36 protein-coding genes, 1 tRNA gene and 2 pseudogenes (2 of these 39 only partly in view) are annotated in these 57671 nt (G+C 43.1%); 25 read left to right on the forward strand and 14 right to left on the reverse strand.

Features of this window, described 5'->3' with window-relative positions; all coding sequences use genetic code 11:
• Positions 1–547 carry the 3' portion of an SDR family oxidoreductase gene (locus IPP74_09485; protein MBL0319500.1) on the forward strand. The gene continues 341 nt to the left of window position 1, outside the view, so 547 of the gene's 888 nt are visible here — the last part of the coding sequence; its start codon lies off the left edge, out of view; it ends in the stop codon at positions 545–547.
• Here the strand turns inward: IPP74_09485 and IPP74_09490 are convergent.
• Together IPP74_09490 and rsmI are read right to left on the reverse strand one after the other, a co-directional pair.
• Complete coding sequence (locus IPP74_09490) at positions 531–890, reverse strand: YraN family protein (protein MBL0319501.1); 360 nt, start codon at positions 888–890, stop codon at positions 531–533. The two genes, IPP74_09485 and IPP74_09490, sit on opposite strands and share 17 nt — an antisense overlap.
• Before the next feature lie 430 nt (positions 891–1320).
• Positions 1321–2181, reverse strand: a complete 861-nt coding sequence (gene rsmI, locus IPP74_09495; GenBank protein MBL0319502.1) for a 16S rRNA (cytidine(1402)-2'-O)-methyltransferase — start codon at positions 2179–2181, stop codon at positions 1321–1323.
• Positions 2182–2222: 41 nt separating this feature from the next.
• On the opposite strand from rsmI, the gene IPP74_09500 reads away from it, so the two are divergent.
• From IPP74_09500 to IPP74_09515, 4 genes are read left to right on the forward strand one after another with little or no spacing between them, the layout of a single operon-like run.
• Positions 2223–3470 (forward strand): penicillin-binding protein activator, encoded by a 1248-nt coding sequence (locus IPP74_09500; GenBank protein MBL0319503.1) that lies wholly within the window; start codon positions 2223–2225, stop codon positions 3468–3470.
• An 8-nt stretch (positions 3471–3478) separates the two neighbouring features.
• Positions 3479–4840 (forward strand): MBL fold metallo-hydrolase, encoded by a 1362-nt coding sequence (locus tag IPP74_09505; GenBank protein ID MBL0319504.1) that lies wholly within the window; start codon positions 3479–3481, stop codon positions 4838–4840.
• A gap of 9 nt (positions 4841–4849) precedes the next feature.
• The gene (locus IPP74_09510; protein MBL0319505.1) at positions 4850–6340 is read left to right on the forward strand and encodes a thymidine phosphorylase family protein; all 1491 of its coding nucleotides are present in this window, start codon (positions 4850–4852) and stop codon (positions 6338–6340) included.
• Between the two features lie 36 nt (positions 6341–6376).
• Entirely contained in the window at positions 6377–7258 is an 882-nt protein-coding gene (locus IPP74_09515; GenBank protein ID MBL0319506.1) for a ribose-phosphate pyrophosphokinase, read from the forward strand.
• Positions 7259–7444: 186 nt separating this feature from the next.
• On the opposite strand, the gene IPP74_09520 is transcribed toward IPP74_09515, so the two are convergent.
• Positions 7445–8971 (reverse strand): hypothetical protein, encoded by a 1527-nt coding sequence (locus tag IPP74_09520; protein ID MBL0319507.1) that lies wholly within the window; start codon positions 8969–8971, stop codon positions 7445–7447.
• Between the two features lie 246 nt (positions 8972–9217).
• On the opposite strand from IPP74_09520, the gene IPP74_09525 reads away from it, so the two are divergent.
• The 4 genes from IPP74_09525 (at position 9218) to IPP74_09540 (ending at position 13155) form a co-directional block, all read left to right on the forward strand.
• Positions 9218–10387, forward strand: a complete 1170-nt coding sequence (locus IPP74_09525; protein MBL0319508.1) for a coproporphyrinogen III oxidase — start codon at positions 9218–9220, stop codon at positions 10385–10387.
• A gap of 363 nt (positions 10388–10750) precedes the next feature.
• A complete protein-coding gene (locus IPP74_09530; protein MBL0319509.1) occupies positions 10751–11551 on the forward strand; it encodes a hypothetical protein in 801 nt (266 codons plus the stop codon).
• A gap of 6 nt (positions 11552–11557) precedes the next feature.
• Complete coding sequence (gene mazG / locus IPP74_09535) at positions 11558–12373, forward strand: nucleoside triphosphate pyrophosphohydrolase (protein ID MBL0319510.1); 816 nt, start codon at positions 11558–11560, stop codon at positions 12371–12373.
• Positions 12352–13155 carry a class I SAM-dependent methyltransferase gene (locus tag IPP74_09540; GenBank protein ID MBL0319511.1) on the forward strand — a complete coding sequence of 268 codons (804 nt, stop codon included), beginning with the start codon at positions 12352–12354 and terminating at the stop codon, positions 13153–13155. The genes mazG and IPP74_09540 overlap by 22 nt, the downstream gene beginning before the upstream one ends.
• 187 nt (positions 13156–13342) lie before the next feature.
• Here the strand turns inward: IPP74_09540 and grpE are convergent, their stop codons facing one another.
• Entirely contained in the window at positions 13343–13978 is a 636-nt protein-coding gene (gene grpE, locus IPP74_09545; GenBank protein MBL0319512.1) for a nucleotide exchange factor GrpE, read from the reverse strand.
• 108 nt (positions 13979–14086) lie between these two features.
• Between grpE and rph the strand changes: the two genes are divergently transcribed.
• The 4 genes and pseudogenes from rph to IPP74_09565 all read left to right on the forward strand — a co-directional run bounded on the left by rph (position 14087) and on the right by IPP74_09565 (position 19252).
• A complete protein-coding gene (gene rph / locus IPP74_09550; protein MBL0319513.1) occupies positions 14087–14812 on the forward strand; it encodes a ribonuclease PH in 726 nt (241 codons plus the stop codon).
• An 8-nt stretch (positions 14813–14820) separates the two neighbouring features.
• On the forward strand, positions 14821–15429 hold the full coding sequence (gene rdgB, locus IPP74_09555; protein ID MBL0319514.1) for an RdgB/HAM1 family non-canonical purine NTP pyrophosphatase: 609 nt from the start codon (positions 14821–14823) through the stop codon (positions 15427–15429).
• Positions 15430–15508: 79 nt separating this feature from the next.
• Positions 15509–15585, forward strand: a tRNA-Met gene (locus IPP74_09560).
• A 245-nt stretch (positions 15586–15830) separates the two neighbouring features.
• A pseudogene (locus IPP74_09565) lies at positions 15831–19252 on the forward strand (acyl-[ACP]--phospholipid O-acyltransferase).
• Between the two features lie 230 nt (positions 19253–19482).
• Here IPP74_09565 and IPP74_09570 read toward each other — a convergent pair.
• Entirely contained in the window at positions 19483–19923 is a 441-nt protein-coding gene (locus IPP74_09570; protein MBL0319515.1) for a hypothetical protein, read from the reverse strand.
• Positions 19924–20237: 314 nt separating this feature from the next.
• On the opposite strand from IPP74_09570, the gene IPP74_09575 reads away from it, so the two are divergent.
• Complete coding sequence (locus IPP74_09575; protein MBL0319516.1) at positions 20238–26438, forward strand: hypothetical protein; 6201 nt, start codon at positions 20238–20240, stop codon at positions 26436–26438.
• A gap of 32 nt (positions 26439–26470) precedes the next feature.
• Here IPP74_09575 and IPP74_09580 read toward each other — a convergent pair whose 3' ends face one another.
• Both IPP74_09580 and IPP74_09585 read right to left on the reverse strand, forming a co-directional pair.
• Positions 26471–27214: an RNA methyltransferase gene (locus IPP74_09580; protein ID MBL0319517.1), complete on the reverse strand. Its 744-nt coding sequence runs from the start codon at positions 27212–27214 to the stop codon at positions 26471–26473.
• Positions 27214–28818: a citramalate synthase gene (locus IPP74_09585; GenBank protein MBL0319518.1), complete on the reverse strand. Its 1605-nt coding sequence runs from the start codon at positions 28816–28818 to the stop codon at positions 27214–27216. The genes IPP74_09580 and IPP74_09585 overlap by 1 nt, the downstream gene beginning before the upstream one ends.
• Positions 28819–29012: 194 nt before the next feature.
• Between IPP74_09585 and IPP74_09590 the strand changes: the two genes are divergently transcribed.
• From IPP74_09590 to IPP74_09605, 4 genes are read left to right on the forward strand one after another with little or no spacing between them, the layout of a single operon-like run.
• The gene (locus IPP74_09590; protein MBL0319519.1) at positions 29013–29522 is read left to right on the forward strand and encodes a hypothetical protein; all 510 of its coding nucleotides are present in this window, start codon (positions 29013–29015) and stop codon (positions 29520–29522) included.
• 8 nt (positions 29523–29530) lie between these two features.
• Complete coding sequence (locus tag IPP74_09595) at positions 29531–30049, forward strand: hypothetical protein (GenBank protein MBL0319520.1); 519 nt, start codon at positions 29531–29533, stop codon at positions 30047–30049.
• A gap of 51 nt (positions 30050–30100) precedes the next feature.
• A complete protein-coding gene (locus IPP74_09600; GenBank protein MBL0319521.1) occupies positions 30101–31111 on the forward strand; it encodes a hypothetical protein in 1011 nt (336 codons plus the stop codon).
• A 24-nt stretch (positions 31112–31135) separates the two neighbouring features.
• Positions 31136–31723 carry a DUF2460 domain-containing protein gene (locus IPP74_09605; protein MBL0319522.1) on the forward strand — a complete coding sequence of 196 codons (588 nt, stop codon included), beginning with the start codon at positions 31136–31138 and terminating at the stop codon, positions 31721–31723.
• Between the two features lie 9 nt (positions 31724–31732).
• Here the strand turns inward: IPP74_09605 and IPP74_09610 are convergent, their stop codons facing one another.
• From IPP74_09610 to IPP74_09635, 6 genes are all read right to left on the reverse strand, one after another.
• Positions 31733–33325, reverse strand: coding sequence for a hypothetical protein (locus tag IPP74_09610; protein MBL0319523.1), 1593 nt, complete (start codon positions 33323–33325; stop codon positions 31733–31735).
• An 899-nt stretch (positions 33326–34224) separates the two neighbouring features.
• The gene (locus IPP74_09615; GenBank protein ID MBL0319524.1) at positions 34225–35238 is read right to left on the reverse strand and encodes an ATP-binding domain-containing protein; all 1014 of its coding nucleotides are present in this window, start codon (positions 35236–35238) and stop codon (positions 34225–34227) included.
• A gap of 4 nt (positions 35239–35242) precedes the next feature.
• A complete protein-coding gene (locus IPP74_09620; GenBank protein MBL0319525.1) occupies positions 35243–36544 on the reverse strand; it encodes a UvrD-helicase domain-containing protein in 1302 nt (433 codons plus the stop codon).
• Positions 36545–37061: 517 nt separating this feature from the next.
• Complete coding sequence (locus IPP74_09625; protein MBL0319526.1) at positions 37062–38354, reverse strand: adenylosuccinate synthase; 1293 nt, start codon at positions 38352–38354, stop codon at positions 37062–37064.
• A gap of 97 nt (positions 38355–38451) precedes the next feature.
• Positions 38452–39453, reverse strand: coding sequence for an NAD(P)-dependent oxidoreductase (locus IPP74_09630; protein ID MBL0319527.1), 1002 nt, complete (start codon positions 39451–39453; stop codon positions 38452–38454).
• 98 nt (positions 39454–39551) lie between these two features.
• Positions 39552–43811: an ankyrin repeat domain-containing protein gene (locus tag IPP74_09635; GenBank protein MBL0319528.1), complete on the reverse strand. Its 4260-nt coding sequence runs from the start codon at positions 43809–43811 to the stop codon at positions 39552–39554.
• A gap of 456 nt (positions 43812–44267) precedes the next feature.
• On the opposite strand from IPP74_09635, the gene IPP74_09640 reads away from it, so the two are divergent.
• From IPP74_09640 to IPP74_09670, 7 genes and pseudogenes are all read left to right on the forward strand, one after another.
• Positions 44268–46394, forward strand: a complete 2127-nt coding sequence (locus tag IPP74_09640; protein MBL0319529.1) for a hypothetical protein — start codon at positions 44268–44270, stop codon at positions 46392–46394.
• 126 nt (positions 46395–46520) lie between these two features.
• Positions 46521–47270, forward strand: coding sequence for an IS5 family transposase (locus tag IPP74_09645; GenBank protein ID MBL0319530.1), 750 nt, complete (start codon positions 46521–46523; stop codon positions 47268–47270).
• 194 nt (positions 47271–47464) lie between these two features.
• Positions 47465–48955, forward strand: coding sequence for a replicative DNA helicase (locus IPP74_09650; GenBank protein MBL0319531.1), 1491 nt, complete (start codon positions 47465–47467; stop codon positions 48953–48955).
• A gap of 216 nt (positions 48956–49171) precedes the next feature.
• A complete protein-coding gene (gene cecR / locus IPP74_09655) occupies positions 49172–49882 on the forward strand; it encodes a transcriptional regulator CecR (GenBank protein ID MBL0319532.1) in 711 nt (236 codons plus the stop codon).
• A gap of 49 nt (positions 49883–49931) precedes the next feature.
• Positions 49932–51407: an efflux transporter outer membrane subunit gene (locus IPP74_09660; protein ID MBL0319533.1), complete on the forward strand. Its 1476-nt coding sequence runs from the start codon at positions 49932–49934 to the stop codon at positions 51405–51407.
• A 31-nt stretch (positions 51408–51438) separates the two neighbouring features.
• A complete protein-coding gene (locus IPP74_09665) occupies positions 51439–52512 on the forward strand; it encodes an efflux RND transporter periplasmic adaptor subunit (GenBank protein ID MBL0319534.1) in 1074 nt (357 codons plus the stop codon).
• 1 nt (position 52513) lies between these two features.
• Positions 52514–55584: pseudogene (locus IPP74_09670) on the forward strand (efflux RND transporter permease subunit).
• Positions 55585–56097: 513 nt separating this feature from the next.
• On the opposite strand, the gene IPP74_09675 reads toward IPP74_09670, so the two are convergent.
• Positions 56098–57671 carry the 3' portion of a hypothetical protein gene (locus IPP74_09675; GenBank protein ID MBL0319535.1) on the reverse strand. The gene runs 1762 nt beyond the window's last position, so 1574 of the gene's 3336 nt are visible here — the last part of the coding sequence; its start codon lies off the right edge, out of view — the gene reads right to left on this strand; the stop codon is at positions 56098–56100.

Below are 57671 nucleotides of genomic sequence, written 5' to 3' on the forward strand. Positions count from 1 at the left end.
TTATGGCGATCATCTGGGGGAGTGGGTGACAGAAGAAACACCGGTTAATCCGCCCAATACGAGAACGCAAGCGCGTGTGCAGGCAGAACAATCATGGCTGAATTCGGGTTTGCCAACGCAGGTATTTAGACTCTCTGGTATATATGGGCCTGGTAGCAGTGCCTTTGACGCATTACTGGATGGAACGGCCAGGCGTATTGATAAACCAGGGCAGGTTTTTTCACGCATTCATGTCGAGGATATCGCCCAGACCCTATGGGCTTCCATGCAAAAACCTAACCCAGGCCGTATCTATAATCTGGCTGACGACGAACCATGCCCACAGCATGAGGTCGTTGCTTATGCAGCTTCGTTATTAGGAATGGCACCGCCGCCATTGGTTGCTTTTGACGAGGCTGATTTATCGGAAATGGCGAGAAGTTTTTATCAGAGTAACCGCCGTGTAGCAAATAAACGAATGAAGGAAGAACTAGGCGTGGACTTGGCTTATCCCAGTTATAAGGACGGACTTTTGGCAATCTATAAGCAATCTACCACGCCTCTTTAATCCAACTCGATTTGCCATGGCGTGAAATGAGAATGGCATCGATCCTGTAGCTAAAATGATGAAAGCGAGGATGGGTGGCTATAAAAAACTGGGCGGCGCGTTTAATGCGTCGCCGTTGTTTATAGCCAATCGTTTTTTCAACCGTTTCGTGACTGTTTCTGCGTGCCTTTACTTCGATAAAAATCAATAATGTGCCACGCTTAAACACTAAATCAATTTCGCCATAAGAACACCGATAGCGCCAGCAGACGAGGCGATAGCCTTGTATAAAATAAAAAACCATCACCAGCCATTCCGCGGTGATTCCAAAACGATAGGCTCGATGTTTGTGGGAAAATGGCATAGAGTAGGAGTGGTTGATTTTTTTAGTAAATTAAGTTACGATACAAACAGGAGAGGATGCCTGGGTAAACCAGACACCCTCTGTGGTCCTATAGAGATCTTAGTGTTTCAATAAACGCTAAGACCAGTCTTAGTAACCGCAAGGCTAGTTTCAGTAGCCTTGCGGTTCTTTTTAGGATTCTATCTACTCTCATTGGATTTCTCCTCATAAGTATGGATCACAATCCTGCCAGGAAGCAGCAAAGCTATGGGTAGCCATAGCCTGTTTATCCTGCCATCGGCAGGATACCCCGGAACCACTCCAGGGCAACATGCTTATATCTTATTTTGCAAATTAATGGAATGGATAAATTGTATAAATTATCAAAATATAAAGCTTACCAGTGTTGTTTGGAGGGTATTTCAAGCAATAAATTCATAACATGAAATCCCTAGTCCCCTTTGAGCGTCAGCGCTAATTGATACACATCATTTTTACCTAGGCCCGTTAACTGCACGGTCATCGCCACGGCATCTTTTAAACTCTGCGTTTTAAGCAGCAACGTGAGCATGGCGGTTACGTCAACCTGGACTAATCCAGTGACTTCATGTGTTTTGGGAAGGGGAGGGCCAACGATGATAACAACTTCGCCTTTAGGGTTGCCCTTCTTTTCATAAAAATCATACAGTTCAGGCAGGGGGCTGCGTTGAATTTCTTCATAGGTTTTGGTGAGTTCGCGCAGTAACGCGGCATCACGTCCACCGAGTATGTCAGCCATGTCTTTTAACGATTCGCCAACACGATTAGGAGATTCGTAAAAAATAAGTGTTCCTTCATAATGTTTGATGGCTTCCAAATGATCACGCCTGGCCTTTTCTTTACTCGGTAAGAAACCTTCAAACAAAAAACGGTTGGAAGGCAATCCCGAAAGCGTTAATGCCATAATTAACGCGCATGGTCCCGGCAGTGATACAACCGGAATATGTTGTTCATAGGCATCCACAACTAATTTATAACCAGGGTCAGAAATAAGCGGCGTTCCAGCATCGGAAACCAGCGCCACGGCTTTGCCATCATTGATCAAATGCAAGAGATGGTTGCGGTCGCGGTCGGTGGAATGGTCGTTATAACAGGTCATACTGGCCTGGATAGCGTGATGCTTGAGAAGCCTGTCCGTGGTACGGGTATCTTCGCAGGCGATGATATCAACCCGTTTAAGGGTATCGAGTGCGCGCAGGGTAATATCGTTGGCGTTACCAATAGGTAGAGCTACGAGATAAAGTCCAGGGGAGAGTTTACTTTGATCAATCATTCGTTTAACATATTTTCAGGTTTACCAAAAGGCAGCATATAATGAATAAACGACTCAAAGCAATAGCGATTCTTGGTGTATCACTTCTATTACTGGCTGTGGCTAAGCCTGTTTATGCAACCGAACAGGCAACAGAAGGGCAGGTAAGTCCAGTGACAACCCCACTAACAACCCTTACCCCTATTTATAATCCTGCACCTGCACACAAGGTGACTGGACCATTTTCAATCGTGCCCCTGCAATACGAAGCATCACTGGTGGTGCCGAATCCTCTGTTTGATCGCAGGGTTAAAATTGCTATGTTGCTGCCACTTTCTGGCCCTAAAGCTCCGATTGGTCAGGCGTTGCTGGATGCCGCCACTCTGGCTCTATTCGACATGAACCGTCAGGATATCAGTATTTTTCCCTATGATACCAAAGACAGCGATGAAGAAGCCAAATCCGCTTTAGAAAAAGCAAAAAACGATGGAGTCCACATGATCATCGGCCCGGTATTCAGTTCGGCCACCAAAGCAATTACGCCTGCGGCAAGAACGCTGGATATTCCGGTCTTATCATTCACCAATGATGTTGCTGCTGCCCAGGCTGGTATTTATGCCTTAGGGGCCGACCCCCGCCAGCAGATTGAACGGATTACCGATTATGCGATTGATCAGGGCTATACTAATTTTTATGTATTGGCGCCAGGTGATGCGTATGGTAATGCGGTTGCCAATGAAGTTCAGAAAGTAACTAGCTTGCGTAATGCAAAAGTGGCCCATACCGAATTATTTTCCGGCAAGCCTGAGTTACTGGATGCTGCATTAAAACGTTTTGTTACGCTTCTAGATAAAACGCAAAAATCAGCCATAGTGATACCCGTAGGTGGAGATAGCCTTACTAAAATTGCAGCATATTTAGATGCCAATCTTAAGGATCGCCAGAATATTAAAATACTAGGCAGTTCCCAATGGGAATCGAGTAAAATTCAATCGCAATCGTTGCTCCAAGGCGCATGGTACCCAGCATCAGATCCCGACCAGATTAAACGTTTTTATGGACGGTTTAAGGAGGTGTTTAATAGCGAACCACCGAGGTTGGCATCGATGGCTTATGATGCGCTTCCTCTGGCGTTCACGGCAGCTAAACGCGCAGATGGAAAAGTGGTGCTTACGAATTCACAAGGATTTATCGGAATTGATGGTATCATACGATTAGGGATGGATGGAACCACACAACGTGGTTTCGCGATTGTTGAAGTCACTGAATCGGGTGGAAGGGTTATAGATCGCTCACCTGTCAATTTTTAAAGGATGATATGGTTAGCATTACGTTTTTAGGCGCAACGGAGACGGTTACAGGTTCAAAATATTTAGTAGAATGTTCTGGAAAAAAAATATTGGTTGATTGCGGGTTGTTTCAGGGGCTGAAAGAACTTCGCTTACGAAACTGGGACCGGTTACCTATTGATCCTCGCCATATTGATGCTGTCATATTAACCCATGCTCACCTTGATCATAGTGGTTATTTACCTCTTTTGGTTAAGCAAGGATTTCGGGGAAAGGTTTTTGCAACGCCGGCAACACGTGATTTATGCAAGATATTATTACCCGACAGCGGTTACATACAAGAAAGTGATGCGGAACGCGCAAATCGCTACCATTATACAAAGCATCATCCTGCTAAACCACTTTATACGAAAGAAGACGCAGAGGATTGTTTACAGAATATTGAAGCCGTTGACTATGGTCATGAGATATTATTGGGTGAGCAGCTTTCCTTTCATTATACGCATGTAGGGCATATTTTAGGTGCGGCATTTATAACCTTAAAAACACCTAAAGGAACAATGGTGTTTTCAGGGGATATAGGTCGAGCCAACGACCCATTGTTACTAGACCCAGAATATTATCCTGGAAGCGATTATCTCGTTATGGAATCAACGTATGGAAACCGGCTTCATGACCCACTTCCAGCTAAAGATCAACTGGCGGACGTGATTAATCAAACCACGGCGCGCGGTGGAAGTATTATTATTCCGTCATTTGCTGTAGGTCGTGCACAATTATTATTATTGTTATGTGACCAACTTAAACAAGAGGGCAGAATTCATAAAGACCTTCCTGTTTTTCTGGATAGTCCAATGGCGGTTGATGTGACTAACCTCATGCAGACCCACAGGAGTGGGCATAAGCTTACGAATCAGGAATGTGCCCACATGTGTAAAACGGCTACCTATATCAACACCAAGGAAGAATCAATATCGCTGGATCAATTGACAATGCCTGCGGTGATTATATCGGCCAGTGGTATGGCAACCGGTGGGAGGGTGCTCCACCATTTGGTTCATTTTGCACCCGATCCCAAGAACACGATATTACTGGCTGGGTTCCAGGCAACAGGAACCAGGGGAGAGCGATTGCAACGAGGAGAAAAGGAAATCAGGATATACGGACAAATGATTCCGGTGCGAGCTAAGGTTGAAGTGCTAGACAATGTTTCGGCACATGCCGATTACGAAGAACTGCTTGCCTGGTTGTCTCACGCTAAGAAGGCTCCCAAACAAGTCTTTATCACCCACGGCGAAAAATCGGCAGCGGAAAGTTTTAAAGCCAAAGTTGAAGCGCGTTTTGGCTGGCATGTTGACATTCCTATTTATCAAGAAACCTTTACTTTATGAGGATTAGCCATGCTGAAACTGAAGCGGTTGGGCATCGATACGTATAAGGAGCATGTTGTCTACCTGCGCCGTGATTCGCATGTATGCCTTGCTGAAGGATTCGAGGTTCATACCAGGGTACTGATTACCTATAAGGGGAAAGAAATTTCGGCAACCTTGCAATTGGTGGATTCAGATATTTTAAGCACGGATCAGGTGAGTGTTTGTGAGTATAGTTGGCGATATTTAGACGCTGAGGAAGGCCAAACCATTCAAATCAGCCATGCTCACCCGGCAGCCTCGCTTGGTTATGTACGCTCAAAAATGTATGGTAACAATTTGTCCTATGGACAATTAAAGGCAATTATCGATGATATAACGCTTGGTCATTATACCGATATTATGATTTCGGCCTTTTTAACATCCTGTGTCGGTGGCCGTTTAAATAGCAAGGAAGTGATTGATTTAACGCAGGCAATGATCAATACAGGCGATCATCTGCATTGGAGTCAAGCGATGATTGTTGATAAACATTGCGTTGGTGGAATCCCCGGGAATAGGACGACTCCGATCGTGGTGCCGATTGTGACGTCACTTGGTTTCATCATGCCTAAAACATCATCGCGCTCGATTACATCGCCTGCAGGTACTGCCGATACTATGGAGGTGTTTACCAATGTCGATCTTTCGCTAGAGGATATGCGTCGTGTGGTCAATCAGGAGGGGGGGTGTATTATTTGGGGAGGATCCGCATCGCTGAGTCCCGCTGATGATATCTTAATCAGGGTGGAACGGGTTTTAGATATTGATAGTGAAGGCCAGTTAATTGCTTCGGTGCTTTCTAAAAAAATTGCGGCAGGTTCAACCCATGTGGTGATTGATATACCGATTGGGGCAACAGCGAAAGTGCGCGGACAACACATGGCAGACAATTTAAAATCGTTATTTGCCACGGTTGGACAAGCATTGGGAATTGGAGTCAAGATTATGATTTCGGACGGTAGCCAGCCGGTGGGTAGGGGAATGGGCCCGGCACTGGAAGCGCGGGATGTCTTGGCGGTCCTTGAAAATAATGTCAATGCCCCACAGGATCTGCGTGATCGTGCATTAATGATAGCTGGCCATATTATTGAATTTTCTTCCCAATATGCGCCTGGGCAAGGGTATAAAGTAGCTGAGCAGGTGTTAACCTCTGGCCAGGCCTTGAGAAAATTTAAAGCAATTTGCCTTGCACAGGGGGGAATGCGTGACATTCCAGTTGCTCCTTTCTCATATCCGATAACGTCTAGGACGCATGGAAAAGTGTCCATCATTGATAATCGCCGTATTGCCATGGTTGCTAAACTGGCTGGCGCACCGAATGATAAAGCCGCAGGTGTTGATTTGCATGTCAGGCTTCACCAGCCGGTACTCAAAGGGGATGTGTTGTTTACTATCCATTCCCAGACACACGGGCAACTGCAGTATGTCCTTGATTTTATGAGTAAAAATGAGACGATTGTGCAGGTGGCACAGGTTTAGTCTGGCAAGACACAATGTCATTCATCATGGGAGGTAATGATGCCGATAATATTAGCATGGCCTGATTCTAAAGGGATGGCACAAAGCCTGTCGTTACAGCTAGGTATTCCGTGTGGAGATTATGCATTCCATCACTTTCCTGATGGTGAATCGCTGCCAACCATCCAAACACCAGTCAAAGGTGACGAGGTGATCGTGGTAGCAAATCTTTATCAGCCCGATTCAAAATTATGGTACCTCATATTATTGGCTGAAACTCTGCGCCAATTAGGCGCTACACGGGTTGGATTGGTTGCTCCTTATTTAGGTTATATGCGTCAGGATACGCAATTTCATCCTGGTGAGGGCGTTACCTCGCGGATTGCTGCGACCTATCTTTCGAAAGCCTTTGATTGGTTAGTAACGGTTGATCCGCATTTGCATCGTATCCATGACTTAAGTGAGATATACACGATTCCAACTCACAATGTGCATGCGGCATCGGCGATTGTTACGTGGATTCAATCCAACGTAAGCCATGCGTTGCTTATTGGGCCTGACGAGGAGAGCAGGCAGTGGGTTGCCGAGTTAGCACAGCTGGGGCAGCTTCCTTTCCAGGTGCTCACAAAAGAACGTTTTGGAGATCACGAGGTAAACGTTTCCCTGCCGCGTGTTAGTGAATACAAGAACCATACACCAGTCTTGGTTGATGATATCATTTCTACCGCCCATACGATGATAGAAACAGTGAAACATCTTCAGCTGCTTGAGCTAAAACCTGCGATTTGTATCGGTACGCATCCTGTCTTTGCTGAAGATGCCTATCAACGGTTGTTGGCCACCGGTGTTAAAAGCATTATTACTTGCAATACCATCGAGCACTCAAGTAACCAGATTGATCTGTCCCCACTTATAGCGCGTGTCATCGGTAAGCAGTAAGCATCTGATGAACCGGGGAGGAGCTCGCTTCCTTTGACCCTCCTCTTCGGAGGAGGGGCAGATTCATGCCGTCTTTGGCATGAATCTGGGGTGGTGTGAGGGGAGTCCGGACAGGTAGGAGTGCTTGGCTTTCACACCTCCCCGGCCTTCGGCCCCCCCTCCTCCGAGAGGGGGGGATTACCCCCCTTATTTTAAAACATTTAGATTGTCACTTTCTTTTGTTAAGTCAATATACTTTTTCCAGTCTTGAGCTGGTTCTCTAACGTCAGTAGGGTCTGGTTTAGAGTCACTCTTTTCGGAGAAGGTGCCCGTATCGTTTGGTTCATCTTTTGGCTGAAAACTATTCTGCATGACAACAAAGAGATTATTGCTTGAACCAGCGTGCAAATAATCCTCGGGGGTTTTCTTACTTAATTTGGTCAACATAGGTTGCCCATCGCTGGCATCGCGAGCTGGAGAATCTTGAGACGGATCATCAAGCATTTTTCGTTTGTGTAAGTTTGACGTTTTTATCCCATCAACATTGAATTTTCTATAAGGACCAACGTGTCCTTTCATTTGTTCCTTTATGAATGTAAGTTGGATAACAGCATCCTTGAGTTTTGTTGAGCATTCTTCAAAGGTTGAAGGAGATAATTGGATGATACTTAAAAAATTATCTGCCACTTTCTGATGTGCTTGAGAATGTACCAAAGAAAAATTATGAGAATCGCCATTGGCATAAGCAAGAACGTCTTTAATAATCTGAGTTCTATTGGCAATGATCGATTTATATGCCGTTGTCTTAAGTGCGGCTTTCATACAACAGGCAAATGTTGAATTTTTATTCTGATCCTTCATCGTTACGTCTTTAAAACATTCAGATAGCATACGTTGTATTGTCGGGCCACTTGGTGAAGAATCCTTATCTTCAATTCTTCTGAATATTTCTTCTAAACCGCCCATCGCATCGCCAATGAATTGTTTGCCATTTGGCGAAGAATTTTTGCTAAGTGCTCTGAGATGTATTTGAAGTCCGCGAAAATGGCCATTCCCTACATAATAGTCAACGGCTTTAATGGCTCTTTCTGTTGAAGAAAGAGGTTTTTGGGGGTCTACAAAACACGGATGTTCGGGAGGGAGAGTATAGGGCGTATAATTCTTGGTAACAAAATTAAGAATTGTTTCAGGAGTAGGAGCTGCATAAATTGTTATTTCATAAGGGTCTATATTTTGGATGGAGTTATAGCTTTGGCAAAAAATGACAGGAGTGTTGATAGGCATTTTGCGAAGAGACCATTCTGCACCGGCATAGGATCCAACATTGCTGTGAGCATTTTGGCGGTTAAAGGTGCCAACTGGTGTAATGTCTAAGGGCTTGGGTAGATCTTCTTGGATAAATCTAAAGATAGAACCAGCAGCCACATGCCCATAATGGGTGCCCGGAGTAAATCGGTTAGCAGCTTGATCGCGTTCTTTCTCAAGCCGTGATTCATGCTTCGGGCGCTTATGTTTGCCTCCTGTTGTATGGGTTAGCAAACAATGGGTGTGAATAATCGTGTCGTGCTTTGATTGGATCAAGAGCTTATTATCCCAAATTGTTATGTAAAAATTCGGAGCTGTGGTCGAGGTTCTAAGACATAGATCGGTAAATTGTTTCAACTGTACTTCAACGTGAGAAACTAATTCAGCGTTTTTAATAAAATTTAAGGCTTCTTTTAAGGCATTTTCCATTCTTTTAATTCCTACTTATTGGTGCATTTTCGGTGGGGATTTTACACCACAACAAATAAAATGCAAGTAAAATTAAAGTATATATAAGATTGAAATAGGTATATAGTTAAGCAATTTTAAGTAGTTTTATTTAAGGTTATTATGTATAAATAGTTTATCAACTAAAAGTTGTGAGCTGGATAATTAGGTTTAAACGTGCTATAACCGATAAATCAATGACTTAATCGTGACTTAATAGAAAATAACATGTCGTCTAGCACTCCCTTTGCTTTGTATATTCATTACCCATTTTGCCTAGCCAAATGTCCGTATTGCGATTTTAACTCTCATGTGAGAGATAAAGTGGATCATGATCGCTGGTATGAGGCTTATATTGAGGAGTTGCGCTATGGAGCAGGCTTGATACCTCAAGGTGAGGTCGTTAGTATTTTTTTTGGGGGGGGGACTCCTTCGCTTATGCCTCCAGCCCTTACGGCTGCTATCATTGAAGAGGCTCATAAGCTGTGGAACGTGAAGGAAAACGTAGAAATCACCCTGGAAGCCAATCCGACTTCAAGTGAAAAAAGTAAATTCAAAGCATTTAAGGATGCGGGTATTAATAGATTGTCACTCGGCATTCAATCGCTTAACCCTCAGGATTTGGCTTTTTTAGGGCGTAAGCATTCAGCAGATGAAGCACGGGGCGCTATTGCAATGGCTGCAGAAATATTTGATAATTATTCATTTGATTTAATTTATGCACGGCCCAAACAGCAGTTGCGAGAATGGGAAGCAGAACTGAGTGAAGCATTGACCTTGGCAGCAAAACATCTCTCCCTCTATCAATTGACCATCGAAAAGGGGACGCCTTTTTATCAGGCCTATGCCAAACACGATTTTGAGATGCCAGGTGAAGAGCTGGCTCATGATTTTTACCAATTGACCCACGCCATTATGGAGGCTCACGGACTGCCTGCCTATGAAATATCCAATCATGCCCAGCCTGGATATGAGTGCCAGCATAATCTAGCCTATTGGCGAAGTCTTGATTATTTAGGAATAGGTCCAGGAGCTCATGGCCGTATCCGATCGGGGCCTGTGCGTGAATCGTTTATGACGATTCACCACCCAGAAAATTGGTTGGAAAAAGTTCAAGCACATGGCCATGGTTTACAGCAGCGGGACGTTTTATCACAGGAAGAGCGCCTGGATGAATTATTATTAATGGGACTTCGTTTAAAAGAGGGACTACCACTTGAGCGTATTGAAGAACATTTAGGGGTGAGTGCAGACATATTGTTTCCACAGGCACGAAGGCAGTTGTTAAGGGATGAAGGTTTATTAGAATCGCAGCCAGATATCCTTTGTTTAACCCGCAAAGGAGCGCTGGTCTTAAATCAGGTGGTTACCTTTTTAAGCACTAACGCTTCACCATAAATTCATGTGACTGACGATCCCATCGTACTCAATAACACTCCAGGTTTCGGCATCGTATTGACTTTTTGGGGCGTCTTGATTAAGGATATATTGCAGGAAGATAGGACGATCGTTGTTCGTTGGAAAAACAGTTTGGGTGTTTTTAGCGGTTGGGATTGAAATAAGTAATTTCTATTTCAATCCATAGATCATTGTTACTCATCGATACGTAAAAAAAGCAGAAAGCCAACCACATTTTTCGTCCATAAAATTGATTATTTGTCAGAGCAATAAGGCTTAAGTAATGATTGGAATTAACCTTGCATTAAGTTAAATCCACCTCTAAACTAATCCTTAAATCCTTAAAAACTGGGAGGTTTACTTATGCGCGCAATTGCTCTGCGTTACCCCTTCTTAACCTGTATATGTGTAGCGGCTATCCTTCATGGTATCATATTGGTGAGAATACCAGTGTTATTGGCTATCCAACATCCCCCTAAAATTCCTAGTATTATCAGTTTTAATCTCAATGCGAATGGTAACCAAATATGGCATCGCATGCAGGATCAAGATGATGATTATATCGATCCCGCAGGAGTTGGTGAATTAAACACGATGCCAGTGGCAATGCAGAAAAAAAATGGTGAGGTGGTTAAAAAATGGGTTCGCAAAATTCCCCCAAGCCCTGCCGTTCCATTCAGAGCCGACATACCTAGTAACACCCTAGAGGTGGTGCCCATGGCTCGTAAAGCGTATGTATCATCCGCACCTACAGAACATGTATTAGGCGATAAGCCGGTATTTCAATCAGGGGCTTCTAGCAAGAGTAACGGCAATACAGATGGTGATCGCGAGCTTGCCAATTTAAAGGGACGATATACGGCACAGCTTTCTATTTTATATAATCAGAACCAGGTGTTGCCCAAAGGATTTGGTACTCAACATACCGGGGTTCCTCAGGACCCTTCAAAAATGGTATCCGTCAATGTCATTGTCCATGTGGATAAGAATGGCAATATCCTGCGTTATTTTTTCCCATATCCTGTACGCGATTCAGCCATTCGGGATGCTGCTCTGGCAACGCTTGAACAGGTGAAGCAAGCTGCGCCACCGCCGCAGGAACTCTTTACCGCCAACCCCAACCAGACATTCATTGCATTTACGTTTAACTTGATTTACTGGTAAGCCGCTATGATGCAATCCGATAATGCCATGCAACGACTTCTGGATATTATGGCGAAGCTTCGCAATCCCCAAGGCGGATGCCCGTGGGATCTTGAACAGAATTTTGCTTCGATCGTGCCTCATACGATTGAAGAAGCCTATGAGGTGGCCGATGCTATCGAGCGTGAAGATATGACTGGGCTTAAAGAAGAATTAGGTGACTTGCTTTTACAGGTTGTGTTCCATTCGCAAATGGCGAACGAGCAAAATCTATTTGATTTTGAACAGGTAGCCGAAACTATCTGCCAAAAACTCATCCATCGCCACCCACACGTATTTGCTGATGCTGATATTAAAAATGCTGCCCAACAAGAAGATTCCTGGGAAAGGCTCAAGCAGAAAGAAAAAGAAGATAAACGATTAGCACAAAGCGATAAGCAATCTCAACCAGCTAGTATTCTTGATGATGTGACCGTAGGCCTGCCAGCTTTAATGCGGGCTATTAAACTTCAAAAGAAAGCGGCTAAAGTAGGGTTTGACTGGCCAACGCTGAAGCCGGTATTTGATAAAGTGCATGAAGAACTAGACGAACTCTATGCAGAACTTGATAAACGTGAACATAATCATGACCGGTTAGAAGATGAACTCGGAGACGTATTATTTGCTGTGTGCAATATTGCCAGGCATTTAAAACTGGATCCAGAAACGGCCCTTCGCCGCACTAACCGTAAATTTATCCATCGCTTTAATTATATCGAGCAAGCTATTGCTGTAAAAGGAAAGTCTCTGCAGAATTCAACACTTGAAGAGATGGATCAATTATGGGAGGAGGCAAAGAAATAGTACGTAATATGTCCCAACTCCCATTTCTTGGTATTGTTTCTACCGCCCATATAAACCAGCCCTTTCTTCAGCATTTAGCGCAGACCTGTCACTTTGATTTTGTGAGTGCCCTATCAGATCAAGACGGGATTTTCTTAGTGGTTTCAGATCTGCAGATATCAATCCACACTCACCATCAACACCAAAAGCTTGAGTATTGTTCCGGTTTTACCGAGGCATCCCTGGCTTATCGTAGCCATAAGACCAGCATCCACCAGGAGCCGCTAGCAGAAGCGATTGGCCTCAAACATGGAACGCCTTTAACGGTAGTTGATACGACTGCAGGATGGGGAAGGGATGCTTTTATATTGGCCTCCTTAGGCGCGAAGATGATCGTGTTGGAGCAATCACCGGTGCTGTGGTTTATGCTAATGTATAATATTCATATTTATAAACAACAATCTGATTTAGATGATATTTTAATGGAATGTTTTTGGAATAAGAGTCAAGACTGGCTATCTTCATTATCCCATGATGACAAGCCGGAAGTGGTTTACCTTGACCCCATGTTTCCCGAAAAGAAAAAAACATCTCTCGCCAAAAAGGAAATGCAAATCCTGCAGTTACTGTTAGGAAAGGGTGATGAAGATGAATCTGCACAATTGCTGCAAGCGTCATTAAAGGTTGCAGCAAAGCGCGTCGTTGTTAAACGCCCCTCACGTGCATCGTTTTTGGGTGATGTAACACCAAGTTTTTCCAAGGCGGGCAAAAGTGCTCGGTTTGATGTGTATGTGATGGTATAAGCATTCTGGTGTTCAATTATTTCGGAACGTTTTGCAACTAAAAAGAAAAAGTGAGATATAGAAATAGCATGAAGAATAATGGGCTTATATAGCACAAACCCTCGTCCTCCCCAGCCCACTTGGGCTGGGGAGGACGAGGGTAAGGACTTTTGGCCGGTTACTCGTTGTTTCAGTCGAGGTTAGTTTTCTAAGCTGTAGGAGTCCCTGAGGCCTTTGCCACACACACCAATGCAGGGCGGAGCAAGCGGTCTTTAATGACGTATCCTGCTTGCAATACCTGTGTGATGGTTCCCGGTGCCACCGCATCATCTTCGACCTGCATCATTGCCTGATGAAAATCATGATGGAATGCTTCGCCCAGTGGGACGATCCGTTTAATGCCATAGCGTTCAAACACACTGACTAATTCGCGCTGGGTCATAATGACGCCGTCGAAGAGATGTTTCATTTCGCCACTTAATTGGTCAGCAGGGGTGGTGACGCTTTCGATAGCCCGATAAAAATTATCCAGGATAGAGGTTAAATCACGGGCAAAATTGGTGATAGCATAATCGCGAGTGGTGGCTTTTTCCTGTTCGGCGCGGCGCTGGAGATTAATACGATCGGCTTCTGCACGCTTCCACCGTTCTTCCATTTCGTTGATTTGCTGGCGCAGCTGTTCGATTTCAACTTGTGCTGCTGGTGCTTCTGTGGCCGCAGACATATCCGCTGCACTCTGCCTATTTTTCAGGATGCTTTGGATCGTTGCATTTTGTTTAGGATCAAAGCTGCTCTCAGGAGATTCCGGTGAGGTGTTTTGGTCGGTAGATGAGGCATCGTGCATGGCGGCTCCTTGGAAATTGAATAACAACTAGTATTTTGAATGATAGTTAGGTATATAGTGTTTGGAAATGATTTTTCAACCCCTAATCAAAAATATTAAAGGAAAATTATGCGCCCTTCGGCAAGACAACCCCAGGATTTACGACCTATTAAATTTCAAACGGGCGTAAGCCGTTATGCAGAAGGTTCGTGTTTAATCAATTATGGCCATACGCAGGTGTTATGTACTGCTTCGGTGGAAGAGTCGGTTCCTTCGTTTATGCGCAATAAGGGATCTGGCTGGGTGACTGCTGAATATGCTATGCTACCGCGCGCGACGCATACCCGCTCCAAGCGTGAGTCTGCCAGTAATAAGCCCTCGGGTCGCAGCCAGGAAATTCAGCGTTTGATTGGGCGGTCGCTGCGTGCAGTGGTTGATCTGCCGCTACTGGGAGAGCGTTCGATCACCATTGATTGCGATGTGCTCCAGGCAGATGGTGGTACTCGAACTGCCGCAATTACGGGTGGTTATGTTGCTTTGTGCCATGCCGTAAATTATCTCTTAAAGGAAGGAAAAATTTACCGTAATCCTATCATTGAACAGGTGGCTGCGATTTCGTGCGGCATCTATAAAGGCCAGGTGGTCGCCGATTTGGATTATGATGAAGACAGCAACGCCGAGGCGGATGCTAATTTTGTGATGAATGGCAGTGGCAACATTATCGAGATTCAAGGAACGGCTGAAAAAATTTCCTTCACGCCCGTACAGTTTCAGGAATTATTAGGCCTTGCCGGAACGTCCATTGAAACCATTATTCAGTTACAAAAACAAGCGCTTCCTGAGTGGAAGCAATAGGATTAACTATGCCAGCATTTCAAGGAAAGCAATTGCTGATTGCCTCGGCCAATCAGGGAAAAATTAAAGAAATCAAAGCGTTATTGCATCCTTTTCCACTGGAAGTGGTTGGGTTGGATCACGATGGTGTCGTATCGCCAGACGAAACAGGTAAGACATTTATTGATAATGCTATCCTTAAAGCCAAATATTATGGTCAACATGCTGGAATGCCTGCACTGGCAGACGATTCAGGATTGATGGTGGAAGCCTTAGGTGGTGCTCCTGGAGTTCAATCCTCCCGCTGGGCTGAAGAAAATGGTGGGTATGAATCTGCTATGGAACAGCTTAAACATGATATTTCTGAAAGCCGTACTGGTAATTATAACGCAGCTTTCATCTGTGCTTTGGCGTTATGGTGGCCTGATGGCAGCGAAGAGGGCAGGGTAGAAACCTTTGAAGGCCGAGTGGATGGTTCTCTGAGTTTCCCCCCCAGAGGTAGCCATGGCTTTGGTTATGACCCTATCTTTGTTGCTGATGGTCAGCGTGTCACCTTTGCTGAGATGACACCTGAAGAAAAACACGCCATCAGCCACCGCGCCCGCGCCTTTGAAAAATTTATCCAGGGTTGTTTTTAAAAACACGGTTGGCAGTTTGAAGAGAAGATGTTATATTCAGTATTCATGTTTACGTTTTTTCGTAAATGGTCTACCTTTCGGGGGATTAGCTCAGTTGGTTAGAGCGGGGCGCTCATAACGCCTGTGTCGTGGGTTCAAGTCCCTCATCCCCCACCACCACCCTACGCCGCCTTACGAGCTTCTACCTATGCCTCTTAGAAGCTTCGGCGGACACGTTGTCGGGTGGAGCGTATTCCTGCGTAGCTCCAAAGGAGCGAAGCGGGAAGCCATCCAGGAGATTGTTAGAGCATAGGGAGATTCTTTCGGAGACTCTTCACTTTATTTTTTATGAGTTTTTTTCCTACGCTAGCTCAGCGTTCTATCGGGGCGATGTTTATATAATTCAATCATTTTGAGGGTGTATGTCTTTACCTACCTTACTTTACACCAGACGCTTCCTGCCGTTGTTTCTTACGCAGTTCATGGGGGCGTTTAATGATAATTTGCTGAAAAATGCCCTTGTCATGCTTGTGACCTACCGTATAGCCACAGCCTATGGCGAAAATCCGCAAATGCTGGTGACGGTGGCTGCAGGCTTATTTATTCTGCCCTTCTTTCTTTTTTCAGCAACGGCTGGGCAATTAGCTGATAAATATGACCGTGCCAAAATTACGCGTGTGATTAAAGTGGTCGAAATCGTTATTATGGTCTGCGCGTCGGTAGGATTCTACCTTGAGAATGTATGGCTTCTTTTAGTATCACTTTTTTGCATGGGGGTGCATTCAACCTTTTTTGGGCCGATCAAGTATGCGCTACTGCCGCAGCATCTGCATGATCAAGAGCTGCTTTCGGGCAATGCGTATATTGAATCTGGAACATTTCTGGCCATTTTGCTGGGCACGATTGCGGGCGGCTTACTCATTTTACAAAATCACGGCATTACGATTTTATCGGCCGTTTTAATCCTAACAGCTATCCTTGGCTATGTATCAAGCCGTTTTATTCCTGCCGCTACGGCACCTGAACCCGCACTTCGTATCAATTATAACCTCTTCCAGGAAACGTGGAGGATGATTGGTTTTGGGCGCAAGAATGGCAGGGTATTTCGCTGTATCATCGGGATCTCCTGGTTTTGGCTGGTGGGGGCAACTTTTCTGGCACAGTTTCCAACCTATGCTAAAGATGTATTACATGCGGATGAAACCGTGGTTACCTTATTTCTTACCGTCTTTTCGGTAGGGATTGGTATTGGCTCCATGCTGTGTAATAAATTATTGCGTGGGCAAATTCAAAGCACCTATGTTCCATTGGCCGCACTCGGTATTGCGGTGTTTACCTTTGATTTATACTCTGCCAGTCATTATGTGCCACAAGTCGTAGGATTACTGAATGCCTGGGAATTCCTGGCAAATGCCAAGGGGTTACATATTCTTGCTGATTTACTGTTGGTGGCTATATGTGCGGGTGTTTATATTGTGCCCTTATATGCAATCATGCAGCATGATAGCGAAGCTATCCACCGTGCCCGTATTATTGCTGCCAATAATGTCATGAATGCCCTGTTCATGGTGTTATCTGCTGTGGGTACGTTAATCATGCTCTCTTTGTCGTTTACGATTCCGCAAATATTCCTCACCATTGCCATGGGTAGCGCTATAGCCGCTATTTATATCTGCATGTTGTTGCCAGATGCCTTGCTGCGTTCCCTTGCGCGCATTGTGCTGAAATGCTGTTACCGTGTTGAGGTTAAAGGGATGGAACATTATAAGGCAGCGGGTGAACGGGTGCTGATTATTGCCAACCATACTTCGTTTTTAGATGCGGCGGTCATAGCGGCGTTTTTGCCAGATAAAATTACCTTTGCCATTAATACCACGATTGCTCGTAACTGGTGGATGAAGCCGTTATTGTTATGGGTGGATGCGTTTCCGCTTGATCCAACCAATCCCCGGCAACTAAATCATTGATCGATACTCTTAAGAAAAATCGTAAATGTATGATTTTTCCAGAAGGGAGGATTACGGTTACAGGTGCATTGATGAAAATCTATGAAGGTCCAGGGATGATAGCCGATAAATCCGGCGCAACTATATTGCCTGTGCGGATTGACGGGGCACAATATACCCCATTTTCCAAATTAAAAGGCAAAGTGCATATTCGCTGGTTCCCTAAAGTAACCCTGACGATTTTGCCTGCGTGTGAATTTCATATACCCGAAGAAGTAAAAGGGCGCAAACGTCGGCAAATGGCTGGACTACAACTCTATGATACTATGTCGCAGATGATGTTCGACAGCAGTGACTACCAGCAAACGTTATTTGCTTCATTACTTTCAGCCAAAGCGGTCCATGGGGGCAGCCATCTCATTGCCGAAGATATTGAACGCAAACCGCTTTCATACCGTCAGTTTATTGCGCGCAGTTTTGTCCTTGGCAGGCTTATCACCACTCACTTTCCAAATGAAAACACGATTGGGTTGATGTTGCCGACATCCATCACCATGGCCCTAACATTTTTTGGCCTGCACGCTTTTGGTCGGATACCGGGGATGATAAATTTTTCTGCCGGAAGCTCCCAGATCATCACGGCATGCAAGACCGCGCATATTGCAACAATCCTCACGTCACAGCGTTTTGTTACCGCAGGTAAAATGGATGCGGTCGTTGCGGCATTGCTGGAAGCTGGCATAAACGTGGTTTATCTAGAAACTTTACGTAAGGATGTCTCGCTGTTTGATAAATTATATGGGCTGATAGCTTCTGTTATACCGGAGGTGTTGTATAAAATAACAGGGCGTGGGGTGAATGCAGATTCACCCGCTTTTATCCTGTTTACGTCTGGTTCAGAAGGAACGCCTAAGGGGGTAGTCCTTTCGCATACCAATATCCAGGCTAATCGCTGCCAGTTGGCCAGCCGTATTGATTTTGGTCCTATGGATAAAGTCTTTAATTGCCTACCGATGTTTCATGCGTTTGGTTTAACGGGGGGCACATTGCTGCCTATTCTCTCAGGAATTAAAACCTTTTATTACCCATCCCCGCTGCATTATCGGATTGTGCCAGAACTGGTCTATGATATCAATGCCACCATTATTTTTGGTACAGATACATTCCTTTCGGGTTATGCCCGTTTTGCACATCCTTATGATTTGCACAGTGTTCGCTATGTGTTCGCTGGGGCTGAAAAATTAAAAGAAGAAACACGTAAAGCCTATAGCCAAAAATTTGGTGTACGCATTTTTGAAGGCTATGGCGCAACAGAAACAGCACCTGTGATCAGCACCAACACTCCTATGCAAAGCCGAATTGGCACCGTTGGTAGATTTATGCCCGGCATTGAATGGAAACTTGTTACCTTGCCAGGTATTGAAGAAGGTGGGCAGCTTTGGGTCAAGGGGCCTAATATCATGTTGGGTTATTTTAAAGCAGAAAACCCGGGCGAGTTACAGCCACCGCACGAAGGGTGGTATGATACCGGTGATATTGTGGTGATCGATAAAGACGGCTATATCACCATAAAAGGACGTACCAAACGTTTTGCAAAAATTGGTGGAGAAATGGTGTCGCTTACGGCGGTAGAAGCGGCTCTTGATCTTTTATCGCCAGGCTTAATGCATGCTGCTGTGACGGTTCCTGATCCCCAAAAAGGGGAACAGATCTTGATTTTAACCAATGATAAATCGGTAAACCGTGAGGATATTATACAGCATTTCAGAGCGCATAAAATGCCTGAAATTTCGATTCCAAAGAAAATTCACCGTGTGGATGCCATTCCGCTGCTTGGCACAGGAAAAGTGGATTATCAGGAAGTGAAGCGGGTGATACTCCAGCTAGAAGGAATCTGACCATCCGTCTAAAGCAGTACTCGCCTACGGCTCATACTACTTTAGACGGTTGACGATGACGTGCCGTTCCGACACGCTCCGTCATCTTCAGAATGACTACAGGCCTCTGTATCTGGTTCATACGTAGCAAATAAGGGAATTATGCTGGTTGCGTTGCTTACGTTGCCATTGCCACTACGCTTCGCTTCAACCCACGTATAGTAGTCAGCTACCAATCTCGTTATCTTATCCTAAGCTGCACGCGCTGCACTGTTTCGCAGGGCGGATGGTACTGCGGGAGTAGCATCAGGTTTAATCTGTTGTGTTACTTGTTGCGCTGAAGTAGGCGTTGTCGTAGTAGCGCTTTTGTTAGCGCTATCCGTGCTCTTTTTATCATCAGACAAAAATCGTGATAGTTTGAGTACCGCATTTACCAGGGTTACCCCCAAATGGATCGGAGCAAACATGAAAAACTTTTGTATACTCATTTTGTCGGGAGTTATATCCGTGCTGACAGGGCGAGGTTCCTTCGTTTCGGGATCGGTGATGGTCTTTTTGTCCTGGCCGTTGATGACTAACTTGTCAAAATCACCTAGATTTAATTTCCCAGATTTGGCACCGAAAATATGATTGGTTGCGCCTTGAAGTCGTGTACCAAAATTAGCTTTCTGTGAATCAGTAGAGTTAGACATGATACGCTCCATATTTTTAATCTATTTTAATATAATTTTAGTAAATTATCAATTTATATTATAGCAATATTTGTGTCACAATCGTTAATGCCTGTTTATTTTTTGAGAGGTTAACGAAGAATCGTGTTGGTCAAACAGCGCAATTCATAATGCTTCGTGCCAATAATATGACATATTTATAGTGTTTCTATTAATAAGTTTTTTGGGATTAATTGTTCATTATTAAATTTTATGTTTATATTTGTGTGTTATAATTTAGACTAGGGTTATTTGTTTTTAGGGTTTATTTCTAATATTGTCTGATGATGTAATGTATGTTAGATGGCATTTTTGAATGCATACGTAATTTTAAGTTACCAGATGATTTGGTAACAGATTTTGATTGTAACCCAGGAGTTAAGGAAGATCAGCTTGCCAAAGCATTCAAGCATACTTTGATGTCCATGAAAAATAATGCCAATAACATTAAGAACAATATAAAAAAAGGTATGTATGAATCCGATGCAGAAAAATTGGAAATTATAAAGCAATTGTACGGTAATTACATTTTTAATATTGAAGATAGGATGAGTCGTTATTTTGAAAGTAAGAATGTTAATTATACAGTGGAGAAAGTGCGCATAATAAGGGAAAAATTGTATCCGCAATGGCTGGTTGACCTATATAACTTGATTGAAACAGAAAGTGATGAAAAAGCAAGATCATACGAAGAGAAGATTGGGAAGCTTATAGAATTATTTAGTATTAAAGCATGTAAGAATAGCAATATAGAATTAAAATTACTTGAGCAAACGCAAAAAGAATTAGAATCGGCAAAAGCGAAAATTGAAGAATATAAGTCCTCGCGTGAGGTAAAAACGAGTGTTGAAATTGCTAATTCAATCAGAACTACGATCATGGAAAAAAGTTTGTTTACTAATCCATGTAGAATCGTACATAAAAAGATAAATTCAGGAAAAAATTTTAATAAAGATTCTTTTATAAAAATGTCTCTGGATGACTTTAATCAATTGATAGATGAAACAAAAAAAATCCTAAACAATGAAGCGAGAGAGAATCAAAAGAAGCGTGATATTTTAACGTCCCTATTACAGATCAAGACTGACGAGAATCGAAGTGGGAATGAACATAATTCGTCAAATGACACGTCGAGTAATAGTGAACAAGAAGAATTCCCAAGGGCATTAGAAGAAAGTAAAATAGAAAATAAAGGTGATGTTTGGGCAACTGACCACGGTATCAATACTCAGCTTGTATCGTTGTTGGGTAGCAGTACCCATGTGATTGATCCAGCATCGTTTTCGATTCGTACACCACTCTCTACAGAGGATAAAGAGGCTAGGGATGGTTTAGTGATTCTGCAAGGTGCTTTAGTAAATTGTATAATGCTGGATAATGAACGTAAATCGATACAAAATATAGAAGATGGTGACCGCCTTAAAAAACCTATTGTTATGGTTATTAACACTGCTTCTGCCAAAGCCAAGTCGAAACTAGATGCAACTGCAAAAGGTGGGGCGCATTGGGTAACCTGTGTGATATTACCACGAGACTATCATCCAACGAATGGAGAGCCTTTAAATAATGACATGGAGCAGGTTTTTTTTATTGATTCGCTGAATGATTGTACCATCACGAAAGGCATGATGGGTGTGTTCGATAACTTATATGTTGATGGCAGAGATAGTTCTTTAATCAATCCAGAATATCAAAAAAATCCCAATATTAAACAACAGGAAGGCGGTTCTGATTGTGGTTGGTGGGCAACGTATAATGCCATTTCTGTCGTTTCAACAGGAAGCAGTCGTTATATGGAGCGTTTTTCACAACCGAGCCGCGAGCCAGCAAAAAAAATGCGGGAACTGATGCCTGATTTATCTATCGAAGCACCGCTGAGCAAAGAGCCGCCAAGGAAGAGGGAGCCGTCTAAGGCTCGTACAAAAGAAGGAAAGAAAGAAGGAAAGAAAGAAAAAAAGAATCTGGGAAAAAAGGAAATCAATAACCGGGTAACGAAGCACACAGCGAAAGAGCCATTACACGCAACAGATAGAATAATCCTACCGCAGAGAATGCATCACCAAGTGAAGGCCTATATTGAATCGTTTAGCAATAAAAATCTGACTTCTGAGGGCTATCATGCAAAGGTCGAATCTTATATTCAACTGCAGAGTGTGTCTAGAGCTGCTACATTATCGGATATAAAGGAGATAAAGGATCCTGATTTAGAATCATTGTTTGGTGAACTTCAAAGTCATAATAATAGTGGGCCTGTCGTTAGCGAATTATTGACACCTGAACAAAAAGATTACATTAAAGCGGCAATCACGGATCACTATGTTCTTGCGATGGAATCCGTATCTAAGGGGATATTAGAGATTATTGAAAGTAATCCTCATTTATTTGTGGATAAGCGATTTATTGATTGGTTATCTCGTTGTAAAGCAGAAAAAGTTTTTGACTTAAAAGACCCAGCGGTGCCTTGGAAAGATTTAGTTTCTTCCGCTGATCAAAAAAAAATAAGAGAACTTCGAAGTGAGTCTATTTATAAGAAATTAAAAACATATCATAGAAAGAGAGTCCTTGATACGTCTCTACTTAAGGCTATGGTATTGGGGCCCGAGAGTCGATTTCAAAAATTAGCAACGACTGAGACATTATGTGCGGCAGGAATAGGAAATAATGGAAATGTAATTAACGGGTTAAATGGTTTTATTGATGAGTGCAATAAGGTTAGTCTCAACGATAAGCAGCTTCTTTCTGTAAGTATATTTATTAAAAAACTAAACAAATTTAAGACGCTATTAAAAGTTAACGAACCGCTTCAAAGTGCGTTCACTAACTATAGTGACGGTGAAGTCAAAGAATCCATTTTTAAGCAGACAATACAGACTATTTTCACACATCAGGAAACGTTGCGCCTACCAATAGAGCATATAGAGAATAAATGGAGAAAACTCAAAGTTATTTATAGGGCATTGGAACCAGATTTACAGAACTATGCTACTAGCAACGCAAAGGATCTTTTCCGCACCCGCGAGATATCATTACAGGGGAAATGGGATTCCATTCATATAGGAAAGAGTGAGCTGTTACTGACAGAATTTAAGAAAACTGTCAGTGATTTTCAAGCATTATTGAAAGAAGCCCCTAATTTGAATGTGATGTTTTATGCGTTGTCGAAAGATCCCGTGCAGTTTTCTGCATTTATGGATAAATTAGAAAAAAAATCTGTTCTTAATAATGTAAATGAATTGTGTAATAAAGAATTTCATACACAAGATAAAAATAGCATTATTGATGAAATTGAACATATTGATCATAATAATATGATATTGTGTTTAATGAAAATGAAGAAAAGTTATAACAAATTATATGAAGAATCAAAGAAAAAAATTCAACAGCATTTTAGAAATGGGTTTGTTATATTATGTGAACCGCTCTCTCATTGCCTAAATGGATCTGAGAAAAAGGCATTTCAATACATATATGGAGGGGTGGCGACTGAGTTAGCAAAGAGTTTTTTAAACAGCTATTTTAATAAAAATAAATCCTACTACCAGAAAAAAGCAAAAGACAGTATTAAGGATGATGAGGTTAACGATTTTTTTAAAAATCAAAAAAATTGTGAAGAATATAAACCTGAATTATCATATATGGAAAAGAGGAAAGCAAAGAAAAAAGAATTGAAAAGCACATCTGATAAAGAGAAAATAAATGAAAAAATAGAGGTCCTCCATAGAAGTGAATGTGAATCTGGGATAGGTCTTCGGCTTTTAGAAGCGTTAGCTCAATTAGCTACCGCCAAGACTAAGGACGAGAGGAAGAGGGCCCTTAAATCGGTGGTTCCCTCAAAATTAAGGCGCGACGAGCGAATCAAAAATTTTTTTTTAGAGAATGTAAAAGATGATGAATTAGATAGAATGGGTCAAATTAAAGCCTTGTGTAACAAGGCGTGGGCCAATAGCGATAGGAATATTTCAGTTTATTCAGATGATATTCGTCGTGAATTTATTCATGGTGTATATAAAATTTATGACGAAGAGTGGTTAGATAGAACAAAAATAGGAAATATATTATTGGATGCAACGGGAGCAGGAATAAATGAACTGTATATTAAAGAATACGCAGGTCAATGGTTTAAGAAAATTGATGTCCAGGATGTCCCGGATAAAAACGGTAAAAAGCCCTATGTCATGAGTGGCAAGGAATATTACGAAGGTATTAAATTATGGGTCAATAACTTGCATAAATTATCTGAATTTTATAGTTATAGAGTTATTGTTATTTTTCTTGATGAAGCCAAATTACTGTTATCTGATAAAGATAAGATTGATATTAATGATAAAAATAAGAGATTTAATGTTTTATTTAGTACGTTTAGTGAGGATATCGATAAATTTGTAAGTGAAGACAAACGGAACGAAAGTGAATTTTCACAGAAATTAAAACTTGAACCCTTTATGAATAAGAGAGTGCATGAACCTAAGAAGAGTGCCCTCGATGAATTAATAACTAAACTACCAAAGGTTCAATTAGCCGTTTCTAATGGCGCGATAATGCGAGAGATTGTTAAGGGTAATTGGCTAGAAAATAATGAGATAAACGAGATACGACGATTTTTAAAGTATGAAGTTGATGAATTGGTTAAAGACCTGGTGAGTAAGGTTGCGAGCTTGGAAAAACCTGATCATTTGAAGCATGATCAGGATTTTTTTGAAGTTAAAAAGAAATTTTGGGAGAGCTTGGTTGATAAGAATGAGTGCGATGACGAAACATGCCTGGTGCTTGCCAATATTCTTAGGAAGAATAACGATGATACAGGTGCAAGGGATCAATTATCACCCAGCATAATACAATTGTTTTCAAATGAGCATGAAACGGGCATCAATGCGGCCATTCATGCGGCTTATCCTGAGGCTGCTCACCAGGTTTTGAGCCAATTACTAAGAAATGAGGTACAGACAAACATTAACCGTCTCATTCAAGATCAAATCCAAGGTATTGTCGAAAACGCCCATCAAGCACAACAGCCAAGGCTGCAAACAATAGATGACTGTAAACGCTATATACTTAATCCATCAGCCGAAAACTCCGTATTGTTAATGACAATGCACCAAAACCACCTGGAAGAGATAAGAAGCGCGTTTGATCAACTTGATGCTGGTCTTAATAATAATCCATTTATGATTGGTCCTAACCAGCTACAAGAATTACAGCAACTAGCGGATCACATAATACAGAATAATTTAGACGTCAATGAGATAGAAAATGCTCTTGGTAATTACCATAAAACTATCGGTCAATTGATCCAAAGCCATGGGCAACAAAAGGTGGTTGATGCTAATGGCGTTGTTGCCAATAACTTAGGGATATATAACACACCTAAAATCATTCAAGCAGCACGGATACAACAGTACCAAATTGATAAGACTAGAAGAGAAGAAATTAAGGAGAAAATACTTCACCCAACACCAGAGAATGTTGAGGTAATTCGTCAGGCACTAACTTCTGATCAGGGTAAGAAGTCAACGAGAGTAGCCTTTGCAGAGATAGTTAGCGATTTAGAGACAAAATTTAATGTTAATAGTGATGAATTAGGAATAATCGCGAACCGCGGGCGAGCGATTACTGAAGACGCAGTAGTAGTCAACTTGATGCAAGCGCTGACGCAGTATAGCAATGCTGTTGGTAACGCAATTCAAGCCTCTAGTTCGACCCATAACGTGATACAAAGTGACGCTGATGCGCGGGAGCATGTGGACAGGGAGTATCGTTCAAATACCGTTAGAGACGGGGCAAATGCCTATGTATTACATGGGCTGGAACGCAACAATGGTTATTTAGAAGAACCCCAGATCATCGAAAATAACATACACGGTGCTGAGGGGCATGTAGCAAATCCAGTGGCTCCACAACCCGTGATCATGAATCCAATAATTCCCCAACATCCACTTAATCAGAATGCGCCGCAGCCTCATGCCAATCAAATTAAGCCCAAACCAGGACGTCACAAAAAAATCCAAGAGGGGCATAATAAAACCGAGGTTGCGAAATCTTCAAACCACGCTCAATCCAAAGCTCAACCTCAAGCTTCAGCCACGGCTGCGAGCACCACCCCCATGAGCGAACCCAAACCTGCTTCATGGTCGCTGGCGGCTAAAGTAGTTGCGTTTTCAGAATGGGGATTCGCCGCGGGGGCGTTATTGATTGGAAGTTTCTTTGTGGCTCCAGTAATACCTGTGATGGCCGCAGCCGTAGGCCTGATGCTGCCTGCGGTTACGCCTATTCTTATAGGCGTCTTAGGTGCCGCACTGGCAGCTGGAATTTTTGGAGTGAAGTGTCATTCCAATCATAGCGAACAAACGAAATCCAATAAAGCTGCGTTTGAAGCCCAGTCGCAGGCCAACATGGAGAAAAACTCAATGAAGGCATCCCCTGAAATGGCTAAAAAGTTAAAAGATAATCTTGCTAAGAATGTAAACGTTTCATCCAAAAATAATGCTCGTTTCCTTTAATATGGAAGGCAATAAGCACGTGCCACAATTCGTTATTCCCTACCCACCAATGCCCGAATCATTCCTCTGAGTGTCCGCACCTCTTGCGAACTAAAATCGGCTCGTGTCAGCATCGTTCGAATGTTGCGCACCATCGACGGTTTGAGAGCTGTTGTGGGAAAGAAGCCTTTGGTATCCAGGCTGGTTTCGAGATGTTCGAATAAGCCCTCAATCTCATGCTTGCTGGCAAGCTCCTGTTTATGGATGCTCACAGGGATAGTGCCATGGGCGGCAACAAACCATTCATAGGCACAAATCACGACTGCCTGGGCTAGGTTCATTGAGGCATAAGTGGCATCTACCGGGATAACCACTAATGCATTGGCAAAGGTGAGAGGATCGTTTTCCAAGCCGGTACGTTCGGCGCCAAACATGATGGCGCTTTGCAGCCCTTGCAGATGATACTGAACAATTTCGGCAGCAGCTTGGCGCGGGGTTAAAACGGGTATCGCGGCATTGCGGCTACGTGAGGTTGTCGCATAAACACGATGGCAATCGGCGATAGCCTCTTGAAAACGATGATGAACCGTGGCGTTTTCGATAATATCCCCCGCATGGCTGGCCATGATTTTAGCTTTTTCGTTAGGCCAACCATCACGTGGTGAAATCAGGCGCAATTGTTTCATGCCAAAATTGCCCATTGCTCGAGCTGTTGCACCAATGTTTTCACCCATCTGCGGTTGATCAAGAATGATGATAGGTGAAGTGGATGTAGGGGCGGTAAGGGGCGTATCCATTAGATTGTCACACCTGATTCTAACAAATGATAGGTGATGCTATCATGCAGGGCATGATATGACGCATCAATGATATTGGTTGAGACACCAACCGTTGACCAGCGATTGCCTATGGTATCTGCCGATTCGATCAAGACGCGAGTGATCGCCTCTGTCCCTTGTTCGGATGAAACAATCCTTACTTTATAATCGACTAGCTTGAATTCTTTGAGCGCTGGATAGATGTGTGCCAGTACCTTTCGAAGTGCGAGGTCAAGCGCGTTGACAGGGCCGTTGCCTTCAGCAACGCTCATGAGTTGTTGGTCGCCGATATGGAGTTTAACGGTAGCTTCCGATACGGTTACCAGCTCCTCGCGCGCATTCCATCGCCGTTCATCAATCACACGGAAACTATCCAGTCGAAAATACAGAGGCACAACACTCAACCAACGCATGGCCAATAGTGCAAATGAAGCATCGGCGCTGTCATAAGCATAGCCTTTGCTTTCGCGGTCTTTGACGTCGCTTACTAAGCGCATAATGGAATCTTCGTCTTTAGGAATGGCAATGCCGATTTCCTGCAGGCGAGCTAGAATATTGGATTTGCCAGATTGATCCGAAACCAAAATATGCCGTTGATTGCCCACCAAGGTCGGATCAATATGTTCATAGCTTTTAGGGTTTTTTATCACGGCCGATACATGAAGCCCACCTTTATGTGCAAATGCGGCTGAACCCACATAGGCCTTGAATGGATCAGGGTTGCGATTTAACCGCTCATCCAAAAAACGTGATAAGCGGGTGAGGTGCTTTAAACCTTCGTTGCTTATACCTACATCATATCCCATTTTTAACATCAGGTTTGGAATGATACTTACTAAATTGGCGTTGCCACAACGCTCACCCAATCCATTGATGGTGCCCTGGACCTGGCGTGCACCTGCGCGGACAGCGGCCAGTGAATTAGCCACTGCGTTTTCGGTATCATTATGACAATGAATACCAAGATGGCTTCCAGGAATCACGCAGGTAATAGCCGAAACAATAGTAAAAATCTCATCTGGCAAAGTACCGCCATTGGTATCGCACAGCACAATCCAGCGTGCGCCGGATTCATAAGCGGCTTTAATACAGGCTAGGGCAACGTCTGGATTTGATTTATAGCCGTCGAAAAAATGTTCTGCATCAAACAGTGATTCGCATTTTGCGGCAACCACATGGGCAATGCTCTCACGGATCATGGCTAGATTGACATCAAGTGTGGTATTGAGTGCAGAGGCGATATGAAAATCCCAGCATTTGCCAACCAGTGTAATGGTGGTAGCGCCACTGTTAATCAAGGCATTGAGGCCTGGGTCGTTGGCGGTGCTGGTGGAAGGTCTGCGTGTCATGCCAAAAGCAGCAATTTTGGCGTGTTTGCAACGGGGGGGCTTGGCAAAGAAAGCGTCATCGGTAGGGTTAGCACCTGGCCAACCGCCTTCAATGTAATCAATGCCTAATTTATCCAATTGGCTGGCAATGTCTTCTTTGTCGGTACTGGTAAAATCAACCCCATGGGTTTGTGCGCCATCGCGCAGAGTGCTGTCATAGATATAAACCCGTTCTGTAGTAGGTTGATGTGCCATACTGACTACCTAAATTACCAAAAACATGACCTTTATTTTTTTTCGTTACCCAATGTTAAGCTCGCATTTTATTGAGTAACATTCTGATTTTAAACGAATAAAATCGATAAATCCAGACGCAAAATAAATTTGCATTGTCGCAATCTTATCACGTATCCTTTATGAAGGCTACAAAGGAATATAGGGGAGGATACATGGTTTTAACATATGATGATAAACCAATAGAGCTCTTATCATTGCATGATATTGAGGAAGAGCGCGAACGGATTCAAGGTCTTTACCGGGCTGTTGTATTACAGGCGATTATTGATGCCACTTACCGCAGGGCACTTGAGAAGCATTGTCCATTGCCTAAAAAACGCAGGCATCAGGAATTAAAAGAGGCCAAGATAGAAGCCATTCACTGGCTTAATCCGCACAATGAGGATTTTCAAGCGGTATGCCATATGGCTGATTTATCACCGAAGCATGTTTATTTTTTTGCCACGCAAATGATCCGCGAAGCAAATAGCCGTAAGAAGCTGGAAAAAGAGCAGAAGCTTACCAAATGGTTACTCGACCGTACGTTAGACCATGTGGATAGGAAATTATTCCAGGAAGTAGAAAAGCAGCATGAATTAGTGTCCATCGTGCGAGAGAATCGGCGCAAATCCAAGGACGTGCGTGAAGCTACTATTCTGCCGTTTAAACGCAAGATTGGGTGATGTTCTTTATGGATAAACGTAAGAAGAAAGCGGTGTTAAAATCCGCAAAGAGACGCGTTCGCCTTCGTGTACGGGTGGTACCAAAAGACACAGGCACGAGGGAGTTAATGGAAAAAAATAAGGCGGGGCTCACTTTGGATCCGTTGGATAGGCTTTATCGCAACGATATGATTCCTTACGCCTCCTTTTTAGCGGGGGTAAAACTGCGGAAGCTGTATTACCGTGTTAACGGTGCTCCCCATGCCAGGGGGTATGACATGAGTTACATCAGGGGCTACAACCCTGGGACACTTTCTGAGGAAGAGCAAATCCATTGCCGCAGGCTATATCAACAGGCATTTCAATGGCTGGAATATAGTAAAACGCGCAAGGAGGTGATGGATATTTGTGTGTTTGGCGTTAATCCTCCCCATGATAAAGAAACCGGGGATATCAAACCCTCAGCGATGGTTGACCGGCTCAAGGATGGGCTCGATTTTTTATCCTCAAAATGGAAGTTAAAAAATACCAAATTAGAAAATTGTTAATGGTTTTCATTTAGTCTTATTAAGACAATAGGTTAGATAAGAGGGGTTATTATGCCAGAAGGTGCAGGTCCTACCGGACCCTCAGGCGGTGAGGGGAGAGGGTTTATTCCAGGGGGTTATCGCACGGGAGAAGAACGATCCGACTCTAAGGCCAAAGCACCTCATAAACCCAGTCAAGATTGGGTACATAAAAAATTTGCAGGTGCAGAGAATGGCTATAATAAAAGTAAAAATGAGGCAGAGAAATCGGCAGCAAAGCATTTTTCCAATGCGGTATTGGCCGAAGAACGTCGTAATCCGGCACTTGCTCAACAGTTCAGGAGCCGTGGCGAAGAAGAACTTAAATTAGCTGAAAAAGCCAAGGAAAATGCCAGGATCTTTAAAGAATTAAAGGAATTCAGACAGTTAACCAAAAAAATTGGTGATTTGGGTATTACGGCTTATCAGTTTTTGGATGCCGATCTTAATTCAGCTGTGGATATGCTTGTCAAGGGTATTATTGAGACTGCACCTCAGGTATCAAAAGCCTTAATTGGAAAAATAAAGAATATTTTTCAAACCAATATGAAAGCCGCAGACCAAGGTCGTGTTGCTAGTGATAATAAGCAGCAAGAAAAAGACCAATCTCAGGTTAGCACAGCTAAAGCCTTCCAACGGGAATATTTACAGGCTTCGCCAGAGGATAAAATAAAATGGGGTAAGAGAATTGATGAGGTGGCGCATGATACCAAAGCAACTGTGCAGGTGATGCAGGAATTTCTGGACCAACAACCTAAACAATCTGTTGAAAAAGAGTTTAACCAAAAAATCTTAAGTCGTTTAAGTCCAGAAAAACAAGAAGATATTAAAGCGCAACTGGATCGCCTTGGACCAGCCGAACAACGCATTCAAATGCGGACAGCTATTGATAATTTCAATCGTTCCCTAGAAGGAAAGTTGGCGTCGCACGGACGCGGTGAATCGACTCAGCCACCTGGGGAAACGTTAGGCTTACGTGAGCGTGGCAAGTATCAACGCCAAGAAGATGAAAGACGATCACGCCCAGGTTCGCATTCAAAATAACACTAATCTTTCCAAGGATCATTTATGTTTGCTGAAGTCCGCTTTCCGGAGGATATATCCTATGGGGCCGTGGGTGGCCCGCAATTTTCGACCGATACGATTAGGATGCAAAGCGGCAAGGAACAGCGAAACCGCAATTGGAAACAGGCACGTTTGCGCTATCAGGTAAGCTTTAGTCTACGCACACAAAAGCAAATGGAAACATTGTTGAGTTTCTTTTATGCCAGAGGTGGTAGGGCTGAGGGATTTCGCTTTAAGGATTGGTCAGATTATTGCGTGTGTGGGCAGGTGCTAGGTACTGGGGATGGTAGCCATCGTCAATTTCAATTGGTAAAAGGCTACGGCACTTATCAGCGTAACGTATGTAAACCGGTTGAAGGAACGGTAAAGGTCTATGTGAATCATCAGAAACTCGTAGCAGGATATTCCATGGATGCGACAAAGGGAATCCTTTTATTGGATGCACCACTTCCCCCAGCAAGTCAGCTAAGTGCCGATTTTGAATTTGATGTGCCCGTGAGGTTTAATGCCGATTATTTACCGATTTCCATGGATGGAAAAGGGATATTTTCGGTGAAAGACATTGAGTTAGTAGAAGTGAATGTTGAGTAGAAACATTCACTAATGCTGAAGGTTCTGTTGTTTGGAAACCTGGTTACCTTGCACGAGTGACTGGGCTTCGGAATGGTTGAGCTTAAAGGTACGGGAAGTACTGCCAAGGCCAAACGCCTTATTCAACGTTTCAGCCGCAGCATAGGTGGTGCAGTTAATGATGTAGTGATCTTCCTTTAATGCGAGGGTAAAATCACATGTACGTGTCTGTAGAGCACTCTTGAGCCTATCTTCTAAACTGATGTTTACTGCTGAAATAGGTTTCGTGTCTGGATAGAAAAAATTTGTAAGCAGATGAGTTTGCTCAGCTGACAGCAGTAACGGGGGTTCCGTAGACGTTGGAACACGCACTACCGAAGCTGAGGAACCCTTTCCTTCCTGGTTATACAAACGAGTTGATTGATCCTGAGGGGGGATCACGGGGTGGGTTATCGGAACGTGTAAAGGAGCAGGGGGGCTTGGCTTGGTATAATCCTTTGTTTCCACGCTCAGATTTTTGCATGGAATGGCGCGTAATGCTCTGTCTAATGTTCTAAAAAAACTTCCTTTGTTCTGCGTTGAAAAAACGGTATACCTGCCATTATCTTTGGATTCTTTGGTAAAAAATGAGGATAATTCACTGAATTTAATTGCATTTATGGCATCTTGGTTGCTTAATTGTAAATGTAAAGACGGTGCATACAAAGAAGTAGCCTCTTCCACTTTGTCAATCTGTACCTTCATATTTAATACTAAAGTCAGGGCATCGGCAAGGGTAAGACGGTGGTAGCGCAAAAATTGGTTGATGCTTCCTAGTTGGATATGCCCAGGTAATTTCGTATCGGCATCAACGGCATAGGATCTGCCATAGATCTGATTATAATAGGTCTCTAGTTGCGATGTTTGCATTAATCCTGATGAATCTTCGATATACGTTTTTTCTAATATCGCTTCCTTTAAAACCGAAAGTGGTATTCGAATTCCCTGGCGCTCCAATTGTCGTAAGATAAGGGCTTGCATCACAAAACCGGTACGTGAAATACCACCATTGCAATTGATAGGCAAGACTTCGTCTGCGAGCACATATCTCTCAATCGTATCAAGTAGTGCATTTAGTTTCTGCATGGCTTTGTCACTGTTGTCATCAATCGTGCCATGATCACTCCAGGTTTTGTATTGAAGATGCCTGATTGTCCGAGAAGTAGTTTCATTGTCATTCAAATACATTAATTCCGATTTCACTACTTTAAAATCGGGGGTTTCTTCCAAAGTCTCAGAAGCTGAAAGTTGAAATTTTCCAAATTGCTGACCAGACATGTTTTCTAAATGATGAAGTTGTCCTTCAGACGGTTTCACCGTTAATGTCAGGAAGTTGTTCACGCCCTCGTTCCAAAATAACGCCAGGAATGTTTCCAGTGCCGAGGGATCATCAATACCAGAATACGTAATAAAACTATGAAGATTTCTGCCAAATGGAAGTGTGGTCTTATTCGCCACAACAGAGACTTCTCCACTAACAGTGGGTACTTTCAATAATCCTCTTTTTTCTCTTTCTTCGGTAACAGCAATAAATCGATTTCCGACAGGTTGAATAACAGGTGGGTTTAAAAGTTTGATTGTCATATTTCCATATTTTTTATATAATCAATAAATAAGTTATATCGCATATTATGATTTAATCAATTTATATTGTTATTTAGAAGATTGAAATAATGGAATTTTGCTAGTCGCAAAATAGTTTTGCGCTGGATCTCCAGCCCATTACGCTTACGCTACATGGGCTGAAGATGACGGAGTGTGGGGCGTCATTCTCAGCCTTTTTAAGCAGTATGAGCCGCAGGCGAGTGCTGCTTTAAAAACTAGGAATCCAACACAAAACTTTGTGATTTAAGCAATATATATTGTTATTTAGAAGATTGAAATAATGGAATTTTGCTAGTCGCAAAATAGTTTTGCGCTGGATCTCCAGCCCATTACGCTTACGCTACATGGGCTGAAGATGACGGAGTGTGGGGCGTCATTCTCAGCCTTTTTAAGCAGTATGAGCCGCAGGAGAGTGCTGCTTTAAAAGGCTAGGAATCCAGCACAAAACTTTGTGATTTAAGCAATATATATTGTTATTTAGAAGATTGAAATAATGGAATTTTGCTAGTCGCAAAATAGTTTTGCGCTGGATCTCCAGCCCATTACGCTTACGCTACATGGGCTGAAGATGACGGAGTGTGGGGCGTCATTCTCAGCCTTTTTAAGCAGTATGAGCCGCAGGCGAGTGCTGCTTTAAAAGGCATTGAAATAATGGAATTTTGCTAGTCGCAAAATAGTTTTGCGCTGGATCTCCAGCCCATTACGCTTACGCTACATGGGCTGAAGATGACGGAGTGTGGGGCGTCATTCTCAGCCTTTTTAAGCAGTATGAGCCGCAGGCGAGTGCTGCTTTAAAAGGCTGGGAATCCAGCACAAAACTTATTGCGCGACCAGCGCAATTATCATTTTTCTAGACCTAACTGCAGCAAATTCTCACATTATACAGATTCTAATCGGTTCACTTTAGCCTTCACAATCGTCTTAACCCCGCCGCGATCGAAGCGTATATCTAAGTTTGATTCCATCACCACAACAACCGTACCTTGCCCAAAAATAGGATGCACCACCCGATCGCCTTTTTTAATGCGTGCTGGTGTTGATGATGTAGATGAGGATTTTGCTGAAGGAACAGGAACCGATTTCATAAAACTTTCAACGGATTTCCCAAAGGCTGCTTTAGGTGCCGTGGACTGCGAGTTAAAACTACGTGGTTGATCCCATTGCGGAATCTCATCATCCAGCGATGATGTCGGCGTGCGTTGAGAATAATATTGATTGCCCGGGCTGTAACCAGTGCTGCCGCCCTGACGGGTCGTATCTTTAAAAATAATATGCCCTTGTGGTAGTTCATTGATAAAGCACGAAGGAATAGCATTAGACCAATGGCCAAATAAACGACGACGCTGACAGAAATAAATATAAGCGCGGCGCTTGGCGCGGGTAATGCCTACATAGGCGAGACGGCGTTCTTCTTCAAGTGCATGATTGCCTGAATCCTGGATGGCGCGTTGATTCGGAAATAATCCTTGTTCCCAGCCAGGCAAAAACACCACTTCAAATTCAAGGCCTTTGGCTGCATGCAATGTCATGACGGTCACCTTGTCGATGTCAGCTACCTGGTCGACATCGGTGGCCAGGCTGACATATTCTAAGAACGTGGCAAGGGTGGCATAGCTTTGCAGGCTTCGTAATAATTCCTGGATGTTATCCACGCGCTGCAGCGAATCGGAGTCGGGATGCTCTTCCCACATTTTAAGATAACCCGTATCATCAAGCAGCTGTTTGGCAACGATTGAAAAATGGGTGGTTTCCAGCATCTGCGTCCAATTGTTCATGTGGTCGCAGAAGGTGGACAGTGATTTTTGAACCTTGGCAGAAAATTGATTGTCGCGCAGTAAATGCTGTGTTGCTGCCAGTAGGGGAATACCCAGTGACCGGCTGGTTTGATACATAAGTTCAAGGGGTGCTGTCGCCTACCCCGCGTTTAGGTGTATTAATAATGCGCTCAAACGCTAAATCATCCGATGGTTGAATTAACAGGCGCAGATAAGCAATCACATCTCGCACTTCTAGCCTTTCATAAAATTTGAAACCGCCGATAACCCGGTAGGCAATACCAAGACGTGTAAATTGATCCTCAAATGAACGGGTTTGGCTGCCTGCTCTTACCAGTACGGCGCACTGATAGGGTTTAAATCCTTCTTTGAATAAATCAAGCATGGTATTGCCAACCAGATAGGCTTCTTGCTGGTCATCCCATACTTTGATGACATGGACTTTCTCCCCTTCGGCAAGCGTCGTACGCAAGGTTTTGCCAAGCCGTGCGTTATTATTTTTAATTAATCCAGATGCGGCAGCAAGGATGTGAGGGGTTGAGCGGTAATTATCTTCGAGGCGGATAATTTTAGCGCCTGGAAATTCATGCTCAAACTTTAAAATATTGCCTACTTCAGCCCCTCGCCAACCATAAATGGATTGATCATCATCGCCGACGCAGCAAATATTTTTATGATGCTGTGCAAATAATCGCAACCACAAATATTGGGTGACGTTGGTATCTTGATATTCATCAACCAAAATATATTTAAATTGATGCTGATAGTCGCGCAAAATCTGGGGAAATTCTTTAAATAGCTTGAGATTCAGGAGTAGCAAATCACCAAAATCCATGGCATTGAGTTGCTTTAATCGTTCCTGGTAGCGAGTGTAAACGTCGATCGGATCCCAATGCCCCTTGCCAAGCAGTCGGTCTTCATTGACCAGATCTTCCGGCAGAAGTCCTTTGTCTTTAAAACGCTGAATGACCTGGAGTATCGATTTTCCTGAATATTTTTTATCATCTAAATTAGGGAAAAGCTCCTGCAAGACCTGACGCATCAGGCGTTCCTGGTCATCGGTATCGATAATGGTAAATTGATGGCTGTAACCTAGGAGATCGGCATGACGGCGCAGAATACGAACGGCAATAGAATGGAACGTACCGAGCCACAAGCCACTGGTATAATCGCCGATAAGTTGGTGAATACGATGCTCCATCTCCCGTGCTGCTTTATTCGTAAAGGTAACCGCAAGAATTTGCCCAGGCATAGCAAGTTTTTGCGTGAGGAGATAGGTAATACGGCTGGTGAGTGCTTTGGTTTTTCCTGTTCCTGCTCCTGCAAGGACCAGTAATGGGCCTTCTGTCAAGAGAACAGCTTGCCGTTGGGCCTCGTTTAACCCTGCAAGAAATGTATTCGTAGAGGAATCCGTATTATCCATGTAAATCCCTTATTCCAGATAAATGAAACATGAGTATGGAGACATGGGATTTTCAAGTCAAGAAAGGTTTTTTTAAAAGAGTGCGAATTTTTTTTGACAATTAATTAAAAAAATAGGCTATAATCACAGATGACTTGTTTGGGAATGAACGGGTGAGGATGATGCTCTAGGTTTTGGGTGCTAGAGATTGGCGCTAGAGATGTGATCTGGTGGGGTTGGGAATAAGAGGGAAATGTTATGGGGGATGCTCCAGATCACATCTCTAGCTAGGCCTGGTTTCCCTGGGCCTTGAGAGGGTTTTTATTTCGTGTATCCCTTCAACTGATAATCATTGTAGCAACTTATTGTTGCACTAATATGACAAAAGCGCATATTTTTAAAAAAAATCTTAGAAATCAAAAAGAAACACGTTTTATTTATGTTATTTTATCTCAAAAAGTCCGATTAAATAAAGAAATAGCAGGGATTGCGTTCATCGTGCAATCACTGCTATTTAGTCTAAATCTTGATTGGGTATCTACTTCTCAAACGGATCTTTCAATAAAATCGTATGATCGCGTTCTGGGCTGGTAGAAATCACCGTAATAGGAATTCCAGTTAATGTTTCCAACCGTTTGATGTAATTACGCGTTGCTTGTGGAAGCCCTTCGAGTGAATTGATACCGGTAATGGTTTCTTTCCAACCAGGCATTGTTTCGTAAACAGGTTCAACCACTAATTGTGCCGCAGAAGAAGAGGGGTAGTAATCAATGGTTTCACCGTGTAGGCGATAGCCAACACAGATTTTAATCTCATCAAGGCCATCGAGAATATCAAGCTTGGTTAAAGCGATACCATGCACACCAGAAAGGGTAGCTGCTTGTCGAACCATGACGGCATCAAACCATCCGCAACGGCGGCTACGTCCGGTGACGGTTCCGAATTCTTTACCTTTTTCACCCAGATGCTTCCCTACTTCGTCTTGAAGCTCTGTGGGGAAGGGGCCGCTGCCTACGCGGGTGGTATAGGCCTTGGTAATGCCAAGTACATAACTATGATGATTAATGCCAAGGCCTGTACCTGTATACGCTTGCGCTGCAACGGTATTGGACGATGTCACAAAAGGGTAAGTACCGGCATCAACGTCGAGCATTAATCCCTGTGCACCTTCAAAAAGAATGCGTTTGCCGGACTTAGCCAATTTATCCATTAATTTCCATCCTGGTGTGGCAAAAGGCAGTACCTGGTCGGCTATGGCCAGCAATTCATCCATAATGGTTTGTGCTTTAACTTCTGGTGCATTTAATCCACGCCGGATAGCATTGTGATAGAAAATCAAACCTTCGACGCGATCTTGCAGGTAGTCACGGTCGGTTAAGTCGCATAAACGGATAGCCCGGCGCGCGATTTTATCCTCGTATGCAGGTCCAATGCCGCGGCCGGTGGTACCAATTTTGCTTTTACCGCGATAGGCTTCAGCTAATTGGTCGATCTCACGGTGTAAACTCACAATGAGGGGAACCGTGTCGGCAATCGCTAAATTATCCGTTGAAACGGGAATACCGGCTTGTTTAAGCGTATCAATTTCTCTAAGAAGGGCATAGGGGTCTAGCACAACTCCATTGCCAATCACTGCCATTTTGCCTGGGCGGATAATACCGCTTGGAAGCAAGCTTAATTTATAGGTAGTCCCTTGGATAACGAGGGTATGTCCGGCATTGTGCCCACCTTGAAAACGAGCAACAACATCCGCTTTTTCGGATAACCAATCAACTATTTTACCTTTACCTTCATCGCCCCATTGGACGCCGACAACCGTTACATGGCTCATGAATAACCTTTTCTAATGATCAAGCCGAACGAGTGTATAAGATATCGAAACAAGATGCAACAAGACTGAACAATCTCTGCGTTTCACTTCACAGATGCTAATAATCTAAGCTAAAGGGGCGCGGGTCATAGCCTAGTTCACTGCGAGCCTGGCTATCGTCAAATAGCATATCACGTTCCATTCGTAAGATGGTTTCAGAATTAAAGGGGCCAAAGGGAAAATATTCAAAGATTTTCGGCAATGATTCCAGCTGGAATATACGCGGTTTTTTATGATAGCGGTGAAACAGGAAAGTCACAATATCACGCATGGTCATGACATCTCCACCTTCAATGGAATAAATTTTATTCCGACTGATGGGATTGATAAAAGCACTCAGCATTACCTGGGCGACATCATCAGCATGGGTAGGGGCGCGTTTCCCTTTTCCTTTACCTGGAAAAAGAAAGATACTGTAACGCTTGATCATGTTATCAAGCAGTGTGATATTTAAATCCAAACCATACCCATAAATGAGTGAAGGTCTGAAAATGGTAAACGCGATTCCAAATGCAGCGCATTGTTTTTGGAGTTCCTTTTCAGCTCTATGGATAGCCTGAGCTTCCAGCTGTTCCTTTTTATTGGGCGATTTCGATTTCGTCATCACCGAAGTGGAACTAAGCGCAATGATATGCTGCACATGCTGACTGGCTAATTGCGGAATATGTTGAGGTAGTAAGGTGATGTTCACCGTTGAAAAAACAACACTGGTGGGATTAGGCAGGATCAAAGGCTGTTGCGTCAGATCAGCGGTAAACCAGGTTAAATGAGAATGGGTCAGAGGCACTGATGTGACATGCCTGGAAGCAAAAACCTGTGCATCACCAGCAAGCAGTCTGCGTAGCAAGGCAACGCCTACCTGGTCGGATGTACCCAATATGGTAACCTTAGGGCTGTTTTCAAAGACAGGTTGGTTCATGCATTTGGTGTGCAACAGCGCTAACCGCCGCAGATTGGTATCATGCGCGGAAGGATAAGGTATAATAAGCCTGTGAAGCGGGTTTAAAAGCTTCCAAAAAAATTCGTGCATGACATCATTATGCGTAAATTGAAATTCCATTATACCTTTAGTTGTGCCAGTCGACAATACAGAAAATTAACGGGGATCATTGAGGGGCCGTTCAATCGCATTTTTATAATATCCATCCATGTGTCCTCTTAGGATAGATACCGTGTCGATTTGACAGTTCCTTCCTGATTAGTTGTTTTGGTAGACTTAATCGATTCCTTTTTTAAGTGACTATTTTTGTCATGAGTAGGTAATTGATTCGTGCGTGGAACGGATGGTTCATCATTTGCGTATTGCCTTTCCAAGGGGGGCTCTTTAATCACCAGATAATCGCTGGGAACAGCTCCATTTTCTAGAAGGGTTTTTTTAACTGCACTAAACTTCTCAGTGTCATTACATGAGAGAGCATAATCTAGTGGCGTAAAGCCCAATTCATCGTGAGCATTAATGGGAGCGCCATAAGAAATTAGCAGATTAACAAGCACAACATTGCCTATTTGTGCAGCATGATGCAAAGGTGTGGCGCCATTGTTTGCTACAGTATTGCACGAGGCATTATGTTTAAGCAGCTGACTAGCTAATATTTCATTTCCGCATAGGACAGCACGATGAAGCGGTGTAAATCCTTCACAATCTGGTTTTAAAATATCCAGTCCTTGCTTCATCCATGTGCTGAGAGGCTCTTCTATAACTAAAAGATGGAGTTTATTTTGCCCCCAACTATCACAAGAGTTGGCATGCTTGATTAAACCTTCAAGGTGTTCTTTTGCCTCCTTATTCTGCTTGTTTTTGCTGTCTACATCATGCGGTTTTCTTCCTTTGTTATTTGGTATCCTAACATTTGCTCCTCCACCATAGAGTATGTTGATTTTAGCTATACTGTTTTTCAACACAGCTAAATGCAGCGGGGTATTACCTTTATTATTCTGAATGTTAGCGTTGGCCCCATGGTTGAGTAGGAGATGCACGAGGTCTTCGTTTCCGTACCATACAGCCAAATGCAGGGCTGAGTTTCCATCAGTCGCTGGTTTATTGATATCTGCACCAGAACTACAAATAGCGTGAATAAAGTCAACATCAACAACATGGCCTTGTTTAATCATACGATGTAATAGATTTATATCCTGGTTTTGGCCATTGTTTTCATCGCGAGTATATTGATACTTGCGTGGAACGGATGTTTCATCATTTGCGTGTTGCATTTCCAAGGGGGGCTCTTTAATCACTACGTCATCGCCGTAAGCAGCTCCATTTTCTAGAAGTGTTTTTTCAACTGCTCCCAACTCCTCAGCATTTTTACAAGAGAGAGCATAATCTAGTGGCGTAAGGCCCTCTGTATCGATAGCATTAATGGAAGAGCCATGAGAAATTAGCAGGTTAACAAGCGAAACATTGCCTAATGCTGCAGCATGATGCAACGGTGTGACGCCATTTACTGCAGTATTGCAAGGGGCATTATGTTTAAGCAGCTGACTAACTAATATTTCATTTTGGTGTAAGACAGCAAGATGAAGCGGTGTATATCCATCAACATCTGGTTTTGAAATATCTAGTCCTTGATTAATCCATGTGCTGACAGGCTCGTCTGTAATAAAAAGATGGAGTTTATTTTGACCCCAACGATCACAATGGTTGGCATTGTTGATTAAAACTTCAAGGTGTCCTTTTGCCTCCTTATTCTGCTTGTTTTTGCTGTCTACATCAAGTGGTTTTTTTCCTTTGTTATTTGGTATCCTAACATCTGCTCCCCCATGATAGAGTATGTCGATATTAGGAATACTGTTTTTCAACACAGCCAAATGCAGCGGGGTATTACCTTTATTATTCTTAATGGTAACATCGGCCCCATAGCTAAGTAGGAGATTCACAAGGGCGTCGTTTTTTTGCAACACAGCCAAATGCAGGGCTGAGTTTCCGGCATTCGATTGTTTATTGATATCTGCACCTAATTCAAGAATATAGATAATATCCTCAACAAGATGGTCTTGTTTAATCATACGATGTAATAGAGTGTTACCATTAACGTCGCGATAATCAATACGTGCACCGTTTTCAATCAGTTTTTTACATTCATTTGTGTTTTTAGCAGAAATAGCACGTTCTAATGCTTCAAAATAAAGAGCGTTCACGACGTCAATTGCCAAAGATTCCGCAAAATCATCATAGTCGGTAGTATTAGTGAAAGCCGCTTTACATGTTATCAAACGAAGCAAAGAAGGGTCTATAGTAGCACCGTGCTCCTTCAACGCAAAGAATGTCTTGAAATCACAGAAGATGAAGGCATAAACTAGTGGGGAATAGTTAATCTTATAGGGGGGCTCAGGCAAGTCGATGTGTTCATTATATTTAACATCAAGATTAGCTCCTATTTTGGCAAGTAATTTGATGAATGGGACTATATGAGGATTGGATGGAAATGAATTCATGAAGCGCAACGCCGAACCATCAGCAAACTCATCGTTTGAATTTTTAATTGGTTTGATAGTGTTTTTATAATTCAAGATATTTGATTGGATGTTGGTTTCATTCTCGACCTGATAAATTTCTAAAAGGAGCGCAATGAATGACTGATTGCTCATAAATCCTCCAAATTCTCCAAATCGTTTGATCCAGAGATCATGCATTATCAGTTGCTCTGCTGCGTCTAAGTTTCCATTTATAAGTGCCTGATAAAATGGTAAATGTGATAAAAATTCAGAGGGGCTGGGGGTGTCTGGAATTACAGTGTTTATAGTGGCTCCTTTTGAAATAAGATCTCTGATCATGCGTGCGCTCGCAAAAGGGGCTATTAATAAAAATAGATCATCACTAGTTTCAAGTGGTGGTTCAGATGGTGAAATGTATTTTATTCTTTCCTTAATATCTGCTCCATACTCGACGAGTATTCGTAATGCTTCTTCATCCTTGAGGTGGATTGCGCAATGTAGTAATTGATTACGGTTAGATTGAAGGCTGTCATCATTAAATGTAAAAATTTCAGAATTTTTCGATGATAATAAGGCACGAAGACGTTTGTAGTCTTTCTTATAAATAGAGTAAAATCCAATTGCTTGGATTAATTGGTTGTATTCGGGGCGGTTCTCTTTTGTTTTAGGATTATTTGCCTTCTGCATCAATAGGTTAATCGTATCGTCTGAAATAAATTCAACAGCAGATTGCAGCGGTTTCTTTTCATGCGTATGATTTACCATTGGGGTAATATGAAATGTTTCTCCCGCATTGAGTAGGATACGGATGGCCTCATCATTTTTAAATGTATATGCCACCGGGATAAGGCTATTAGGTGCCGTCTGCTTATTCTTATTCTTGATGGGATATGCATCGATCAACTGGCTAAGCACCGTATTGTTCCCAATTTTAATGGCTTCAGAGCATAATAATCGTGCATATTTAGCCACTTGCGAGCTTTTTGCTCCATACTCTAAAAGTGCGATTGCCGCAGAAAAATTTTGGTGTTCCAGTGCAAAATCAAGCGCTGTCTTATCGCCACATAAGGTATGCATATTGATGTGATGTGCATCGATCAACTGCCTAAGCACCGTATCGCTCCCAATTTTAATGGCTTCAGAGCATAATTTCCCTGCATATTTAGCCACTTGCGAGCTTTTTGCTCTATACTCTAAAAGTGCGATTGCCGCAGAAAAATTTTGGTGTTCCAGTGCAATATCAAGCGCTGTTTTTTTCTCAACGCCGTATTTGGCATTTATGCCTCCACCAAGCTCTATAACACCCTTCATAGCTCTAAAGTCTGCGAACGTTGCCGCCATAGATATAAGTGACATGTCTGCACATTGGTTACTGAACTTTCCTCCTGCTTCGAGAAGCTGGATTAGTGCGTCACTAGATTTCTCTATGCAAGCAAAGACCAATAGATTTGTTTTGTCGGATTTGGAAAAATCATTTTCCTCCTTAACCACTTCAGGAAAAGATAAAATGGCCTGTGAAAGTTTATCATAATCCTTATCACTGATGCATCTTCTTATGAGCACATACTTTTCTTTCAAAATGTTTTCGGGAGGAAATTTTTGCTTCGACATTTCATCCAGCAAAACTTTTGCGGCAGAAATATTCAGCGCTAAAATGATCTCCGCCATTGGTGAAATATACCATAATTGTTCACCTAAGAGAGATCGATGGGATTCTATCAGCTTTTCGATGGTCTTACCTGAGGCAAATTTTGCTACTAAAGTCAAAATAGATCGCCCATGGTACTTGTCTTGCAAGCCCATATCAAGAAGTAAACTAAACGCACTATCATTCTCATTGACCAGGACTAGATTCAGGATGTCTTCAATTGTTTGATTATGAGAGTACTTAGGGATAAGAAGGAACTCAGATAGGTTCTTGAATGTTTGCATATCATTTGATTGAAGAGCTTCGATTATTATTTTTCTTTCATTTTCGTGCATGTGTTCTATCTCCTGGAGTAGTTTTAATTTGTTTTTATACTATAAATTTAAATTGAATTAAAGTTTTTTTTAACTTTTATATTTTCTTCTTTTTGTATGCTTGCCAAGCTGTAAATCATGCTCTTAACTCTACACCACACTACGCCATATTCCTCAATCCGAGTGGATTCCAGGGCCTCATCAAATGAGATATGATCCAAAAAATCCAGCAAAAGAGGCATTCTATAAAGGAACTAAGAAAGGTAGCAGGACGGGATCACAAAGCACTTCATGCCATTGTGCAGTAAACCTCTATATGAATTAAATCAGGTCTTTCTACGATATTATTAACTAATACGCAAATTTAGATGCGTTTGCCCTGATTTCGTTGTCTATTTATATTGACATACATAAAAAATATTCTAAAATACACAAAAATTATCACTACTTTTTTATTATCAATCAAGCAATGAAAAAATGAAATCTATAGAAAAACTCAAAACTCAACTTAAAATTATAATACTACTTCACAACGCAAAAAAAGGAAATTTTAATGAATTTGACCAATCTATTCTAGCAGATATGGATATGGATCAGTTGATAAATTTGATTGCAGCAGTGCGATTCAATGATCAATTTCCAGACATTTTTTCACTAGTTGATGAGTTTCAAAAAAGGAGAACTACAGGTCCATCTGAAGAATCAATAGTAGATGCACATCTCGCAGTTTTAGCTGGAATAATTATAGAAGGAGGATACAAATATTGCGCTAAAGAATTGCTAGCAAAACTAGAAGAAACAGGCTCGGTTACGAGTTTATTAGAAGATCATAAAGATCAACAAATTGAACGTTTGCTACGCAAGAAATCTGTAAGAGATCTTCTATTGATTGGTAAAAATATTCATTATTTAAGTGATGTGTTTCCATTTTATATAAAAGACATGTCAGGGCCAGAATATGAAAGAATGCGTGATTTGCAGACAGAGGTGACAAATTTGGCATATTCTAAAAACAACAATCCAGTATTATTACCTAAGGGTAAACGGAGTAGACGCCCTAAAGGTCTTAGAGAATGGCTGCATGAATTGTCTAACAATAGTAACCTTACTGAATATTTAGATAAAGCAATTAAGTGTAACCACGTAGCATTTGCAGAGTTAATTGCTCATAAATTAATAATAAACAATAAAAAAACTGAGCTATCATCATCTTTAATGGGTGATTGTCTTACACATATACTAGAAATGCGTGATGCAGCCAGATTTATTACTACATTATGCAAACTAGAAGTTGCTCCATGGTTCCTGAAAGACGGTACAGTAAATGAAGATACACTCTTTCATCAACTTTATCATGGTAATATCCCTAGCAAAGCTCAGCTGATTGTTGATTTATCTAATAACGGAGTTATACCCAATACCGTTCTGTTTAGAATTTTACATGAATGTGTAAAAACTGATCGGGAGCTATTCTTCGAACTTTTCAAACATTGTCATCAGCTTGGAATTCTACACTGTGACTTTAAATATTACGTATATAATACGACAGGATCTGTGGAAGACAGAGTGGATAAATTACTAGATGACATTTTTGGAAATGATGTTAATACATCTCATAAAAATCAAACTCTTTCCTTTTGGCAATTAACTGAGCTATATTTACATAAAAATTTAGATAAAAGTGAAAAGAACGAAATAATAAAGGGTCTGTTCATAGGGAGAATTCGAAAAGATTACAGCAATACAATAGATCCATTTGTTTCTTTCATGACTTCTTTAGAAGAATATGCAGAGGAGTTTCCCATAGAGCACCCACTCAGAAATCAAAAGAAAGAGATAGACGTTACTATCCTTCGACTAATTGAGGCTGATGACTTTTTTTATACATATGAAGATGAAAAAGAGCTAGGACTGAAACTGAAACAAAGAGTCGAGGATTATTTAGAAAGTAATAAATCAATTAAATCTGCCAGAAATATTACTAGTACAGAAAAGCAACCTCCAAAAATAAAATGTTCTCAAACTCAAAATAACCAACCGGCTAATTTATTGATTACTAATGAAAATCCGCTAATAGTGAAACTACGCAATACTCACGAAAACTTTGACAAACTGAAAAAAGTTCTTGAAGAAATTCGTCAAGCCGAAGACAGCGATAACAAACGAGCTGCTTTAAACGAGGCTTTGATTGCTGTTATTACTTGCCCTACTAAAGGACGCCGAAAAGAAGTCCAAAACGAGATAAAATTGTTGAAGGAAGCTGGAGCTGACCTCAATATGGTTGATGATAATGATAGGAATTTAGTTCAGATTGCTATCCTATTGAGTAAGCCAAATCTAGCTATGTATTTGATTAATAAAGGAGTGAATTTGCCTAATGGAGTGGATATTTTAGATCCGGATCAGAAGATAAAATATCCTAAGCTAGCAAAAATGATTGAGAAAACACTTCAAGAAGGCCACCCCAGCGTGTCTTCAAACCCTGAAGTGGCTGCTGACACATCCACCCAAACTGTTTCACGATCTCAGAGACACAAACCATCCAAGATAACGCCAGCTAAGCGTGGTGATCAATCTAACAAAGATACATCTCCTCGGCGCTAAAGTGATGCAACAATTCAGTCTTTAATACTTTAGGGCGTGTCCTCAATTATGCTTTTGCATATAAAATGGCTGCAAATTAGCTGAATATATGAGATTGTTCCTTAATATTGAAGGGAGGTTTTACATATGGTGCGACAATTTTTAAGCGATTCAATCTGGGAACAACTTCAAAGGACAATGAAAGCGAAAGGATGCCATCGCTGGAAAAATGATCGTGCAGTTATGGAAGCCATTTTATGGAAGCTTCGTACAGGAGCTCCCTGGCGAGATGTTCCTGAGGAATTTTGTCCCTGGAAAACAGCCTATAATCGCTTTAACCGTTGGGCTGCGAAAGGGTTATGGGAGAATTTTTTTTTGAGCTACGAGGAGAAATTGATACGGGAGTGGGTATTCGCCGACGGAAGTTATGTCCGCGCTCATCAGCATGCAAGTGGAGCTCGGCGTGGCGAAGAACGTGCCATCGGAATGTCTAGAGGAGGAGCAACTACTAAGATTCACATTGCCGCCGATGCGCATGGAAATCCGATCGATTTTCAAATCACTGGGGGTGAAGTCCACGATGCCAAAGTAGCCGATAAAATCATCGGAAAGATAGGAGTGGCAGACCATTTTATAGCAGACAAAGGCTACGATTCCGAAGCAATCCGAGCGCAAGCCAAAGAGGCGAGGATGAATCCTGTTATTCCACGAAAATCCAATAGCAAAAAGCCAAACCCAGAGTTTGACTCGTATCTATACAAGCTCCGCCATTTAGTAGAAAATCTTTTTGCCAGAATGAAACACTTTAGAAGCATTGCAACACGATTTGAAAAATTGGCTCGAAATTTCAAAGCTAGGCTCTTTCTAGCCTGTACATTCATTTGGATATCAAATTGAGGACACGCCCTAGAAAAATTCAACAAAAGAGACAGTCCATAAAGGGGCTCAGAAAAGTCGCAGGTTGGGACAACAGAACACTTCAGGCTATCTTGCAACAAAAATTATGAATGTGGCGCCCTGAGGCGGGATATTTTAGGGTTCCAAAGATTCTTTTTTGCGCTTATAGTCTATAATTAAACGGATACATAATTATGCTTGATAACGAATTAGTACGTGAATCGACCCCATCGCAATCAGCGACCGAAGCCGATGCAAACTACCGTCAGCCACCTCACAATCTGTCAGCGGAACAGGCGGTGCTTGGGTCGCTTTTGGTTAACAATCAAACCATCGATAAATTTGGTGACTTCCTCCGTGAAGACCATTTCTATGAACCGGTGCACCAACGTATCTTTGCGGCTATCATACAATTGATCGACCGTGGTATGGTAGCAACACCGGTAAGTTTGAAACAATATTTCGATAAAGACGAATCACTCCATGATGTAGGAAAAGCCGAATATCTTTCGCATCTGGCGTCCATGGCTTCTACTATTATCAACAGCCTGCATTACGCGAGGATTATTTATGACTTGGCGTTGCAGCGCAAGCTGATTGCCATCGGTGAAGATATGGTAAACCAGGCGTTTGAACATGATGTGCAAGTATCGGCTAAAGATCAAATTGAACAAGCTGAGCAATGTTTATTTAATCTGGCCAGTGAAGGCCATTCCGATTCAGGATTTCGCCATTTGAATGTGTCGCTTAAGTCGGCAATTGACCGTGCTGATTTAGCCTTTAAACGTAAAGAAAAAATTTCTGGTATTAGTACTGGCTTTACCGACCTAGACCATTATCTGGGTGGTTTGCAGGATTCGGATTTATTGATTCTGGCTGCCCGTCCATCGATGGGTAAAACGGCACTTGCGATTAACCTTGCCTTAGAATCTGCTAGATTCTTAAAGAAACGTGCGCCGGATCCATCTAACCCACCTGGAGTTGGTTTTTTCTCACTGGAGATGTCGGCTGAACAATTAGCCACCCGTTTGATTTCTGTGGAAACTACGGTTAATAGCAGCAAAATGCGTGTGGGTAACTTAACCGAGCATGATTTTGAAAAATTAGTGCAGGCGACCAAATCATTACAGGATTTGCCGATTTTTATCGACGATACTCCGGCCCTCAGTATTGCCGCATTAAGAACAAGGGCCAGACGTTTGAAACGTAAGCATAACCTTGGTTTGCTGATGATCGACTATCTCCAGCTGGTCAGGGGGTCATCGAAAATGTCTGAAAGCAACAGGGTACAGGAAGTGTCCGAAATTACCCAGGGCTTAAAAGCCATCGCCAAAGAACTCAATATTCCGGTACTTGCACTATCACAGCTATCGCGTGCAGTAGAGCAACGCGATGATAAACGCCCGCAATTATCGGACCTCCGTGAGTCTGGAAGTATTGAGCAGGATGCCGACGTGGTAATGTTTATTTACCGTGAAGAATATTACGTAGCCAGGAAGCAACCGGCCGAAGGCTCACCCAAATTTGGTGAATGGCAGGATCAAATGAACCAGTGCAAAAACCAAGCCGAGATTATCATTGCCAAGCAACGTAATGGCCCAGTGGGCGTGGCGAAATTATACTTTGATTCAAATTCAACCCGATTTGGAAATCTGGCAGAAGAGGATTTGGTGCCGTATGTGTAAGATTGCTGGGTGATGCTCATTTTTTGCTTTTCAAAATGAGTCCTCTTGCATGTCGCATGTAGCCACAACCTAGCAAAAATCGTTCCTTTTTGCCCACGACTCAATCGAAGATTTTCTAGTCCCACGACGAATGGCTCTTTTTAAAGTTAATCAATCGATTGATTAACTTTAAAAAATGGGTTAGACTAATGAGAATGACAGAAGTTGGATTCGCTTATGCAACAAAAAACGACATCTACGACATCTCCTAAACAGGTTCGGGGCGAGCAGGCGCGGCAGAAGCTGGTGAGTGCAGGGCTTGAGCTCTTTGGTGACCTTGGGTTTGAAGCTGCAAGCACCAGGGACATCGCCAAGAATGCTGGCCAAAATATTGCGGCGATTACCTATTATTTTGGTAATAAAGAAGGATTATACATTGCTGCGATTGAAGAAGGGTTTAAGCAATGCCCACAAACGAATGGAGAAGAGCGTGAGCAGTTAGAAGCCCTTTTGAATGACAGCAGCATTTCAAAAGACTATTATCTTCAGGCTATCAAGCAATGGGTAAGGGGGGCGGTCATGGCCTTGGCGGTTGAGGAAAAGGCTAATTTAAGCTTTACCAAATTAATGTTCCGCGAGCAATTTGCGCCAACGCATATGTTTAAAAAAGCCTACCAGACCTTGATTGCGCCGATGCATGAGCCTTTTTTACGGATGGTTGCTGCCTATCTTGATGAAGACCCCAAACAAATACGCACCACGCTTACGGCCCATGCATTAATTGGACCTTATTTAGGTTTTCGGGTGGCGCAGCAAATGGTGCTATTAAAAACAGGCTGGGAAAAAATCAGCAGTAAAGAAGCTGAAATGATAGCGGATATCGTTGAAGAACATATTGAAATTACATTGCGCGGATTGCGGGCAAAGCGAAGTACCCATGCCTCATAAATTATTGACATCATCTGCCCGAATGCAGACATTATCTGTGGTGATAGTCATGTGCCTTTCATCAGGCTGTAATCTGCAGTCAGCCTATAGAAACCCAGATCTTCTGTTGCCGCAGCATTGGTCGCGTGCGGATAAAAACACCTCTGAAACAACCCAGTCAGATCATAACCATAATGAGCCATCATCTGCCACTGCTCACTGGTGGAAAACATTGAAAGATCCGGCCATTGATGACTTAATGGCAGCAACCTATGCAAGCAATCCAACGCTAGAGCAAGCCCTAGCGCGAATGGATGAGGCGCAAGCGGATTTAGCCGTGAATAAGTCGGCAATGTTCCCTTCGTTATCTGCCAGTACGGATGCTTCAACGGCGAATACGCATATCTCTGGCGGTAACAGCTCCGGTGGAGGAAGTGTCGGCTCGGGGCAAATAGCAGGGCGTAGCAGCACAGGTTCTGCCGGGGTGTCTTTGCACTGGGAGCTTGATCTGTTCGGGCGAATTCGTAATTCGGTTAGAGCGGCACGTAACCATTTAGATGCACGCACGGCTGATGCTGAAAGTACCCGCCTTACCTTAAGCGCTAAGGTTGCTGATACTGTTTTGGATATAAGGGCTTGCCGTTTGGTAGAGCAATCTTTAACGCAGGATGTGGCATCTTATCACAAAACACTTGAACTGATCCGCTTGAAAAAAGCAGTAGGCCTGGCTGCCGATGTCGATGAAGCCAGTGCCCAAAGAAATGTGGCTACGGCACAAGTCAGCCTTACGTCACAGCATGAAATATGCCAGCAGCAGCTCAATGCGCTGGTTGCAATTAGCGGAAAATCAAGGGAAATGGTGGATGAGCAATTAGCAAAACCACTGGCAAATGGAGTGGCTATGCCTGCAGTGCCAGAGGCAACACTTGAAATCCCAGCGACGTTATTGCGTTTACATCCAACACTTAAATCGGCAGACAAAGACGCCCAGGCTGCCTGGGCAGATATAGGGGTTGCAAGGGCGCAAAGGCTGCCGAAGATTGACTTGGCAGCCGCTTTAAGTGGTGAATGGATCCGCTCGGCTGGTTCCACAATTAATCTGCTTACCTGGACGCTTGCTCCTAGTGCTGCAGTTGATGTGCTTGACGGCGGCAAAGGAGCTGCAAATGTCAGTGCAGCGGAAGCCCGCTACCGCCAGGCTGCAGCTTTTTTGCAGACCAATGTGCGTTCTGTAATTGAAGAGGTCGAAAATGCCCTGGCAGCAGAACAATCAGCGCAAGAGCGCAAAACATCAACTCAACTGGCTTTAAGTGCAGCACAGACTGCGTTTGCCGCTAAAGAAAAACAATGGAAGAGTGGTACTATCAATCTGTTAGAACTTGAAGATGCCCGCCGCCAATTAACCTTGGCAGCCAATAATGCAACCAGTGCCGACCGTGACCGTGCCAAAGCATGGGTCAATCTGGTCAAAGCCACGGGAAATTCTCTCACTCATTTGGAAAATGAAACTTATGGAACATCACCCCCACCACAGACAGTCGAATAATCAGGTTCCGCATCGATCCTTCCGCTTCTGGATGATTGTTCTCTTAGGCATTGCCGGACTAGTCATCTTGTTTGGAGGTGCGATCGTGGTTAATGCCGGTGGGCAGCGTAAAACGGCAACGAATACTACGTCGCAACCATCAGCGGCCTTAACGGTAAGCAGTGCCAAGGCCAGGGAAGAACAATGGCCGGAATCGGTGAAAGCCTCGGGTGCGATCGCTCCCTGGCAGGAAGCCGTTATCGGGGCTGAAATCAATGGCCAGCGTTTGGTTGCCGTGAATGTGAATGTGGGTGATAAAGTTAAAAAAGGGCAGGTACTTGCCCGTTTTAATACCGATACGCTGCAAGCTGAGCAGGCTGAACTCAACGCTAACTGGATGAAAGCTGAAAGTGACCGTAAACGGGCCGTTGAACTCAAAGACAGTGGCGCCCTGAGCAGTCAGGAAATAGAATCATTTGAAAATTTGGCCGCTGTTGCCAAAGCACGCCTGGATTCTAAAAATATGCAATTGCGATATGCTGAGGTGATCGCTCCCGATGAGGGGGTGATCAGTTCGCGCACGGCAACAATAGGCAGCGTTGGCAATGCCGGGGCTGAGCTCTTCCGCATGATCCTTAAAAACCGCCTTGAATGGCGCGGCGAATTAACTGCCAGCCAGCTTGTGCAAATGGATACGAAGCAGGTAGTAACGCTTAACTTGCCCGATGGTACGGTTGCCCATGCGATCGTTAGGCAGACATCGCCTTCACTGAATAGCAATTCGCGAATGGCTCTTGTCTATGCCGATATTGAACAAGCCAACGATAGTCATGCCATGGCAGGAATGTATGCAGATGGTTTGATTGTGCTTCGTCAATCGACGGCAACGATTATTCCAGCACAAAGCGTGGTAATCCGAGATGGCCATAGTTACGTATTTAAGCTTCAGCAGCCAGGTGCCGCCATCACGGGTGTCCGTATGGTAAGCGTGACGACAGGGCGGCATATTGGTTCTAATATTGAAATAACCAGCGGCATTAAAGTCGAAGATGAGGTTGCTGTTGAGGGCGCTGGATTTTTGAATGATGGCGATCACGTACGTATTAGTAACCAGTCGGGAAAATAATATGAATCTTGCAACCTGGTCTATCCGAAATCCTATTCCATCGGTTTTGCTTTTTATCATGATGACTCTTGCAGGCTTCTATGGATTTAAACAATTGCCGATTCAAAATTTGCCGGATATTGATTTACCTACCGTAACGGTGTCACTGATTTTGCCGGGAGCCGCGCCATCGCAGCTGGAGACCGAAGTAGTGCATAAAGTTGAAAATTCACTGGCTACACTGACAGGCTTGAAACATATTGCCACGTCGATTACCGATGGTATGGTTTCTATCACAGTTGAGTTTGTGCTCGAAAAAACTCTATCAGATGCTTTGATTGAAACCAAGGATGCTGTTGACAGCGTCCGCGCAGATTTACCGACGGATTTACAGCCACCGACCGTGAGCGCTGTCCATGTGGGCGGCGCCCCTTTGGTTACCTATGCGATTTCGTCAAAATCCTTGGATGAAGAGGGGTTGTCGTGGTTTGTTGACGATACCGTGAGTAAATTATTGCTGGGTGTCAATGGAATTGGCCGATTTGAGCGGGTAGGTGGGGTAAACCGTGAAGTCAGAATTTTCGTTGATCCAACAAAAATGGCAGCCCTGGGTGTAACCGCTATCAGCGTATCGCAGGCACTCAAACAAGTGCAGATGGAGTCATCCGGCGGACGTGGGCAGATTGGTGAGGTGGAGCAATCTGTTCGGACTATTGCCACCGTTAAACAAGCTTCGGATTTAAACGCGCTGCAAATAGCGCTTCCCGATGGCAGGTTTATTCGGCTTGATCAAATTGCTACGGTTTCGGATTCCTTTGCGGAGCGAACGCAAGCTGCGTTGCTGGATGGAAAATCAGCGGTTGGTTTTCGTATCTACCGTTCCAAAGGCGCCGATGAAACCAAAATTACCAGCGCTGCTAAACAGACGCTGGACCAATTAAAAGTAAAATACCCCGATCTGAATATTACCGAGATTAACAACACGGTTGATTACACGCTTGAACAATATCATGGCTCAATGGACATGCTGTTTGAAGGAGCAATCCTGGCGGTGATTGTGGTCTGGTTTTTCCTGCGTGACTGGCGGGCAACGTTAATATCGGCGGCAGCATTGCCGTTATCGATTATTCCTACATTTGCAGCGATGCACTGGCTGGGGTTTACCTTAAACACCCTAACCCTGCTTGCGCAGGCGGTGGTGGTTGGTATCCTGGTTGATGATGCAATAGTAGAAATCGAAAATGTGGTACGCCATAAACGCATGGGCAAAACCATCCTAAAGGCAGCCGAAGAAGCGGTAAATGAAATTGCCATGGCGGTTATTGCCACAACCTTGACATTGGTGGTGGTCTTTTTGCCAACCTCCTTAATGAGTGGCGTGCCAGGATTATTTTTCCGCCAATTTGGCTGGACGATTGTGATTTCGGTTTTAGTCTCACTGCTGGTGGCTCGGCTTTTAACGCCAGTGATGGCGGTTTATTTCCTGAAAGAAGAACCCCATCAAACGCATCCTGATGGAAAAATAATGAACTGGTACCTGAACGCTGTGCGCTGGTGTTTACATTACCGTAAAACAACATCGCTGTTTGCGGTTGGATTTTTCATTGGGTCGTTAATGCTGGCATCGCATCTTCCTACTGGTTTTATTCCTGCTTCGGATCGCGGTTATACGAATGTGAGTATTGAATTACCCCCTGGAAGTTCTCTTGCTAATACACTTGCTACCGCAGAAGTGGCACGCAAATCGGTATCCGGAATCAAAGGGGTAACGCATGTGTTCACAGCCGTCGGTATTGCCCAGATGGCAGGAGGGGGGCAGTCGCAGGCGGGTGAAGTGCGCAAGGGAACCATGATTGTTTCATTCGCCCCGCGCGAGCAGAGGCGCTCACAGGCTGATATTGAAAGCGATATCCGTAAAGCGCTGCTTGATGTACCAGGTGCACGCTTTACGTTAAGTGCGGGTGGTCCAGGTGAAAAAATGCAGATTCTTTTTTCAAGCGACAATGCAACCGCGCTGACCGTTACCGCTAAAACACTGGAACAGCAATTGCGCGGCATCGGTTCACTGAGCAATATCAGCTCAACTGCTAGTCTTGACCGCCAGGAAATAGTCATCCGGCCGCGTGCCGATAAAGCCGCTGAACTTGGTGTTTCAACTCAGACGATTGGTAATATTGTCCGTGTGGCAACGGCAGGTGATTTTGATCCACAATTAGCAAAACTAAACCTGGATAACCGCCAGGTGTATATCCGAGTGCGTATTCCCGATGAAGCCCGCCAGGATATTAATACCATTGCCCAGCTGCGTGTTCCAACCCGCAACGGCACAACCTCACTTGCCAGTATCTGTGATATTTCAACCAGTACCGGGCCATCGCAAATTGACCGTTATGATCGGCACCGCTACATTACGGTAAATGCCGACTTAGGGCTCCCCTTGGTGAAGCTTTAGCCAAAGCCAAGGCATTACCGGCAATACAGAATATGCCAAGCAGTGTTCAATTAATTGAAACAGGTGATGCCGAAATCATGAAAGAATTATTCAGCGGTTTTGGTATGGCGATGCTGACTGGTATTCTGTGCGTTTTTTGTGTACTGGTTTTGTTATTCAAAGATTTCTTCCAGCCGGTTACAATTCTTTCGGCTTTACCGCTGTCCCTGGGTGGTTCAATTGTTATGCTGCTGCTGACGCATTCGCAAATGAGTTTACCTGCCTTGATTGGAATTGTGATGCTCATGGGAATTGTGACTAAGAATTCAATCCTGCTGGTTGAGTATACCATTGTGAGCATGCATGAACGCGGCATGAGCCAGTATGACGCTATCTTGGATGCATGCCATAAACGGGTGCGCCCGATTGTGATGACCACGATTGCGATGATTGCAGGTATGCTGCCGATTGCCCTGGGCTTTGGCGGGGACGCCAGCTTCAGGCAATCTATGGCGATAGCGGTTATTGGCGGATTAATTACATCCACGGCTTTAAGTCTGCTGGTAGTACCAGTTACCTTCACCTATATTAACGGACTTAAAGTGTGGTTAGGGCAGTTTTTTAACAAGAAGCACCTTCCGCCCACCGATCTGTTAACCTAATATTGTGCGAAACAGCAGATGTTTGGAGTGTGGTAATTATCTTCCTAGCCATATTCTCGTTTGAAGTGCAACATTATGACCTTTCTTTAGGAAGGCCTCTCATTAGGAGTTATCCAATAGAGGCGTTCCGAGGTATCAGATTATAGCTTATAATGAACTAACGGTTGAGACTTTTCATTAAACGGTGTCAAGTAATGTTAAGCTTGATTCTGCCATTAAAGTGGCAATTGAGCTGAGAGACGATAATAGCCCAATTAACGACAGGTATGGTCCCACTTTAGCAGAATTTTCTGATCGGCACGACCAATTTGAGCAATGCGTTTTCAGCTTTTTCTTTAGATGTCGCCTGGTAGATAGCCACATTCCATCTAACGATATGTTTTGTATAAATATCTTTATTATAACAAACGGTGTCATGGCCTGAATGTTCAAAGGAGCTCGCCTATAGTCCGGCTCGCATTCGAAAATTTGGGGGATGACACCGTTTTTATAGGCGCGTTTAGAGAAGCATTTTTAAATACGGTAATTAACGTTATTTCCTTTTCTGAGCTGCTCAGCTACATTCCTGAGGCCTTCCTCTTCAAGTGAACTTCTGACAGTTCGTTGCTTAACGGGTTTATTAGCTGGTTCTAACTCTAAAACAGAAACCCATGATCCAGGCTCTGTTTGGTCAGGAGATCGCGCTGTATCCTTCTTCTCATTCCGCTTTTGTCGCCGCTTCAGAAAATCATAACGTTGCTTTGCCATTTCATTTTCGCAAAACTTAACTTCGGGAGCATACTTATCTCTAAATTCAGAAGCTTCCTGATGTAAAAGTATATCTGAGACCTTCAGTAGTACTAAATAAGTGGCCACATTGGATGCAAGGGTGTCGAAATCTTGCCTCTCTCTCCATCGTTCGATCAAATCGATGGCAATCTGTCGGCCCGCAAATTGTTTAATGATCGCCCAGGGATCCCTTACCATTTTGCCCTCAGAGTAGAACTGCTCATTGATGGCTCTAACCAAACCCATAGGAGATAGAGATTGCCTATTCAGGTAATTAAGATCAAGGATATTAATCCCACTCGCGCTAGCCCCAAGTACGTCTTGATCGTTCCTATTAATGAGTGGTATAGCAACAAAGTCGCGATACACCCCATATAATATCTGATCCATCTTATCTTCGATGAGGAAGCCATACGCCGCTATCTGGATCTGCGTTCCAATATTGGCAACGCAACCATCCCTTAATCCATGAAGTAGGTTGGTGATCGAACGTGCACCGTCAGGTTGGTTAAATATATAGGCGAAGAGGCTTTTATCTTGAGAAAATAGTTTCTTTATTTTCTCTACATTATCGGCACTGAGCGCATGGTCTAGCTGGAGAATTTTTTGGAAAAAATCACCGACTTGTTCTTGATCTGGATTATCACTTCGTAGCAGTGACTTGAACTGGTCATTCAATGTCACTATGCCACACGACAGTTCTACCCCTTCCACATGAAGGGTGTAGCTGTCAATATCCCCTATCGGCGGAACAGGCGGGACTTTTGCTTTTAAATAGGAGGTCACTGTTTCGACCTTCGGTAACGACACATCTGCCAAAGCAGACAGCTTCATTAATTCAGCTTCTGTCACATATGCATGTTTATCACTGACTTTAAATTGCCCTTGAATTTTTCCAAGCAGTTTGGGTTTTAATAACGTCTTGAAATCAGCCAATTTTCCTTTTAGATCATAGAGAGAAAAGAGAGAAAACAGCGCAATGGCTTCCGGGTGCTCTGTTTCTAATTCTCTCCGAGCTTTTTCCATCCCTTCTGCAGTCAATGAATCTACAAGTTGATGTCCTTTTAGAATATCGGCAATCGAGTGATACTGGCTATGAAGACGCGTACCCACCAATTCCACTATATCTAATGCGCTTAATCCCAATTCAGTTTTTAAATCTGAAAGTAAATCATAAAGGAGATCATCTTGCTTTAACAACAAAATAAACTCAGATAATAATTGTTTATTTTCATCTGATTCATCATACATTCTAACGAAATGCGTAAAGATCTTTATTTTGAATTCGTCAACGAATGGATATAATTGTTCGCAAATAT

It is taken from the genome of Alphaproteobacteria bacterium, from assembly GCA_016722515.1.
Lineage (GTDB): Bacteria > Pseudomonadota > Alphaproteobacteria > Rickettsiales > JADKJE01 > JADKJE01.

Bases quoted from the DNA above. Each gene is read 5' to 3' on its own strand.
- IPP74_09580 (MBL0319517.1), bottom strand. From the start codon at position 27,214: ATGGATACGCCCCTTACCGCCCCTACATCCACTTCACCTATCATCATT.
- IPP74_09650 (MBL0319531.1), top strand. From the start codon at position 47,465: ATGCTTGATAACGAATTAGTACGTGAATCGACCCCATCGCAATCAGCG.
- IPP74_09515 (MBL0319506.1), top strand. From the start codon at position 6,377: ATGATGCCGATAATATTAGCATGGCCTGATTCTAAAGGGATGGCACAA.
- IPP74_09575 (MBL0319516.1), top strand. From the start codon at position 20,238: ATGTTAGATGGCATTTTTGAATGCATACGTAATTTTAAGTTACCAGAT.
- IPP74_09620 (MBL0319525.1), bottom strand. From the start codon at position 36,544: ATGGATAATACGGATTCCTCTACGAATACATTTCTTGCAGGGTTAAAC.
- IPP74_09660 (MBL0319533.1), top strand. From the start codon at position 49,932: ATGTGCCTTTCATCAGGCTGTAATCTGCAGTCAGCCTATAGAAACCCA.
- IPP74_09645 (MBL0319530.1), top strand. From the start codon at position 46,521: ATGGTGCGACAATTTTTAAGCGATTCAATCTGGGAACAACTTCAAAGG.
- IPP74_09500 (MBL0319503.1), top strand. From the start codon at position 2,223: ATGAATAAACGACTCAAAGCAATAGCGATTCTTGGTGTATCACTTCTA.
- IPP74_09640 (MBL0319529.1), top strand. From the start codon at position 44,268: ATGAAATCTATAGAAAAACTCAAAACTCAACTTAAAATTATAATACTA.
- IPP74_09615 (MBL0319524.1), bottom strand. From the start codon at position 35,238: ATGTATCAAACCAGCCGGTCACTGGGTATTCCCCTACTGGCAGCAACA.
- cecR (MBL0319532.1), top strand. From the start codon at position 49,172: ATGCAACAAAAAACGACATCTACGACATCTCCTAAACAGGTTCGGGGC.
- grpE (MBL0319512.1), bottom strand. From the start codon at position 13,978: ATGCACGATGCCTCATCTACCGACCAAAACACCTCACCGGAATCTCCT.
- IPP74_09530 (MBL0319509.1), top strand. From the start codon at position 10,751: ATGCGCGCAATTGCTCTGCGTTACCCCTTCTTAACCTGTATATGTGTA.
- IPP74_09635 (MBL0319528.1), bottom strand. From the start codon at position 43,811: ATGCACGAAAATGAAAGAAAAATAATAATCGAAGCTCTTCAATCAAAT.
- IPP74_09520 (MBL0319507.1), bottom strand. From the start codon at position 8,971: ATGGAAAATGCCTTAAAAGAAGCCTTAAATTTTATTAAAAACGCTGAA.
- rsmI (MBL0319502.1), bottom strand. From the start codon at position 2,181: ATGATTGATCAAAGTAAACTCTCCCCTGGACTTTATCTCGTAGCTCTA.
- IPP74_09595 (MBL0319520.1), top strand. From the start codon at position 29,531: ATGGATAAACGTAAGAAGAAAGCGGTGTTAAAATCCGCAAAGAGACGC.
- IPP74_09625 (MBL0319526.1), bottom strand. From the start codon at position 38,354: ATGAGCCATGTAACGGTTGTCGGCGTCCAATGGGGCGATGAAGGTAAA.
- mazG (MBL0319510.1), top strand. From the start codon at position 11,558: ATGATGCAATCCGATAATGCCATGCAACGACTTCTGGATATTATGGCG.
- rph (MBL0319513.1), top strand. From the start codon at position 14,087: ATGCGCCCTTCGGCAAGACAACCCCAGGATTTACGACCTATTAAATTT.
- IPP74_09525 (MBL0319508.1), top strand. From the start codon at position 9,218: ATGTCGTCTAGCACTCCCTTTGCTTTGTATATTCATTACCCATTTTGC.
- IPP74_09630 (MBL0319527.1), bottom strand. From the start codon at position 39,453: ATGGAATTTCAATTTACGCATAATGATGTCATGCACGAATTTTTTTGG.
- IPP74_09570 (MBL0319515.1), bottom strand. From the start codon at position 19,923: ATGTCTAACTCTACTGATTCACAGAAAGCTAATTTTGGTACACGACTT.
- IPP74_09605 (MBL0319522.1), top strand. From the start codon at position 31,136: ATGTTTGCTGAAGTCCGCTTTCCGGAGGATATATCCTATGGGGCCGTG.
- IPP74_09665 (MBL0319534.1), top strand. From the start codon at position 51,439: ATGATTGTTCTCTTAGGCATTGCCGGACTAGTCATCTTGTTTGGAGGT.
- IPP74_09610 (MBL0319523.1), bottom strand. From the start codon at position 33,325: ATGACAATCAAACTTTTAAACCCACCTGTTATTCAACCTGTCGGAAAT.
- IPP74_09600 (MBL0319521.1), top strand. From the start codon at position 30,101: ATGCCAGAAGGTGCAGGTCCTACCGGACCCTCAGGCGGTGAGGGGAGA.
- rdgB (MBL0319514.1), top strand. From the start codon at position 14,821: ATGCCAGCATTTCAAGGAAAGCAATTGCTGATTGCCTCGGCCAATCAG.
- IPP74_09505 (MBL0319504.1), top strand. From the start codon at position 3,479: ATGGTTAGCATTACGTTTTTAGGCGCAACGGAGACGGTTACAGGTTCA.
- IPP74_09490 (MBL0319501.1), bottom strand. From the start codon at position 890: ATGCCATTTTCCCACAAACATCGAGCCTATCGTTTTGGAATCACCGCG.
- IPP74_09585 (MBL0319518.1), bottom strand. From the start codon at position 28,818: ATGGCACATCAACCTACTACAGAACGGGTTTATATCTATGACAGCACT.
- IPP74_09510 (MBL0319505.1), top strand. From the start codon at position 4,850: ATGCTGAAACTGAAGCGGTTGGGCATCGATACGTATAAGGAGCATGTT.
- IPP74_09540 (MBL0319511.1), top strand. From the start codon at position 12,352: ATGGGAGGAGGCAAAGAAATAGTACGTAATATGTCCCAACTCCCATTT.
- IPP74_09590 (MBL0319519.1), top strand. From the start codon at position 29,013: ATGGTTTTAACATATGATGATAAACCAATAGAGCTCTTATCATTGCAT.